The sequence below is a fragment of the Sphingomonas sp. SRS2 genome (genome assembly GCF_000971055.1).
Lineage (GTDB): Bacteria > Pseudomonadota > Alphaproteobacteria > Sphingomonadales > Sphingomonadaceae > Rhizorhabdus.
In genome coordinates, this window is record NZ_LARW01000103.1 from 1 (window position 1) to 43661 (window position 43661).

Below are 43661 nucleotides of genomic sequence, written 5' to 3' on the forward strand. Positions count from 1 at the left end.
CGCCACCCCACGGCCCGCCCTCACTGAGCAAAGGCCGCGGCGTCATTCCGCTGCTGTCATTCTCGTTCATGAAAATCATTATAGGAGCGGATCGGCGGAAAAACAGTGGGTGTTTCCGTCATGACCCTTTATTCGCTCCGACATGGAAATGTCTGAATCGCTCCCCGCCGCGCTCGACGGTGTCATCGACCCCATCAGCGGCAAGGGCCTGATCGCCGGTGGCCGGGCCTCCGAACCCCGTTTCGACGACGGAACCGTCAGCGTCGTCATCGACGTGACCGGCCTGTCGGGCGACGCGCGCAGCAAGCTCGAAACCGCGATCAAGCAGGCGCTGATCGCGGTGCCGGGGGTCGACACGGTGCGTGTCGCGATGACCGCCGAGAAGAAAGGCCGCAAGATCATCGCGGTCGGATCGGGCAAGGGCGGAGTCGGCAAGTCGACCCTGTCGGCCAATCTGGCGGTGGCGCTGAATCGGCTCGGCAAGAAGGTCGGCCTCGTCGACGCCGATATCTACGGCCCCTCGCAGCCCCGGCTACTGTCGACCGAGGGGATGCGCCCGACCGCACAGGGCCAAAAGATGGACCCGGTGATGTCGCCGCACGGCGTGCCGATGCTGTCGATGGGCCAGCTGGTGAAGCCGGGCCAGGCGATCGCGTGGCGCGGGCCGATGGCGGCGAACGCACTGGGCCAGCTGATCGATGCCGAATGGGGCGATGTCGACCTGCTGATCCTCGATCTGCCGCCCGGCACCGGCGACGTCCAGCTCACCATGGTGCAGAAATACAAGCCCGCCGGTGCGATCATCGTCTCGACGCCGCAGGACCTCGCGCTGATGGATGCGACCCGGGCGATCGACTTCTTCCGCCAGGGCAATGTCCCGATCATCGGCATGGTCGAAAATATGGCGGGCTATGCCTGCCCGCATTGCGGAGAGATCTCCGATCCGTTCGGCAGCGGCGGCGCGCAGGCGGCGGCGATGTCGATGGAGCTCGACTTCCTCGGCCGCGTCCCGCTCGACATCGGCATCCGCACCAGTTCCGACGCGGGGGTCCCGCCCGCCACCGACGAGGCGGATACGATCTTCCGGCCGCTCGCCGAAAAGATCGTCGCCTGGTTGAACCCGGCGAAGCCTGCATCATTTAGCTAAGGGATAGCCAACCGAAGGAATTGTCATGCCGCTCCAGACAGACCAGGACATCGCCGCGCTGCTCACCAACGCGAAAACGATCGCGATGGTAGGGGCGAGCGACCGGCCCGACCGGCCGAGCTTCGGCGTCATGCGCTTCCTGCTGTCGCGCGGCTACAAGGTGATCCCGGTCAATCCGCAACTCGCGGGCCAGTCTATCCATGGCGAGACCGTCATCGCGACGCTGGCCGAGATCGGTGAGAAGATCGACATCGTCGACATTTTCCGCAACTCGACGGCGGCAGGCCCGGCGATCGACGATGCGATCGCCGCCGGTGCGGACGCGGTATGGACCCAGCTCGGCGTGTTCAACGACGAAGCCGTCGCGCGCGCCGAGGCGGCGGGACTGAAGGCGGTGGTCAACCGCTGCCCGGCGATCGAAATTCGCCGGCTCGGACTGTAGCTTCGTCCGGCAGTGGCCCTCGCGCCGCCGTTCCGCTATCCTGAAAAAAAATAGGGTGGAGGATATATGCTGGGGGCGATGCAGGATTGGCCGCTGCGGCTGGAACGGCTGATCGATCATGCCGCGCGCGAACATGGACCGCGGGAGATTGTCACCCGCTGGGCCGATGGCAGCATCGAGCGGACCAACTGGGCCGGCATCCATCGCGACGCCCGCCGGCTGGCGCAGGCGCTGACCGCACTCGGCATCGCACAGGGCGACCGGGTCGCCACGCTGGCCGCGAACCATGCCCGCCACCTCGTGTCGTGGTTCGGGACGATCGGGGCTGGGGCCGTGATCCACACGATCAACCCGCGGCTGTTCGATGAGCAGATCGTCTATATCGCCAATCACGCGCAGGACCGCGTCCTCTTCTATGATCATGCCTATGCGGAGATCGTCGAGCGGCTGAAGCCGCGTTTCGATACGATTGAGCATTTTATCTGCTTCAATCCCCCGGCAGGCGATGGCGGCTTCGAGGCGCTGATCGCCCCCCATGACGGCCGTTACATCTGGCCCGAGGGCGACGAGCGCGCGCCCGCCATGCTCTGCTACACCAGTGGGACGACCGGGAATCCCAAGGGCGTCCTCTACGAGCATCGTTCGCAGATGCTGCACAGCTTCATCCAGGCGACGCCGGACATGTTCGCTCTGGCGGCCCGCTCGGCGGTGCTGCCGGTCACGCCCATGTTCCATGCCGGCGCATGGGGCCTGCCTTTCGCCGCAGCGATGACCGGTGCGAAGATGGTGCTGTCGATCAGCAACGAGCCCGCCATACTCCACCGCCTGATCATCGACGAGCAGGTTACGCATAGTTGCGGGGTACCGGTGATCTGGTTGACGATGCTGCAGCATGTCGAGCGCGAGGGGGGCGATTTCGGCCGGTTGAGCAATATCACCTGTGGCGGGTCGGCGGCGCCGCGCGCGATGATCGCGGCCTATATGGATCGCGGTATCCACTTCACCCATCTCTGGGGCATGACCGAGATGTCGCCGGTCGGCACGGTCGCGGCGCTGCCCGCCGACTGGGACGAGCTGGACCGCGAGGCGAAGCTCGACCTTCTCACGAAACAGGGCTTCTCCGCATTCGGCGTCGAACTCCGCATCATCGACGACGAGGACCGCGTCCTGCCCCGCGACGGCGTGACGTCGGGCCGCTTACAGACGCGCGGCGCCTGGGTCATCGCGCGCTATTTCCGCGCCGACAGCGATGCGATCGACAGCGAAAACTGGTTCGACACCGGCGATATCGCGGTCATCCACCCCGATGGCGCGCTCCAGCTCACCGACCGCGCGAAGGACGTGATCAAGTCAGGCGGCGAATGGATCAGCTCGGTCGAGCTCGAAAACGCCGCGATCGCCTGCCCCTGCGTCGCCGAGGCTGCCGCGATCGGCGTATTCCATCCCAAGTGGGACGAGCGGCCCCTGCTGCTCTGCGTTGCCAAGCCGGGTATCGAACCCTCGGCAGACCGGGTTCGCGAGGTGCTAAGCAGCCGGGTCGCGAAATGGTGGCTGCCCGACGAGATATTGTTTGTCGACGAACTGCCGCACACCGGGACCGGCAAGCTGCTCAAGACTGAATTGCGAGAGCGATACCGCGACCACAAGCTGCCGGGAGTTTAGGCTCGGTTCCACCGACGTTGACGCGGCGCCGACTGCTCCCCGGCTTACCGTATAGCGGCTTTCGCCGCATGATCGGCGAGGCGATCGACGGCGGCGGCATGGATGGCCGGCGCAGTCGCCAGCACGCCGAACTGCTCGCCCTTGGTGCTGTTGTAGCGCAGCGGATTGCCGAAGGCGTCGGTGACGGTGGCGCCCGCCTCCTGCGCGATCAGCGCGGCCGCGGCGATGTCCCATTCATTGCCCCAGCGGATCGTTGCGAGCAGATCGGCTTCATCCGCCGCTACCATGGCAATCCTGAGTGCGATCGAATTGGGCTTGGCGACGGCCACGAGATCACCATCGCGGCGCGGTAAGGTATCGGCGGGCACCCGCGCCCCGGGAAGCGAGAGCCGTCGCGACGACCGGATCGGCACGCCGTTGCGGGTGGCGCCCTGGCCGAAGCGGGCCCGCCAATGCTCGCCCCGCGCCGGCGCGTCGAGCACGCCGAGCACCGGGCGGCCGCCCTCGACCAGCGCGATCGACACTGCCCAGCCTTCGCGACCGCGCACATAATCGCGCGTGCCGTCGATCGGATCGACCACCCAGACGCGCACGCAGTTGAGGCGGTCGGCGCTGTCGGCGGTCTCTTCGGACAGCCAGCCCGCCTCGGGATCGATCGCCATAAGCCGTTCGCGCAGCAGTGCATCGGCGGCGAGGTCGATGTCGCAGACCGGACTGCCCGGCGTCTTGTCCCAATATTTGAAGTCGCCGCGCCACGAGGCGTGCGCCATCGCGCCGACTTCGGTCGCGACCGCGCTTACCGCTTCGAGAAGGTTTTCAGGCACCAGCGACCATCATCCCGTCGATACGTATCGTCGGGGCATCAACCGACCGGCGGAAGACAAGATCCGACGCGGGGGTCAGTTCGCGGAACATATCGGTGAGATTGCCCGCCACGGTGATCTCGGCGACCGGCTCACACAGTTGCCCGTCGCGGATCACGAAGCCCGATGCGCCCCGGCTGTAATCGCCGGTAACGCCGTTGACGCCCTGCCCGATCAGTTCGGTGACGAAGACGCCCAGCTTGATGTCGGCGATCAGATCGTCGGGCGAGAGCGTTCCCGCCTCCAGATAGAGATTGGTCAGGCCGGTTCCCGGAGGTCCGCCCACGCCACGCGTCGCATGGCCGGTGGGCTCAAGACCCAATTGCCGCGCCGAAGCCGAATCCATGATCCACCCGGTCAGCACGCCGTCGGCGATGATGTCGCGCGGATTGGTCGGCAGGCCCTCACCATCGAACGGCTTCGACCGGAGCCCGCGCGCGCGATGCGGATCGTCGCGGATGAAGATGCCTTTGGCGAAGACCTCCTTGCCGAGCTTGTCGAGCAGGAAGCTGGTGCGCCGCGCCACCGCAGATCCGGTGATCGCGCCCGCCAGATGGCCGAGCAGCCCCGAACCGACGCGCGGGTCATAGACCACCGGCATCGCACCGCTCGACAATTTGCCGGGATTCAATCGTTTTACCGCACGGTCGCCCGCACGCTGGCCGATCGCCTGGGCATCCTCCAGATCGGTCAGGTGCCGCGACGAATGATAGGCATAGTCGCGCTGCATGCCCCCGCCCTCGCCCGCGATGACGCTCGCCGAGCAGCCATAGCCGCTGGTCGAATAGCCGCGCGCGAAGCCGGCGCTGGTCGCCAGCGCGATCACGGTGCGGCTGGCCGACGCGCCCGCGCCTTCGCTGTTGGTGACGCCTCTCACGCCGCGCGCCGCATCTTCGGCGGCTTCGGCGCGGACGCGCAGCTCGGCCGGCGAAGGATCGGCATTGTCGTCGCCGTCGACATCGACGGTTGGGCCGCGCAGCAGCCGGTCTTCCGGGGCGAGCCCCGCAAACGGATCTTCAGGCGCCTCGCGCGCCATCGCTACGGCACGCTCGACCAGCGCGCCCAGCGCATCAGCCGAAAGATCGGACGAGGATACGCTCGCCGACCGGCTGCCGACGAAGAGGCGCAGGCCGATCTCCTCTCCCTCCGACCGCTCGACATCCTCGAGCGCGCCAAGGCGCACCGAAATCTGGGTCGCGGCATTGCAGATATACACCGCATCGGCGGCGTCGGCCCCAGCCCTGCGGGCGGCGGCGACGAGATCGGCGGTGCGGGCTTCGGCTTCAGAGATGCTCAGCATGCGGGGGACTTAGGTATCGAGGCCGCGAAGGTCAAAGCCTAAAGGCTATTTGTTCAGGCGGTGCTGCCAACCACAAGGCAGCCGAGGAACATCAGCAGCCCCGCGAACCGGTTCGAGCGGAACTTGGCAAGTGCATCGGCGGAATCGCCGGTCCGCAGCCGGGCGACTTGCCAGACGAGATGCAGCCCGACCGGGAGCAGCGCGGCGAGGGCGAGCAGTTGCGGCCGGACCTGCCACAGCGCCGATATCCAGCAGCCGATCGCGATCAGATAGCATAGCCCTATCCCGCTGCGCGCATGGCGGCCGAGCGCCCGGGCCGAGGATTTCACCCCCGCAAGCGCATCATCCTCGATATCCTGCAGCGCGTAGATGGTGTCATAACCGATCACCCAGAACACCGAACCGGCGAAGAGCAGCCACATTGGAGGCGCGAAGCCGCCGGCCACCGCCGGCCAGCCGACCAGCGCGGCCCATGAGAAGACGATACCGAGCCATGCCTGTGGCCACCAGGTGATCCGCTTCATGAAAGGATAGGCGGCGACCGCGCCAAGGCTGGCGACCGCGGTGATTGCGGCGGTGAGGTTGAACTGCACGAGGATGACAAGGCCGATCAGGCAGAGCAGGCCGAGCCACGCCCACGCCGCCTTCAGGCCGACCCGTCCGCTGGCAACAGGCCGCGCGGCGGTGCGCGCCACCTTACGGTCGAGATCGCGATCGACGATGTCGTTATAGACGCAGCCCGCGCCGCGCATGACGATAGCGCCCAGCCCCATCCAAAGAATGAGATCCCAGCGATCGGCGGCGTGCCCCGCGAGCGCGATCACCCAGGCCCCGGGCCAGAACAGCAGCCAGGCGCCGATCGGCCGGTCGAAGCGCGCGAGCAGCCAATAGGGCCGCGAACCGGTCGGCAGGTGCCGCACCAGCCCCCGATATTCGCTGTCGGGTACGATTTCCTCGACTTCCTGAGCCATGGGCGGCAGGTAGGGCAAAAGCCCCATCTTCGGAAGTCCCATGGCCCAAACCCCTGCCTGGCCGCCCGCCAGCCTGACCCGCCTGTTCGTCGACCAGCCGCTGTCCCAAGGGATGGCGCTGACGATCGACGGCGGGCAGGCGCATTATCTGGGCGCGGTGATGCGGTTGAAGGCGGGCGACCAGATCGCGCTGTTCGACGATCGCACCGGCGAATGGCGCGCCGGGATCGAGCAGGTCGGCAAACGCGCCGTCGCGGTGCGTATCGTGGAGCGGATGCGCGAGCGCGAGGCCGTCCCCGATCTCTGGCTGCTCGCCGCGCCGATCAAAAAGGGCCGGATCGACTGGATGGCCGAAAAGGCGTGCGAGCTCGGCGTCGCGCGGCTGCAGCCCGTCATCACCCAGCGAACGATCGTCGACCGGCTCAATCTCGACCGGCTGCGCGCGCACATGATCGAGGCCGCCGAGCAGTGCGAGCGTACCGCGCTGCCGATGCTGGACGAACCCGTAAAGCTGGCGCAGCTGCTCAAGGCCTGGCCGGAAGACCGCGCGCTGATTTTCGCCGATGAAGAAGGCGGCGTGCCCATGGCCGCAGCGGCGAAGCCCGGCCCGGCGGCGATCCTGATCGGGCCGGAGGGCGGCTTCACCGATGGCGAGCGCGCGGCGATCAAGGCTCTGCCCCAGGCCACCGGCGTCTCCCTCGGTCCGCGCATATTGCGCGCGGACACGGCGATGGCGGCGGCGGTGTCATTGTGGATGGGGCTGGCGGGGGATTGGCGATAAGCTCGACCAACCTTGCCGCCATGCCGGCGAAGGCTGGCATCTCAGGCGATTAGAGCGGCAGATCATCTCCCGGGGATGCCCGTCTCCACCGGCATGACGATAGAGCCCGGCGCGCAAATTCACGGGCAAACCACTAGCCACGTACCGATCGGTCCGCTATGGGCGCGCGATGAGCACGCGTAAGGCAGCCGACGGCGCAGATCCCATCATCGAGTCCCGCGACGACCTGATCTCGGTCTTCGCCGGGGGCGAAAAACCCAAGCAGAATTGGCGCATCGGCACCGAACATGAGAAGTTCGTATTCTTCGAGGATTCGCATCGCGCGCCATCCTATGAGGAGCGCGGCGGCATCCATGCCCTGCTGATCGGCCTGACGAAATATGGCTGGGAACCGGTCTATGAGGGCGACAACATCATCGCGCTCGCGGGCCCCGACGGCAATGTGAGCCTGGAGCCCGCCGGCCAGTTCGAACTGTCCGGGGCCCCGCTCGACAATCTCCATCAGACCTGTGCCGAGACCGGCCGTCACCTCGATCAGGTGAAGGCGATCGGCGAGAAGCTGGGCATCGGCTTCCTCGGCCTGGGCCTATGGCCCGACAAGAGCCGCGAGGAGCTGCCGATCATGCCCAAGGGCCGGTACGACATCATGCTGCGCCATATGCCGCGCGTCGGCACGATGGGGCTCGATATGATGCTGCGCACCTGCACCATCCAGACCAACCTCGACTATTCGAGCGAGGCCGACATGGTGCGCAAGTTCCGGCTTAGCCTTGCGCTCCAGCCGCTCGCCACGGCCCTGTTCGCCAGCTCGCCCTTTCTCGACGGCAAGCCGAACGGCTTTCTAAGCTATCGCAGCCATATCTGGACCGACACCGATCCGCACCGCACTGGCATGCTGCCCTTCGTGTTCGAGGACGGCTTCGGTTATGAGCGCTACGCCGATTACATGCTCGACGTGCCGATGTATTTCGCCTTCCGCGACGGCTATGTCGACGCCGCCGGGCTGAGCTTCCGCGATTTCATGGACGGCAAGCTGTCGGTGCTGCCGGGCGAGAAGCCGACGGTCGCCGACTGGACCGACCATCTCTCGACCGCCTTCCCCGAGGTGCGGCTGAAGAGCTTCCTCGAAATGCGCGGCGCCGATGGCGGACCGCATAGCCGGATCTGCGCCCTGCCCGCCTTCTGGGTCGGCCTGCTCTATGACGACGACGCGATGGAGGCGGCGTGGGATCTGGTCAAGCACTGGACGATCGAGGACCATCACCGCATCCGCGCCGAAGTGCCGAGGCTCGGCCTGAAGGCCATCGGCCCGCGCGGGCGCAACTTCCAGGAACTCGGCAAGATCATCCTCGATATCGCCGCATCGGGTCTCAAGGCGCGCGCCCGGCTCAACTCGATGGGCGAGGACGAGACCGGCTATCTGGCGCCGCTGCGCGAGATCGTCGCGAGCGGCAAGACCCCGGCGGATCGGCTGCTCGACCTTTATCACGGCCCCTGGGGCGGCGATATGAGCCACGTCTATCGGGATGTGCGCTTTTAGGTTCAAGCTTCGCTGAGATGGCCGCGCAGCCCGCTTCCCAACATCCGATGCGCCAATCAAAAGCGTGACGCGCATGCAACAGTCGTGGGTTAATGCTGCGCCGAACCGATGCAGCAAGCGCTTTTGGAAGAGTCCGCTGGCACGCCCCGGGCCGCTGGGCTAAGCAGCCGCTACTACGTCGGCAGGAGACATCCGCAAATGCGGGGCTTCGCAGGAGAGGAATGCACCGGTGAAAGTCCGGTACGGCGTGCAGGACGTGGTAGCTGCGGTAAAATCGGGGATTGGGAGACACCAATTCAGAGCCGGAAGGTCCGGCCCGCAGCACCCCATTTTCGGAAATCGCGACAATTTAAATCCGCTTCCGGAGATGCCCTGGATGCGTCCGACGCCCTTTTCCCGTCGGATCGCGGCCTGCGAGGCCGGTGCAGTGGTAAATCCATCGTCAATCTTTGCCGCCTGCCCCCAGCAAACCGCACCAGAACATCGACGCGATAGCGGGATACATCCTGAACGGACCAGTCACCAATTCCTCCAACCAACGCGCAAGCTGCGGTCATTAGGCTTTGCTCCATCGGATCGAATGGAGTTTGGCGATGGCGGGATTCGGACAGACGAAGGCGATGAAGCTGGCAGGCGCGCTGGCGCTGGCGCTGGCCGCGCCTTTCGCGCAGGGGGCGACCGGCGTCGAAAACAATCTCGCGGCGCGGCTGCTCGCCAGCCATAATCGCGAACGCGCGTCGCTCGGCGTCCCGCCGCTCGCCTGGGATGCGAGCCTCGCCCGAGACGCGCAGGACTACGCATTCCACCTCGCCGAGGTCGGCCAGTTGATCCATTCGCAAGACGACCCCGCCGATCCCGATCCGCAGGGCGAAAATCTGTGGGCGGGCACCAGCGGCTATTATGGGCCCGAGGCGATGGTCGGCCTGTGGATCGACGAAAAGAAAGACTTCAAGCCCGGCATCTTCCCGAACAACAGCCTGAGCGGCGACCTCGAGCAGGTGGCCCACTATACCCAGCTGATGTGGCGCTCGTCCCGCGCGGTCGGTTGTGCCGCAGTGCGCGGCGCCGAGGACGATTTCCTGGTGTGCCGCTATAGCGAGGGCGGCAACGTGATCGGCGAAAAGCCGTTTTGATCTAGGCGTTGCTCAGGCCAAGGCGGAAATCGGCATGAAGCTGTCACCGCGACCCCGAATGTCATTCCCGCGGAAGCGGGAGTCCATCGAGGGCGTGGAGGGCGGCACATCCCCTTGAAATACCTCCATTCCCGCAGAGGCCCGCGGTCGCGAGACTGACGGTGATGGAGCGCTCGATTTTTCGGCGTGCCTCCGGTCCACAGGCAGGGAGATCCCAGCTTTCGCCGGGATGACGTCAGAATGGCAATGACGGCTTTATCAGCCCTTCGCTTGCTCGCCCTCGGGCTGCGTTCCGTTGCGGCGATAGGTGACGCGCGCGACGCCGCCGATCAGGCCGAAGCCGAGCATCAGCTGAACCCAGGTGGACGGCTCGGGCACGCCGGCAGGACCGCTCGGAGGCATGTAGACGGTTGGCGGCACGAAGATTCTCGGGGTCAGCGGCACCGCGGGATCGGGCGGCGGCGCTTCGGCGACCTGGATCGCGGTGGGCGGGGGCGGGACCGGGCTGACCGTGGGAAGGTTCGACAGCGCGAAGGGCGTGACCGTCGGGCACGGCGTTTCGGCCGACGCGACCTGAATGCCTTCGGGGCGGATACGCGTCTTGGGCTTGGCATATTGGCGCGGCTGGGTAGCTTTGTGCACCGCATCCCGGACCTGAGGAACGCCCAGGCTCAACGCCGTGGTGCCCGCGACCGGACAGACACAGGTCATGAGCAACTTGGCCGCTTTTGACGCAACAGCTTCCTTCAACATGAAGAACTACCCCAATACACCCCGCGCTACTAGGCGCGGCCCGCTATTACCATATCTCGCCGCAAGTTCAAAACCCTTGGCGTTAACAACTGCAACACGCCTGCCCTTGTGATCTTAGAACAATATGAACCCTTATCGACTATTCCGCCACGCGACCTTCGGCTATGCCCGGTCAGGAACAGCGACTATCGCCACCCGGCCGCCTGGCTTGGGATCGGCGGAAGCGCGATATTGTGCATATCATGTTGAGATGGCGTAAATCCTTGGGCGATAAGACGGGGGACATGACGGGACGACCGATCGTCGGGGACGCGGGCCGCTATGGCTGGGCCGATCTCGTCCCGCTGCGCGATGCGCTGGCCCGGCACTGGCTGCTCACGATCGGCGTGCTGCTGCTGGTCCTGCCAACCATGTACAGTGTCGCGACGGAGAACTGGTCGACCGAGCAGGGCGCCCATGGCCCGATCGTGCTCGCGACTGGCCTATGGCTGTTCTGGCGGCGCTGGAGCGAAGTGGGCGCGCTCTCCGCCCCCGGCGACACGCGGATCGCCGGGCTCGGCTATGTGATCGCGGCGCCGGTCTATATCGCCGCGCGGATCATCAACGTCGTCGAGGTCGAAGGCTTCATGATGTATGCGCTGCTGCTGATCACCGCCTATTGGCTGATCGGCTTCGCCCCGCTGCGCGCGATGTGGTTCCCGATCATCTATATCTTCTTCATCTTCCCGCCGCCGGATTCGGTGGTGACGATGATCACCCAGCCGCTCAAGATCGGCATATCGGAGACCGCGATCGACCTGCTCTACACGCTCGGCTATCCGATCGCCGGGTCCGGGGTGACGATCATCATCGGCCAGTATCAGCTGCTGATCGCCGCCGCCTGCGCGGGGCTCAATTCGCTGATCAGCCTGTCGGCAATCGGACTGTTCTACATCTACATCCGGCACAATGCGAACTGGCGTTACGCGGTGCTGCTGATGCTGGCGATCGTGCCGGTGGCGATCATGGCCAATTTCATCCGGGTTCTCGCGCTGATCCTGATCACCCATTATCTGGGTGACGAGGCGGCGCAGGGCTTCCTGCACAATTTCTCGGGAATCACGATGTTCCTCTTCTCGGTGCTCGGCATCTTCGGGGTCGACGCGCTCGCCTCGCCGCTGCGCCACCGGCTTGCGGGCAGGAAGGGGGCGGCATGAGCGACGATCGGGTCCTCGACGCGCTGCTGACGCGGCGGACGATGATCGCGGGCGGGCTGCTTGGCGCCGCGGCGGTCGTCGCCAATTCGCGCCGGCCCGACGAGCCCTTCCGCATGCTCCAGCGCGGCAAGCTCGACGCGCTCTTCCCGAAGACGGTGGGCGACTGGGAATATAAGACCGACAGCGGCCTCGTCCTCCCGCCAGAGGACGAATTGCGCGACCGGCTCTACAGCCGCGTGCTGACCCGCTATTACGCCGCGCCCAACCAGATGCCGATCATGTTCCTGGTCGCGTACAGCAGCGAGCAGGACGGCATGCTGCAGGTCCACCGGCCGGAAATCTGCTATCCGGCGGCGGGCTATGAGGTGATGCAGCAGCGCTTCATCCCGCTCGATGTCGGCGGAGGCCTGACTATTCCCGGCCATTATCTCAACGCGCGCAGCACCAGCCGGCAGGAGCAGTTGATCTACTGGACCCGCATCGGCAATGATTTCCCGACGCGCTGGTGGGCGCAGCACTGGGCGGTCGCGAAGGAGAATCTCAAGGGCCGCGTGCCCGACGGCGTCCTCGTCCGCATCTCCACCTCAGCGCCTGACGACAAGACCGCGATGACAGCGCTGACGCGGTTCATCCCGAAAATGCTGGAACAGCTGTCGCCAACCGCACGGCGCGTCCTGTTCGGCGAGGCCGGCGCGCCACTGCCAGGTAAATAGGCTGCCGCCGTCAGCCCTTGTCGAGGGGACGGAGCGCGAAATGTATATAGGTGAGCGTCGCGGCGAGGATCGCTACGGCGAGGAGGTGATAGACCCAGCCGCGCCCGCCGACGGCCTCGTTGCCGAAGTAATTCGTAACAGCGCAGCCCGCCGAGGCGGCGAGATATTGCAGCATCGAATCCCGGGGCGGCGCGTCGCGGCTGGATCGTTGCAGGAACAGCACGACCAGTCCGGCAAAGATCGCCACGGTGATCCAATCGTAAATTGTTTCCAATTCAGCGCCCTCCATGCCGAATTGGTGCCATACAGGCTTGTCGCCGGGGCTGGCAATCATGTAGCAACTTGCAATATTACTTTAATCAGACTGCTGTCGGGGGACGTGAAGTGAAGGTAAAGGCTGCACTTTTGAGTAGCGCGCTCGTCGCGGGCCTGCTCGTCACGGGTTGCCAGAAGGCGCCCAAGGGCCAGGTTATCGCCATCGTCAACGGCGATGAGATTTCGCAAGCCGAGCTCAACGCCGAAATGCAGGGCGTTACCATTCCCGACACCGCCAACCGTGACAAGCTGCGCCGCGAGGTGCTGCAGCGGCTCGTCGATCGTAAGCTGATCGTCCAGAAGGCCCGCGAGCAGGGCCTCGACAAGACCCCCGAATTCGTTTCCCAGCAGCGCCGGCTCGAGGAGAACCTCCTCGTCAGCATGCTCGGCCAGAAGATCGCCGCGACGGTGCCGATGCCCGACGATCGCGACATCACCCAATATATCGTCGACAACCCCACCCAGTTCGGTAGCCGCGAACGGCTGCTGCTCGATCAGATCCAGTTCCAGGCGCCCAAGGACGTCAGGAAGCTGATGATGCTGAAGGACGCGCATTCGCTCGACGATATCGCCGCGGGCGTTCAGAAGCTCGGCCTCGCCTTCTCGCGCGGCAAGGGCGTGATCGACACCGGCCGTCTCGATCCGCAGCTGACCAATGTGATCAACAAGCTGCCGCCGGGCGAGCCTTTCGTGCTGCCGTCGAACGGCCAGTATATCGCGAGCGTTATCGTCGGTCGCGATTCGACACCGACGCCGTCGCCGGTCGCCAAGCAGGCCGCCGCCGAGATGGTCCGCCGTAACGAGCTGGTCGCCGAGAGCCGCGCCCAGGTCGCCCGCGCCCGCTCGACCGCGGAGATCCAGTATCAGCCGGGCTTCGAACCCGACAAATCGGCAATCAAGGCCAGCCAGGCGAAGAAGGAAGCCGAGAAGAAGTAAGGCTTTCCTGTTATGCCATCCCGGCGAATGCCGGGAGCTTGGATAATAGCGGCCTTCCTTTCTGCGTCATTCCCGCGAAGGCGGGAATCCATGGAAAGGTGATGCCGTAAGCTGGATGATCCGCCGTCGATAGCTCCCTCGTTTTCGCGAGGATGACGGTCTGAGGCGGCGGCCATTCCACGAAGATCCGGGACAGGCCCAGGATCCGAGCCTATCCTGCCTCCACCCCATCTCTCGTCATGCCGGCCTGCGCTGGCGTGACGGAGCAGGATGCGGACAAATCAATACGCGTCCCGGTCCCAGATCAGCCGCCAGCCGGTCTCCAGCACGATCCGCAGGTCGAGCAGCAGCGACCAGTTTTCGATATAATACATATCATATTCGACACGGCGCTTGGCGCGTTCGATGGTGCTGATCTCACCACGCAGGCCGCGCACCTGCGCCAGGCCGGTGATGCCGGGTTTGACCCGGTGGCGGGCCGCATAGCCGCGCACGGCCTCGAAATAATAGCTGTCGCCGACCATCATCAAGGTAGCGTGCGGGCGCGGGCCAACGATCGACATCTCCCCCGTCAGCACGTTGAACAGCTGCGGCAGCTCATCGATCGACAGGCGGCGGATGATCCGCCCGAACGGCGTCACCCGAGGATCGCCCCGCGTCGTCCGCTCCGCCCCGCTGACATCCTGCCGATCGATATACATCGATCGGAATTTCAGGACGCTGATCTTGACGTTGTTGAAGCCGAAGCGCTGCTGTCGGAACAGCACCGGGCCGGGGCTGGTCAGCTTGATGATCAGCGCGGTCAGCAACAGCAGCGGCGAGAGGAGGACCAGCCCGAGGATCGCCAGCACCCGGTCCTCAACGGCCTTCAATATCCGGTTGAAATCGCGCATCGGCCGCTGCCAGAGCGCGAACAGCGGCAGCGATCCGATGAAGCGCATGCTATATTGCTGCGACAGATCGAGCGCCTCGCGCGGCATCAGGCAGATGTCGACCGACACCTGCTGGAGCGCCTCGGTGATCTCGTCGAGCCGCGCCTGACCGATCATCGGCAGCGCGATGATCACCATGTCGACATCGCCCCGCCCGATCCGCTCGACCAGCGCGTCCAGCCCGCCGAGGAACGGCACGCTCCACGGCGTCTTGCGTTCGATCCGCGTAGTCCGGTCGTCGGCGACCCCGACCACCGCGACATAGGGCAGACGTTCGAGTTCGAGCAGGCGCAGCACGCGCTCGGAGTAGCCCTCATCGGCCCCATAGATGACGATGCGCTGTCCGATATGGCCCGCCTGGACGAGATAGAAGACCAGCTTGCGGACGACGAAGCGGCTGATGAACAGCATCCCCGCGGTGAGCGCCAGATAGCAGAGCGCGAGACCGGTCGAGAAAGGCTTGGCCTGGCCGAGCTGCCAGATCGTCGCGAAGACCAGCATCGCGGCGAGCAGGAACTCGAATGCCACCGCCTGGTCGCTGTCGCCCCCGCGCCCCATCGGATGGGCATAGCTGTCGCGCGACAGCCGGATCAGGAAGAAGTTGACCCCGACGATCACCGCGACGTTGACATGCTGCTCGATAAAATATTGCGGACCACGGATCGCCTCATAGGCGGCGGGGGACAGCAACGCGCCGAGCGCGAGGCAAATCAGATCGACCCCCAGGATGATCGTCGCGATCACATTGGAGGTGAAACGATATTTGCGCGATGCCGGCTCCGCCAGCGCCGCATGCCCCTCGACCATGTTCAGCATTTCGCGCCCGTCCTGCCACAGGTCAGGGGGCTTTGCCCAGCGCCGGGCCTGATCCCGGCGGTCCTGCCCGGCGGGGTCCAGGTCGCGGCGAGCTCACGGCGATCCTTGGGGCCGCCCGGGAGCTGGGCAAGGATATGAAAGGATTGGTCGACGCAGTCGGCGTCGCCGAGGCCGATGCACAGCTGCGCGCGCTCCCGCCAGCCCTCCCGCGACCGGGGATTGTCGACCGTGAAACGCTTGGCGACATCGAGCGCCCTCGATTGACGGCCGGTCCGCAGCAGATAGGCGACATAGGCCGTCAGCATGTCCGGATCTTCATCAAGCTGGTTCATCGCATGGGCATAGGCGTCGTCGGCGAGGATCGTCTCGTTGCGGCGGACATATATCTCGGCGAGTTCGACACGGCCTTCGACCATGGCGGGGTTGTCACGCACCAGCGCCTGCGCGTCGCGCAAGGCCCGCGCGATATCACCCGCGGCGAGCGAGATCCGCACCCGCATGTGCAGCGCGCGCGGATTGCTGTCGTCGAAGGCGAGGATGCGGTCGACCAGCGCCAGCGCCTGCCCGTCGCGCCCGAGCCCCGATAGCGCGCCGGCATAGAGCACGTCGGCCTCGACCCTGCCGGCGGTGATCGGGGCGTCCTTTGCGAGGGAATCGATGAACGGCCGCAGCACCGCCTCGGCCTCGGCATATCGCTTCTGGTCGAGCAGGAGATGGCCGAGCGCCACCTTCATATGGTCGTCGGCCTGCGCATTGACGAAGCGGCGGACGCGATCGACGTCGACTTTGGCGCTGCCCACCTCGTTCCATATATCGACGATGCGCTGCTGGAGATCGATATCGGCGGGATAGCGGCGGGTAAGCCGCGCGAGCATCTCCAGCGCCCGGTCCGGCCTGTCCTGTTCATAGAGCAGCCGGACATAATCGAGGCGCAACGTGATGTCGCCGGGCGCCATCGCGAACAGCCGGGAATAGACGCGCGCGGTTTTCCGGAAGTCGTTGCCACCCATATAAAGGTCGAGCAGCGCGAGCAGTTTCGCCGAAGTTTCGCCGTCCTCCGCGATCGATTTCTCGAGCAAAGCGATGGCCTGCGCCCGCTCGCCCGCCATGTTGAGCAACCGAGCCAACAGGATCGTGGCGCCCGCATTGCCCGGATCGATCTCCAGCATCTTGTCGGTGATCGCGCGCCCCTCGGGCAGCTCGCGCCGCGCCGCATGTACCGTTCCCTTGACCAGCAGCATGCGCAGCGAGCGCGGCTGATCGGCAAGTATCTGGTCGGCGAATTTCTCGGCATCCTTGAGTGAGCCGCCCGAATAGGAAAGTTCGGCCAGCGCCTGAACCGCTTCCTCGTCCCCGGGCGTGAGCTCGATCACCCGCGAATAGGCATTATAGGCATCGAGATAATTGCCGAGGTTGAGTTGGGCGCGCGCCAGCTTTGCCCAATAGCCGGGCACGTCGTCCTGCGCGGCGATTGCCTTGACGATCTCCAGCCGTGCCGCGAAATAATCCTGCCTCGCGTAAAAGCTGTCATAGCGCGCTGCGGCCTTCGCCGCCTTCCTTTCGGACGAGCCGCACGCCGCCAGCGCGAGCATCAATGCCGCCGCCACGATGCGTGCCGTCCCCGAAGCCATGTCTTGCCAGCCGTCCCTTTCCCACCGATTACAGACCGGTGGGCCGATCGGATCAATAGGGCAAAGCATAAACAATGAGCCGGACCGACATTGCAGCGGTGGTGATCGGCCGGAATGAAGGGCCCCGGCTCGGTCGCTGCCTTGCGTCGATCGGGGATTTGCGCGCCGTCTATGTCGATTCCGGATCGACCGATGGCAGCGCCGACATCGCCCGTGTGGCCGGATTTGAGGTGATCGAGCTCGAACGCGAGAACGGCTACACGGCGGCGCGCGGGCGTAATGCCGGGCTCGACCGGCTCATGGAAGATCCGACCATCTCTTATATCCAGATGGTCGATGGCGACTGTACCCTCGAACCGGGCTGGATTGCCGCCGGGGCCGCCGCGCTCGACGCCGATCAGAGACTGGGCGCGGTATTCGGCCAGCTGCGCGAGGCCCGCCCGGACGAGTCGATCTATGCTTGGCTTTGCGACATCGAATGGGCCGTCCCGCCCGGCCCCGCCCGGCTGTTCAGCGGCAATGTGCTGCTCCGCACCGATGCGGTGCGCGCCGCGGGCCGCTACCGGGCAGCGATGGTCGTGGGGGAAGACCCCGAATATGCGATCCGGCTGCGCGATGCAGGCTGGCTGATAGCCTGTCTCGCTGACCCGATGGCGGTGCATGACGCGGGCATGACGCGCTTCGGGCAGTGGTGGCGGCGCAGCGTTCGCGCCGGCCATGCCTTTGCCGCGCTCGACGCGCTTCATCCCGGCGCATTCGCCCACAATGTCGGACGCATCCTGTTCTGGGGCGGCGTGGCGCCAGTCGCGGCTGTCGCCGGACTGATCCTTTCGGCAACGCTCGATCCGCGCTGGCTGTGGCTGAGCACGGCGGCGCTTCTGCTCACCGCCGCGCAGGTGATCCGCATCGGCCTGCGCGAGATGCGGCATCGTCGCCCGGCGCGTGCCTTCACGCTCGCGCTGTTCCTCGGCATCGGCAAATATGCCGAGATGGCCGGCCTGCTGCGCTTCCATCTGAGACCCCGGCGATGATCGACTTCATCGCCTGGTCGTTGCTGCTCGTGCCTGCCGTCGTCACGTTGATCCTGATCGTCGAGCTGGTCGCGGCGAATTTCCCCGTCCGCCCCCTGCCCGCCGCTGGGGACCCCCGCATCGCCGTGGTCATCCCGGCGCATGACGAGGAGGCCGGCATCACCGCGACAGTGACCCGCGTTCATGCATCGGCGCTCGGCGCTCGGCTGATCGTCGTCGCCGACAATTGCAGCGATCAGACCGCCCATGTGGCTCGCGCCGCGGGTGCGGAGGTGATCGAACGCGACGATGCCAGCCAGCGCGGCAAGGGCTTCGCGCTGGCCTTCGCCCGCGAGCGGCTCGCCGCCGATCCGCCCGAGGTCGTCGTGATCGTCGACGCCGATTGCGAGATCGCGAGCGACGGCATCGCCCGCCTGGCCGCCGCCGCACACAGGAGCGGGCGTCCGATTCAGTCGGCCTATCTGTTGCGCCCCCGGCCCGATCTCGGCGCGATGGTCGGGCTGTCCGGCTTTGCCTTTCTTGTGCGCAACATGGTGCGGCAACGTGGCCTCGCCCGGCTCGGCGCGCCGGCGCTGCTCACCGGATCGGGCATGGCGTTCCGCTGGGACGTCTTCGCCGACGCCCCGCTCGCCACCGCGGATCTCGTCGAGGATCTGGCGCTCGGGATAGCGCTCGCCCGGTCGGGCTCGCCCCCCGCCTTCCTGCCGGGCGTGACGACCTGGTCCGATCCCGCCCGACGGGCGGCCACCGGGACGCAGCGAACCCGCTGGGAACAGGGCTTCCTGCGCACCGCGACGCGCGAGGCGCTTTCCCTTCTCGTGAGCGGACGGTGGCCACTGATATGGCTCGGCCTCCACCTGCTCGTGCCGCCGCTGGCATTGCTCGTCCTGATCGACGGTGTGGCGCTGGCGCTGCTCGGCTGGCTCGCCAGTTCGGGGGCGGCGATGCTGCCCTTCGGCCTGCTTGCCGGCCTGCTCGCCGCGCTGGTCATGCTGCTCGTGCTGACCTGGCTGCGCTTCGGACGCGCGCAGATTTCCGCTGCGGGGTTGCTGCTGATTCCCGCCTACATGATGTGGAAGCTGCCGATCTACCTCGGCGCATTGTTCCGGCCCGAACGGCGCTGGATCCGCACCGACCGCGACTAGAGAAGTGCGAGGCCCGCCGCGACGACATACGGCGCAAAGGCGAGGCTGATGCCCGCGCCGGTGATCGCCGTTCCCGCCATCACCACATAATAGAGGCCATGCGCGCGCGGATCGAACAGTCCGGCCCGGCGCAGCAATGCGATGCTGTAGACCAGCGCCCCCAGTTCGGCGGCGGTCAGCGCCAGCGGCAAGGCTATCGGCCCGAGCGAGCGGAATAGCGCGGCGACTCCGATCGCGAACAGGGCGAGGCGGATCAGGTTCGCGCGCAGGGTCGGGCTGGTGCGCCCCATCGCAAGGATCGTCTGGATATTGGTATAGCTGTCGATGTCGAGGGCGGCGCGCAGCGCGAGCACCGAAAAATAGATCCAGCCATATTCGTAGCGGTGATCGAACAATATCCGAAACAGCGCGGGGGCGACGCCGATGGCGAAGCCGAAACCCGCGAACAGCAACAGATAGAAGCGCCGGCGCGCGGCATAGAAGATCGCGGCCAGCGCCGCCGCGCCCCCGCGCCAGCTGCGCGAGGCGAGCGGGAAGAAATAGCGCTCGACATAGTTGCGGCCGAACGGCGCGAGCGCGAGCGCCAGATTGGCGGGCAGCATATAGACTCCGAAATCGGCGACGCTGAACAGCCTGGCGAACAATATCTTGTCCGACTGGGTGATCAGCAACGTCAGGAGCGTCGACGCCATGATCCAGCGCGAGAAGCGGAAAAACTCGCGCGCCAATGCCCCATCCACGGCGAAGCGCGACCCGCCGGGCAGGAGCAACAGGGTGAGAATTGGGCGCGCGATCGCACCCACATAGAGGCCGGCGATCAGCGCGCGATAATCGGGCATCACCAGCGTGAGTGCGAGATTGGCGGCGATCTGGAGCGCGAGGGTAGCTAGCTCGACCGCGCAGCTCGCGCGCACCCGCCCCTCGCGCTGGGCCAGCAACAAGGTCATCGGACAGAGCGCGTTGATCAGGAAGAGCGGGGCCGCCGCCGCGATCGGCCAGGCAAGTTCGGGCTTGCCGAGAAAATGGGCGATCGGCCATGCCCCGGCGAGCATCACCAGCATCAGCAGCGCGCCCTGACCCAGCCGGATCGTCCAGATCACGTCGAGAAAGCGGCGCTCGCCGCCCTTGTGATGGCGGATGACGAAATCGAAGAAACCAAGGTCGGTGAGCATCGTCAGCACGACCATCACCGAGATGATGACGCCGACCACGCCAAAGGCATGCGGATCGAGCAGCCGGGTGAGGACGACATTGCTGCCGAGCCGGAAGATCAGCGTGGTCGCGGTAAAGGCGAACAGCATCGCGCCAGCCTCGCTGCGCGCCAGCCCGAGCAGCGCCCGCGTCATCCGCGTTCCGGGGCCGGCCACCATGGTCATCGCAGCGACGGAAGCCTTTCGCCGCCAGCATCGGCGGCGGGCTCCGCGATGACCGGTGCGGGTCGGGCTCCATCGGCGCGGCGGGTGCGGGCGATATCGTAGCGCAGCGCGATCAGCATCGCGACAGTGAAGAAGCTGAACTGCATCGGCGCGACCCAGCTGCTGAGCAGCGCCAGCGCGACGATGATCGCGGTCTGGATCGATATCAGCGTCTGGGCGAGCAGAAGATGATGCTTGCCGGGGTTCAACCGCCGGATCGCGCGATAATGCGTGTAGGAAGAGAACAGGAACAGGACGAAGGGGATCAGCGAGACGATCCCGCCCTCGACGACGATCGCGATATAGGCGTTGACCAGATCGACGATGCCCTGCCCCTGGATGAACTTGTCGAGCAGTCCTTCCGGGATCGCCTCGCGATAGCCCAGCCACACCCGGTCCCCGAGCGCGCGGGGAATGCCGGTGATCAGCTGGATCCGGTAATCGGTCGAAGATTGCGCGTCGCCGCCACCAAGGATCGGCAGGGCGAAAATCGTCACGAAGCCGGCGAGCGGCACCAGCAGCGCGAGCAGATACCGGCCGCGCAGCATCTGAAAGGTCATGATCCCGACCGCGACCGCGACCAGCCCCGATCGCGACAGGGTCGACGCCAGACCGATCAGGATCGCCACGCCCAGCAGCAGCAACGGCGCCGGCCGTTCCCGCGACAGCCAAAGTCCCCAGGCTCCGACCGCCGCGAGGCCCAGCATGGCCCCGCCGGTCAGCGGATGGGAGAATGGGCCGTAGGCCCGCGCGATGCCGCCGCGTTCGAGCCACACACGCGGCGCATCGATCGTCCAGAGCTCGTTTTTGACCCCCATTACACCGGCATAGAGCGGCCAGTGTCGGACGGTCTCGAAGATGCAGAGCAGCCCCGCCGCCGCCGCCGCGAGCACCAACAACCGCAACACCAGCTCGGGCCGCTCGATCCGGACCCGTGAGAGGACGTAATAGCTGATCACATAGGGTACGAAATAGGAGGCGATGTTGCGCGCGATCCCGGTCGGCGTCTCACGCAGCGAAACGCAGACGCCATAGATCACGACAAACGCCAGCATATAAACGTCGCTCATCGCGAAGCGCCGCCGCAGATGATGTTCGGGATGGAGCAGATAGCCGATCAGCAGCGCGCCCGAGAGCGCCATGAACGGCGTCAGCGGCGCGATATAGGCCCCCGCAATGGCAAGCAGCGCGCCGGCGGCCGGGGTCCAGATGAAGAAGAACAAATAGGTCGCCGCCATCGGCACGCGCTTGTCGAAGCAGCTGATCAGGATCAGCCCGAAGAGCAACTGAGTCCACAACATCGGCACGAAGCTGACCGCGAGACAGACCACCAGCATGCCGCTGAGCACCAGCTGGGCGAGATACCGCCGCTCCCATTGCTCACGGACCAGCATCGCCGCCGGCAGCGCGGCGAACACGAGCAGCCCGCATAATACGATGGCGTTCTTCCAGAGAAACATCGGCCCCCGCTCGCCAGACTAATCCACCCTAATCAAGCTCTATGCGCGCAAGGTAAAGAAGGAATGGCTTGATCGCGCCGCCGACTCCCCCCAAATGGCGGTCATGCTTATAGAAACCGAACTTACGCCCAATCCGGCGACCCAGAAATTCCTGCCCGGCCGCGCCGTGATGACGGCGGGAACCCGCGACTTCGCCGATCCCGAGGAAGCCGCCGCGTCACCACTGGCCGAAGCATTATTCTCGCTGGGCGACGTGACCGGCGTGTTCTTCGGTCAGGACTTCGTTTCCGTCACTGCGGCGGAGGGCGCCGACTGGCGCGACCTCAAGCCGCAGGTGCTGGGCGTGCTGCTCGATCATTTCGCGTCGGAAGCGCCGCTGTTCCATGCGGGTAACGCCGCGGAGATCGTGATCGACGACGTCGAGATGGGCGACGACCCCGCCGATGCGGAGATCGTCGCGCAAATCAAGGAGCTGATCGAGACCCGGGTGCGCCCGGCGGTGGCCAAGGACGGCGGCGATATCGTCTACCGCGGCTTTCAGCGCGGCACCGTCTATCTGGCCATGCAGGGTGCCTGTTCGGGATGTCCGTCATCGTCGGCGACGCTCAAGCAGGGGATCGAGACCCTGCTCAAACATTATGTGCCAGAGGTCACCGAGGTCCGCGCAGCCTGATCGACTTCGCTCCAGATCATCGAAGGGGTTTTTGAATGGCCAAGCTGTCCGACGAAGGACTTGACCTGCTGTTTCGTAACGCGCGCAGCTATAACGGATTTCTCGACAAGCAGGTAAGCGAGGCGCAGCTGCGCGAAATCTGGGACCTGCTGAAGATGGGCCCGACCTCGGCCAACCTCTTCCCGCTTCGGATCGTCTGGTGCGTGAGCCAGGACTCCAAGGAAAAGCTTTCCAGCCTGAGCTCCGGCACCAATGCCGCCAAAATCCTCAAGGCGCCGGTAACGGCGATCCTTGCGACTGATACGGCATTCTACAAGCATGGTCCCCGGCTTTTCCCTGTGGCCGATGTGCAATCCTGGTTCACCGACACCAGCGGCGCGCCCAATGAGGCAGCGATCAGCGGCGGCTTCCGCAACAGCTCGCTGCAGGGCGCCTATTTCATCCTCGCCGCACGCGCCCTCGGGCTCGACACCGGTCCGATGTCGGGCTTCGACAACGCCGCTGTCGACGAAGCCTTCTTCGCCGGTACGACCCTCCGGTCGAACTTCATCAGCACGCTGGGCTATGGCGACCCGGCAACGATCTTCGAGCGTCTGCCCCGGCCGTCGTTCGAGGAGTTCACGACGATCGCCTGAGGCGAGGAGCGGTGCCGCGGACCCTGGTGATCGATACCGCGACCGCCGCCTGTTCGGTGGCGCTGATCGAAGATCATGGGATCGTCGCGGAATTCCATGACGTGGTCGGTCGCGGCCATGCCGAGCGGCTGATGCCGATGATTGCCGCCCTGCCCGACGGCGGCCGTGCCGATGCCATCCTGGTCGATTGCGGTCCCGGCAGCTTCACCGGTGTCCGGGTCGGCCTCGCCACCGCCCGCGCGCTGGGGCTGGGCTGGGGCATCGGCGTGCATGGCTATAGTTCGATGTCGGTCATTGCCGCCGCCGCGGGCCGCGACGACGATCTGCGGGCGACGGCGGTCGGGATCGCGCTGACTGGCGGACATGGCGAATTGTTCGTCCAGCGTTTCGCCGTCCAGCCGCTCACGGCCCTGTCTTCGCTCGAATCTCTCCCGCCCGATCGCGCGGCCATGGCAATCGCCGAAGATGATATCTTTGGATCGGGAGCTGCGACGCTCGTCGCGGCGCGCGGCAGTGGCGTGGCGCATGATCGGTTGCCGCGCGCCGCCGACGCGCTGCTGCTTCCCCCGGCTCTCGCCCGGCTGGCGCCGAGCCCGATCTATGGGCGCGACGCCGACGCGAAGCCCGCCGCATGACCGCGATCGACATCAACGAGGTGGGGACCGACGCGCTCGATGCGGTCATGGCCGTGATGAACACCGCCTTCGATCCCGGTTTCGGCGAGGCATGGACCGAACCGCAGACGTTGACGATGATGGCCATGCCCGGGGTCTGGCTGTCGCTCGCGCGGGTCGATGGCCGGCCAGTGGGATTCGCCCTCAATCGCATCATCCTCGACGAGGCCGAACTCCTCCTGCTCGCCGTCGCTCCCGCCAACCGCCGGCAGGGTGTCGGTATGGCGCTAATCGAACGATCCCGTAGTCAAACGCAGCTGCGTAACGGATCGCGACTTCATCTTGAAGTGAGGCACAATAATCCGGCGATCGAACTATATAAGAAGGCCGGCTTCGCGATAGCAGGACGAAGACCCGGCTATTATCGCGGAAACGATGGCCATCTTTACGATGCCTTGACCTTATCTTGTGTTCTAGGCCAGCCTTAACTTCGATATTTTGCCAGAATCACGTTGCAAAGCGAGAGGAATGGGCGCAGAGGCCGTGCTTCGAGTGCGCACGACAGCATTCCAGACTAAATTCCACCTATATCAACTACTAAGGGTTGCACTATGACCGATAATAACGGCCTCACCGAAACGCTGATTGCTTTGACCGCAGACATCGTCTCCGCGCATGTCAGCAACAATAGTGTCGCGGTGTCCGATTTGCCGCTTCTGATCCAGAATGTGCACAATGCGCTCGCGTCGCTCGGCGACGATCTGGTCGAACCGGAAGTGAAGCAGGAGCCGGCGGTGTCGATCCGCGCGTCGATCAAGCCCGATTACATCGTCTGCCTCGAAGACGGCAAGAAGCTGAAGATGCTCAAGCGCCACCTGATGACCCATTATCAGATGACCCCCGAGCAGTATCGCACCAAGTGGAACCTGCCGGCCGACTATCCGATGGTCGCCCCGAACTATGCCGAGCAGCGCCGCTCGCTCGCCAAGAAGATCGGCCTCGGCACCAAGCGCCGCACCCGCTGATCCAATCCGTTCAGGGGGTGGAGCAATCCACCCCTTGCACTTTTAGAGTGCGCCTGACCTTGTGTTCGCAACCGCGATGCGGCTAACAAGGCTTCCATGCCCGGCAAGATCGACATCGAACAGCTTTGCGCTGAAAAAGGCCTCCGTATCACCGAGCAGCGCCGCGTGATCGCGCGCGTTCTGTCCGACGCGGACGATCATCCCGACGTTGAGTTGCTGCATCAGCGCGCCGCCCAGATCGATCCTGGCATCTCGATCGCCACCGTCTATCGCACGGTGCGCCTGTTCGAGGATGCCGGTATCCTCGAACGCCATGATTTCGGCGACGGACGCGCGCGCTATGAAGCCGCCCCCGAAGCGCATCACGATCATCTGATCAACGTCGAGACCGGCGAAGTAATCGAGTTCGTCGACCGCGAACTCGAAGAGCTTCAACGCAAGATCGCCGAAAAACTCGGCTTCCGTCTCGTCGATCACCGGCTCGAACTTTACGGCGTCTCCGCAGACCGCCCGAAATAGGCCGCGCGTCGTGCGGTATCGGGCTACGGCCCGCCTCGTCCTCGCCCTGTCGGTTCTCGCCTTTTGCCTGACCAGCTATGCGATCACCTGGCCGCTGCGCAAACGGATCGGCTGGACCCGCTTCTTCCTGCAATGGTTCGGCGAGGCGCTCGGCCTCGACGTCCGGATCGCCGGTAAACCGGCAGGCCGTGACGTCCTGTACGTCGCCAATCACGTCAGCTGGCTCGACATATTGGCGCTCGGCGGCGCGACTCCGACCGCGTTCGTCTCGAAGGACGATGTCCGCCGCTGGCCGCTGGTCGGCATGCTGGCGCGGATCGGCGGCACCATCTTCATCGACCGCGACAGCCGGCGCGCGGTGCGCGGCCAGGCCGACCGACTCGGTCTCGCGCTGCTCGATCATCATCCGGTCACGCTGTTCCCCGAAGGCACCACCAACGACGGCCTCTCGCTTTTCGCGTTCCGGCCCGCGCTGTTCGCCTCGGTCGCCCCCGCGCCGCCGGGCATCGTCGTCCAGCCGGTCGCGATCGACTATGGCGATGCCGGAGCCGAAATCGCCTGGACCGGCGACGAAGACCTCGGTCCGAACGCGCGGAAGGTGCTCGAACGCCCCGGCCCGCTCGTCTGCACGCTCCGCTTCCTGCCGCCGCTCGCGCCATCGGACGACCGCAAGCAGCTCGCCGCGCAGGCACAGGCCGCGATCACGGCGGCGCTGGCGCGTTAGGCTCGCTTCCCCTATAGGCCCCCGCATGTCACGTCCCGCCCCCAAGAGCTTCCACGTCAAGTCGTTCGGCTGCCAGATGAACGCCTATGACGGCACCCGCATGGCCGAACTGCTCGAAGCGCAGGGCATGACGGCGGCGGACAATCCCGAAGCGGCCGACCTCATCGTCCTCAACACCTGCCACATCCGCGAAAAGGCCGCAGAAAAGGTCTATTCGGACATCGGGCGGATCGTGAAGCGCTCGGGCAACGAGAAGCCGATGATCGCGGTTGCCGGCTGCGTAGCCCAGGCCGAGGGCGCGGAAATCCCGCGCCGCGCGCCCGCGGTGGATATCGTCGTCGGGCCGCAGGCCTATCACAACCTGCCCCAGTTGGTGGCCGATGCGGTTGCGGGCAAGCGTGCGCTCGACACCGACATGCCCGCCGCATCGAAGTTCGATGCCCTGCCCAAGCGCCGACGTCAGGGGGCCAGCGCCTTCCTGACGGTGCAGGAGGGTTGCGACAAATTCTGCACTTATTGCGTGGTGCCCTATACCCGCGGCGCGGAGATTTCGCGGCCTTGGGGGGCGATCATCGACGAGGCGAAGGCGCTGGTCGATGCCGGCGCGCGCGAGATCACCCTGCTTGGCCAGAACGTCAACGCCTGGGCGGCGGACGACGACAAGGGGCGGCCACAGGGCCTCGATGGCCTGATCCGCGCGCTCGACGCGCTGCCGGGCGTCGCGCGCATCCGCTACATGACCAGCCATCCGAATGACATGAGCGACGGCCTGATCGCCGCGCATGGCGAGGTCGCGAAGCTGATGCCCTTCCTCCATCTGCCGGTGCAGGCGGGTTCGGACCGCATCCTCAAGGCGATGAACCGCAGCCATGACGCCGCGAGCTATCTCCGGCTGATCGACCGCGTCCGGACGGTGCGGCCGGACATCGCCATTTCGGGCGACTTCATCGTCGGCTTCCCGGGAGAGACCGAAGCGGATTTCGAAGACACTCTCTCCGTCATCCGGCAGGTCGAACATGCCATGGCGTTCAGCTTCAAATATAGCCCGCGCCCCGGCACGCCGGCGGCGACCATGGCCGACCAGATCGCGCCGGCGGTGATGGACGAGCGGCTCCAGCGGCTCCAGGCGCTTCTCAACGAACAGCAGCACGGCTTCAATCTCGCCACCGTCGGCAAGCGCTGCGATGTGCTGATCGAGCGCGACGGCAAGCGCCCCGGCCAGCGGATCGGCAAGTCGCCCTGGCTCCAGTCGGTGATCGTCGAGGATGGCCCGGCGATCGGCGAACTGGTGACGGTCGATATCGTCGCGGCCGGCCCGAATAGCATGACCGGCATGATCGCGGAACGGCAGGCGGCATAAAGAGCCTTTCCCCCGCCGCGATGGCGGGCGAGGGAAAGCCACACCGTCACCCATCTGCCACATCAACGGTGGATAAGTAGCGCGCCGCGCCGCTTTCCCTCTTCGCATGGGTCCAAATGCGCGTAGGATCGTTGAGACCGGACGAACCCCGTTCGGGGATAAGGAAAGGAAGCTGCCGCCCCTTATGTCGCGCAAGCCAGTTCCCGCGCAGGCCGGAGATCGCGCCCGGCGAGAGATCCTCTTCGACAAGCCCCAGCTTCTTGGACGTTTGTTCGGCGAGTTCGACCAGAACCTGGTTGCGATAGAGAACAGGCTGGGGGTGTATATAGCGGCGCGCGGCAACAAGCTGCAGATCGAAGGCGAGGCGGAAGCCGCCGGCCGCGCGCGCGAGGTCCTCACCGGCCTCTACAACCGCATCGTCCAGGGCCAGGATATCGACAGCGGCGCGGTCGAGGCGGTGATCGCGATGGCGGCCGAACCGACGCTCGACGGGATCATCCGCAAGGATGTCGCCGACATCCCCAAGGTGATGATCCGCACCCGCAAGAAGACGATCGTCCCGCGATCGGCGACCCAGATCAAATATATGGAAGCGCTCAACCGCTCCGATGTCATCTTCGCCCTGGGCCCGGCGGGCACCGGCAAGACCTATCTCGCGGTCGCGCAGGCGGTGCAGCAGCTGATCCAGGGCACGGTTGACCGGCTGATCCTCTCGCGTCCCGCGGTCGAGGCCGGCGAGCGCCTGGGCTTCCTGCCGGGTGACATGAAGGAGAAGGTCGATCCCTATCTCCGTCCGCTTTACGACGCGCTGTACGACATGCTGCCGACCGAACAGGTCGAGCGGCGCATCGCCAGCGGCGAGATCGAGATCGCACCGATCGCCTTCATGCGCGGCCGCACGCTGGGGGACGCCTTCGTCATCCTCGACGAGGCGCAGAACACCACCCCCGCGCAGATGAAGATGTTCCTCACCCGCTTCGGCCAGAACAGCCGGATGGTGATCTGCGGCGATCCGCGCCAGATCGATCTGCCCGATATCGGCAAGTCGGGCCTGGCCGACGCCGTCACCAAGCTGGAGGGTATCGAGGGCATCGCCACGGTCCGCTTCGGCGCGGCCGATGTCGTCCGTCACCCGATCGTCGGCCGTATCGTCGAGGCCTATGAAGGACCTGATAACGCGTGATCGAGATAGCGGTTCAGGCGGAACCGGGCTGGAATGACGGCGCCGATTGGGAAGCCCTCGCGACCGAGGCGGTCGCTGCGGCGTTGCGCGTGACGCCGCATGCCGAGATGCTGACGGCGGATTATACGGCCGAAGTCTCGATCCGGCTGACCGACGACGACGAGGTGCAGGCGCTCAACCGCCAATATCGCCAGAAGGACAAGCCCACCAATGTGCTGAGCTTCCCGATGGTGCAGGACGATCTGCTCGGCGGGCTCGATAATAGCGACGATGGCGAGGTCCTGCTCGGCGACATCATCCTGGCGCGCGGCGTGTGTGAGCGCGAGGCGGCGGAAAAGGGCGTGAGCACCACCGAGCACGCCACCCATCTGATCGTTCACGGCACGCTGCACCTGCTCGGCTACGATCATATCGCCGATGACGAGGCCGAGGCGATGGAGGATCTCGAACGGGTCGCGCTGAGGGCGCTCGGCATCGACGACCCCTATGCCGTCACCGAGAGCTGAGCGAACAGGGTGAGGGCCGGCGCGCGGGCACGACACATTAACGTTGCTCCCCGGGCGGTATTTCGGTTAGCGAATCACGCTATGAGAACGGCACACTAGAAAGATCATGCCCGACGACAGCAGTAGCAGCGCCGCGGAGAGCGGCGGACGATGGTGGCGCGGGTTGCGCTCGCTCTTTTCACCGGAGCACGAGCCCAGCCTGCGCGACCAGATCGAGGAAGTTATCGAGGAGCATGACAGCGAGGGCGACGGCGGGGACGACCTGTCCTCCGCCGAGCGCGAGATGCTCCGCAACATCCTGCATTTCGGCGAACGCAACGTCGGCGATATCGGCGTGCCGCGTGGCGACATCATCGCGGTGCCGGAGACGATCGGCTTCGACGAGCTGGTCGCCCGCTTCGCCGAGGCCGAACATAGCCGCCTGCCCGTATTCTGCGAGGATCTCGATCATGTCATCGGCATGATCCATGTGAAGGACGTGTTCCGGATTATCGCGACCGGCGCCCCGCGACCGACGACGATCGCCGGACTGATCCGTCAGCCGCGCTTCGTGCCCTCGTCGATGCGGATCATCGATCTGCTTGCCGAGATGCGCGAGACGCGCACCCATCTCGCGATCGTCCTCAACGAATATAGCGGCACCGACGGATTGGTGACGATCGAGGATCTGGTCGAGGAAATCGTCGGCGACATTTCCGACGAGCATGACGAGGAAGAGGAAGAGCTGCTCATCCCGCTCGGCGACTCGCTCTGGTCGGCCGATGCCCGCGCCGAACTGGAGGATGTCGCCCGGCTGATCGATCCGCGCCTCGCCGATATTGACGACGATGTCGAGACGCTGGGTGGCCTCGCCTCGGCGCTGGCGGGACAGGTGCCGGCGATCGGCCAGATCGTCGAACACCCCAGCGGCTGGCGGCTCGAGATCGCCGATGCCGACGAACGCCGGGTGAAGAAATTGCTGCTCCATCCGCCTGTAAGGCAGGACAGCGCGGAAGAGTAGAAGCACGGGATGCCCAAATCGGGCCAGATGCGTTAGAAGAGGCGACTTCGTGCGCCCGGAGAGGCATTATGACGACCAAGAAGAAGCTGCTCATCGCGATCCCAGTCCTGGCCCTGATCGCCGCTCTGGTGGTGATCTACGTGCTGTTCACGCATGAGAAGGCCGAGGTCGACTTCGCCGCGACGGTAGGCGCCCGGCCGAAGCTCAGCGAGCCGAACGAGACGCTGGTCCCGACGATCAATGTCGCGAAGGCGGTCGGCTGGAAGACCGGCGAGAAGCCTGTCGCCGCCGCCGGCCTCTCGGTTGCGCGCTTCGCTGACGGCCTTCAGCATCCGCGCTGGCTCTACGTACTCCCCAACAACGACCTGCTGGTCAGCGAGAGCAATTCGCCGCCGCGCGACGACAAGAATGGCGGCGGCGGCGTGACCGGCTATGTGATGAGCAAGCTGATGGCAAAGGCGGGCGCGGGCGTCCCCTCGCCTAACCGGATCATCCTGCTGCGCGATGCCGATGGCGACGGCCGCGCCGAGCTCAGGACAGTGCTGATATCCGGGCTGAATTCGCCCAGCGGCATGGGCTGGCATGACGGCCAGCTCTACATCGCCAATACCGACGCACTGGTCCGCGTGCCCTTCACCCCCGGCCAGACGAAGATTGATGCGAAGCCGGTGGTGATCGCGAAGCTGCCCGGCGGGCTCAATCACTGGGCGCGCAATCTGCTGATCGCGCCTGACGGTAAGTCGGTGTTCGTGTCGGTCGGATCGGGCTCGAACATCGGCGAGCGCGGCATGGACAAGGAAGAGAAGCGCGCCGCGATCTGGCAGATCGAATTGCCCTCCGGCAAGGATCGCATATTCGCCTATGGCTTGCGCAATCCCAACGGCCTGGCCTTCGAGCCCACCACCGGCGACCTGTGGACCACGGTCAACGAGCGCGACATGATCGGCTCCGACATGGTCCCCGACTATCTTACCGAAGTGCAGTTCGGCGGCTTCTATGGCTGGCCCTGGTATTATTGGGGCGGCTTCATCGACAAGCGCGTACCCGAACCCGCCGAGAATCTGCAATCCTATGTGATCCGCCCGGATTATGCGCTCGGACCGCATGTCGCGGCGTTGGGACTGACCTTCACCCAGGGCGCGATCCTGGGCCCGGACTATGCCAGCGGCGCCTTCATCGCCGAACATGGCTCGTGGAACCGGCGGCCCTTTGCGGGATACAAGGTGGTGTTCGTGCCCTTTGCGCAGGGCAAGCCGAGCGGCAAGCCGCGCGACATATTGAGCGGCTTCCTGTCCGACAAGGAACAGGCGCGTGGCCGCCCGGTGGCGGTGGCGATCGGCAAACGCGGCGGCCTGCTGGTCAGCGACGATGTCGGTGGAGTGATCTGGCGGGTGACGGCCCCGGCGAAATAATTCGGTTGGCCTCAAGCGCCGGCGGCCACATCCGTGACCTTGGCTATCCTCGCATAAGCTGAGACGCGCGTTCGCGCTTGCGAAGCCTTGGCAGGGTCCGACGATAAGCGCTGCATCGGGACGCATGAGCGTCTCGCAAGGCCGAACGGCCGCCCGAGCTTATGCGAGAAAGCCAAGCCGGACGGACGCTAGGCGCCCGCGTTTGAGGCGAAATCAAATAAGCTGGCTGAGCTTCGACGGCGCGGGAAAAGCACTATCCCGCGATTGCGGCTGCACCGCCGGCGCTTCGAACCGGTGCCAGCCGCCCGCCGACAGCCGTTCGAGCGGCTGGAAGCGAGTCTTGTACTGCATCCGCGGCGAGCCATCGACCCAATAGCCCAGATAGACATAGGCGAGGCCGCTTTCGGCGGCGCGGCGGATATGATCGAGGATGATGAAGGTGCCGAGGCCGGGGCGCGTCTCGTCATCGGTCTCGAAGAAGCTGTAGACCATCGACAGGCCATCCGACTGAACGTCGGTAAGGCAAGCGCCGATCAGCTTGCCGGGGCGGCCATCGATCGCAGGCTCCCGATATTCGACGATGTTGGTTTTCACCGGAGTCTGTTCGACCATGTCGGCGAAATCGAGCTCGTCCATCTGGGCCATGCCGCCGCCGGGATGACGCGTCTTCAGATAGCGGCGCAGCAGCGTGAACTGCTCCTCGGTGGTCCACGGCTTGCAGACGCTGATCTCAAGATCGGAATGGCGGCGTATCAGCTTGCGCTGGCTGCTATTGGGCTTGAACTCGCCCGCCACGACGCGGACCGAGACGCAGGCCTGACAATCGACGCAGGTGGGCCGATAGGCGACGCCCTGGCTGCGGCGGAAGCCGATCCGACCGAGCGCGTCGTTGAGTTCGCCGGCATTGGGGCCGGCCAGTTCGGTGAATACTTTCCGTTCGGTACGGCCGGGCAGATAGGGGCACGGGCCGGGGGTCGTCACGAAGAAGCGCGGAAAGCGAAACTGCGCCGTCATCCGAATCCAAGCCCCATTGCCACTGACCGCTCATCGATCAGGCATAACTATGCCTACGCATGAACGTCATGAAAAGAGCATTAACCCTGAATATTTTTGGGGCTTTTCGACGAAGGTCGAAGATGCGGATGCAGATGACCCAATATAGCCACCACCCTTTTGCGGGCGTGGCGACGGGGCGCGGGCTACGCCGCCTCGATCGGCGTGACGTCGTAACCCTCGGCGCGCAGCGCCTTGAGCAGGCGTTCGAGATGCTCGACGCCGCGCGTCTCGCACTCGATCTCGGCGATCAGGCCCTTGGCCGGCAGGGTCGTGAACACCCGCTGGTGATACACCTCGACGATGTTGACCTGCTGCTCGTCGAACACGCGCGCGACGTGGAACAGCGCGCCGGGCCGGTCCTGCAAGCGCACGCGCAGGCGCGCGAGGCGGCCCAGGCGGGCGAGGTCGCGTAGCAGCACATTGGCGAGCAGCCGCGTATCGATATTGCCGCCGCACAGGATGATACCGATGTTACGGCCCCGGAACATATTGGGGTGCGCGAGCAGCGCGGCTAGGCCGGCGGCCCCCGCGCCCTCGACAACGGTCTTCTCGATCTGGAGCAGCATCGACACCGCGGTCTCCAGATCGCGTTCCGCGACCAGGACGATATCGTCGACCAGGGCGCGAACGATCTCCGCGGTGATCGCGCCCGGTTGCCGGACGGCGATGCCTTCGGCAAGCGTATCGCCGTCGCAGGGCAGGATCAGCCCCTTCATCTTGGCGTACATCGAAGGATAGAGCTCGGCCTGGACGCCGATCACCTGTATCGGCTTGTCGGCCGCGTGCGCGACCACCGCTGCGCCCGAGATCAGCCCGCCGCCGCCGATCGGCACGATCAGCGTATCGATGTCTGGCGCATCCTCGAGCATTTCGAGGGTTACGGTGCCCTGCCCGGCGATAACATCGGCATCGTCAAACGGGTGGACGAAGGTGAGCCCCTCTTTGGCTTCGAGCGTGCGGGCCGCTTCATAGGCGTCGTCGAACCGCTCGCCGCTCAGGATTACGCGCGCGCCATGTCCCTCGGTCTGCTGGACCTTAACGGTCGGCGTGGGCTTGGGCATCACGATCGTCACCGGAATGCCGAGCCGCTTGCCATGATAAGCCAGACCCTGGGCATGATTGCCCGCCGACGCCGCGATCACGCCGCGCGAACGCTGCTCATCCGACAGGAGCAGCAGCTTGTTGAGCGCGCCGCGCTCCTTATAGGCGGCGGTGAACTGGAGATTTTCGAATTTCAGCCAGACATTCGCGCCAGTAATGTCGCTGAGCGTGCGGCTCCGCAGGATCGGAGTACGGACGATCGACGGCGAAATCCGCGCATGCGCCGCGCGGACGTCGTCGATGGTCAGGGGGACGCCCTCGGCGCCGCTTTGCTTGTGCACGCTTGCCATAATGCGCGGGCCATAGCGGATTGCGCAGCAGAGTCCTAGCATCCCCGGAAATTCCATCTTATGCGGGATGGCTATGACGAAAGTGACCTTCCTGGGGCTGGGCGCGATGGGCGCCCCCATCGCGCGACATCTGGCGGCCGCTGGCCATGATGTGACCGTCTACAACCGCACCCGCCAGAAGGCCGACGCCTGGGTCGAGCAGCATGGCGGTCGCGCCGCGCCCACCCCCGCCGCCGCCGCCGAGGATGCCGATGCGGTCATCTCGTGCGTCGGCGCGGATGGCGACCTGGAGGCGGTGACGCTGCGCAAGGACGGCTGCTTCGCGGCGATGAAGAAGGGCGCGCTGTTCATCGACCACACCACCGCATCGGCCAAGATCGCCCGTCAGCTGGCGGTCGAGGGACGTGACCGGGGTCTGCTCGTCGTCGACGCGCCGGTTTCGGGCGGCCAGTCGGGCGCGGAGGCGGGGACGCTGTCGATCATGTGCGGCGGATCTGACAAGGCGGTCGCCGCCGCAATCCCGCTGATGCAGGCCTATTCGTCGCGGATCGTTCATATCGGCGGTCCCGGAGCCGGGCAGACCACCAAGATGGTCAACCAGATCTGTATCGCCGGCGCGATGCAGAGCGCCGCCGAGGCGCTGCGCTTCGCCCAGAATGCCGATCTCGATCTCGAGAAGGTGTTTGAGGCCGTATCGGGCGGCGCGGGAGCGAGCTGGTATATGGTCAATCGCTGGAAGACGATGGCCGAGGACAGCTTTGACTTCGGCTTTGCGGTCGACTGGATGCGCAAGGATCTCGGCATCGCGATCGAGGAGGCGCGCAGCAATGGCGCCGCCATCCCCTTCGCAGCGCTCGCCGACCAATTCTATGCCGACGCGCAGGCGATGGGTTCCGGCCGCGAGGACATCTCCTCGGTGGTAAAGCGGTTGCCGAAATAGCCCCTCTCCCTTTTGGGAGAGGGAGGGGCCCGCGACAGAAGCTCGTGGGAATGTGAGGGCACGGTGGAGTTTTGATCAGATGTCGTGGCTCTTTAAGCGTCGTCCCCTCACCCTCCCAATGCTGAGCAATGAGCCCCTCCCGCCCCCCAGGTGGGAAAGGGGATTGTTTGTCGGCCTCGCCCTTCTCGCCTCCCCTGCATTGGCCGATGGCCTGATCGACAACGCCAACGGATACACGTTCGACACCAAGGGCCAGCTCGTCCGCTTCAACGGCCTGCTGATCGACGATCAGGGCAAGGTCGCGAAGCTGCTCGATCGCAACGACAAGCGTCCCGAGAAACTCGATTACCGGCTCGATGCGAAGGGTCGCACCGTCATCCCCGGCCTGATCGACGCGCATGGCCACGTCATGGGACTGGGCGAGGCGGCGCTGTCGCTCGACCTGTCGGCGACCAACAGCCTTGGCGAGGCGCAGGCGGCGTTGCGGAAATACGCCGCCGACCGGCCGACCCCGCTGTGGATTCGCGGCGGCGGCTGGAACCAGGAACGCTGGAGCCTCGGTCGCTTCCCGACCGCCGCCGACATCGATGCGATCGCGCCGGGCCGTCCGGTGGTGCTCGACCGCGTCGATGGCCATGCGTTGCTCGCCAACAGCGCCGCGATGGCGGCGGCGGGGATCAGCGCGAAGACTAAAAATCCGCCCGGCGGGCTGATCGAGCGCGACGCTAGGGGCAATCCTACCGGGGTCTTCGTCGATGCGGCGCGGGAGCTGATCACCAGCGCCGTGCCCGCGATGTTGCCACGCGACCGGGACGCGGCGCTGGCCAAGGCGCAGGAGATCCTGCTCGGCTATGGCATAACCGCTACCGCCGACATGGGCACCAGCGGCGAGGATTGGCAGGTGATGCGCCGCGCGGGCGACGCCGGGCGGCTGCGGGTGCGGATCATCTCCTATGCGGGCGGCATTCCCACGCTGCTGGCGGTCGCCGGCACTGGCCCGACCCCGTGGCTCTATGACGGCAAGCTCCGCATGGTCGGGGTAAAGCTCTATGACGACGGCGCGCTCGGATCGCGCGGGGCTTGGCTGAAAGCGCCCTATGCCGATGCGCCGAAGCAGACCGGTCTGCAATTTCTCGATGACGCCAAACTGCGCAACCTGATGAGCCGCGCGGCGATGGATGGTTTCCAGACCGCGATCCATGCGATCGGCGATGCCGCCAATGCGCAGGCGCTTGGCGCGATCGAGGAATTGGCAGAGACCTATAAGGGCGACCGGCGTTGGCGGATCGAACATGCCCAGATCGTCGACCCCGCCGATCTCGCACGCTTCGGCAAGCACGGCATCATCGCCTCGATGCAGCCGATCCACCAGACATCAGACCGGAGGATGGCCGAGGCGCGGCTGGGCCTCGGCCGGCTCGGCGGGGCCTATGCCTGGAAGGCGATGCTCGACAACAAGGTGCCGCTGGTCTTCGGGTCGGACTATCCGGTCGAGAGCCCCAACCCCTTCCCCGCGCTTGCCGCCGCGATCAGCCGGCAGGACGCGACCGGCCAGCCGCCGGGCGGATGGCAGCCGCAGCAGATCATTACCCTGCCCGAGGCCTTCCGCGCCTTCACCGCGACCGCCGCCTTCGCGGGCATGGCCGAAGACCGGATCGGCACGCTGACGCCGGGGCGGATGGCCGACTTCCTGATCCTGGATCGCGACATCTTCACTGCCGCCCCATCCGATATCCGCGCGGCAAAACCGCTCGAAACCTGGATCGGCGGCAAACGGGTGTGGGTCGCGAAATAACGTCATCAAAGTGACACCCGAGACGGGCATCGCGAAACCATGAACAGACTGATCCTCGCCGCCGCACTTGCCGCAACCGCAGCCACGTCCGCTCAGGCCGCTCCCCCGCCGAAGCCGAAGCTGATCGTCGCGATCTCGGTCGATCAATATTCGTCCGAAGTCTTCAAGCGCTATCGCCCGACCTACACCGCCGGCCTCAAGAGACTGGCGAACGGCGTCGCCTATCCGACCGGCTATCAGAGCCATGCCGCGACCGAGACCTGTCCCGGCCATTCGACGATCCTGACGGGTCGGCATCCGGCCGGCACGGGCATCGTCGCGAACAGCTGGATCGACGCCAAGACGGGGATGAGCGTCTATTGCGTTTCGGTCCCCGGCGTCGCCGAGAAGAGCGCGCGCGGGCCGCAGAACATGCGGGTCACAACCCTCGGCGACTGGATCAAGGCCGCCCAGCCGCGAGCCCGCTCCTTCGCGGTGGCAGGCAAGGACCGCGCCGCGATCACCATGGCGGGCAAGAATGCCGATGGCGTCTATTGGTGGGTCGACGGGACTGGCTTCACCACATCCTCCTATGCCGGCCCGGCGACGCCGCGCATCGTGAAACCCGCCGAGGCGTTCAACGCGAAGCTGATGAGCGCGTGGAAGGCGACACCACCGCAGCTCTGGCCGGCCGCATCGCCCACCTGCGCCGCGCTGTCGAAGCGGCAGCAGTTCGGTCAGCTTGAAGTGTCGGGCGCGATGCCGCCCGACATGGCAAAGGGCGTTACGGAGGGCGACGAGTTCCTGTCCAGCAAACGCTTCAACGACGCGATGCACGCGTCTCCCACCTTCGACGCGGCGGTCGCCGATTTCGCCATCGACCTGATCGAGCGAGAGAAGCTGGGCCGGGGCAGCGCCACCGATGTGCTGGCGGTGGGCCTGTCAGCGACCGACTATATCGGCCATCGCCTCGGCAATGGCGGCCCCGAAATGTGCGTTCAGCAAGCCGCGCTCGATGCGACGATCGGGCGGCTGATCGACCGGATACAGGCTTTGCGCATACCTGTCATGGTGATGCTGACAGCCGATCACGGCGCGACCGATGCCTCCGAACGGCATTTCGACGAGGGCGGGCATGGCTATCGCATCGATGACAAGAGCCTGATGAACCGTCTAAACGATGCGCTCGAAGCCGAGCTGGGCATCGTCTGGACGCCGCTGAACACCGAAGATCCCCAGCAGCTCTATGTCGTGGTGGACTCCGAGGAAGCACCGCGGGAGCGCATCCTTCACTCAGCCGTAGCCTGGTTAAAGGCCCAGCCCGAGGTGCGGGCGGTGTTTACCCGCGCCGAGGTGGAAGCCGCGACGGTGCCGCCCGGCACCCCCGCGGATAAGCTCACCGTTCTTCAGCGGTTTCGCGAAAGCTACGATGCGGAGCGCTCGGGCGACATCGCCGTCGCCTATGCCGAACGGGCCAGCTATGGCGTCCCCAACGCTGTGGGCGAAACCGTGGCGGGCCATGGCACCCCGTGGGACTATGACCGCCAGATACCGATCCTGTTCTGGTGGCCCGGCGCTCCCGCCGAAACCCGCGATCAGCCCATCGAGACGGTCGATATTGCGCCGACGCTCGCCAGTGTCGCGGGGATCACGCCGCCAGTTCCGGTCGATGGCGATTGCCTCGATCTCGGCGGCAATTGTCGGAAATAGCGACGGCCAGCCGGCGTTTCAGTGCGGCGTCGTCCGGACCGGCACGTGCCGCGTCACCCATTGAGGATGCCCCTCCGGCGATAGGGTGATGTCGGCAATGGTGACGGGATCAGTTCCGGTCTCGACCCATCCCGTTCCAAGGCAAAGATCGCAGATCGCGCGTTTGCACCGGAAGCTCACCAGGTCAATCTCGGTGTTCCACTGGCCATGCCCCTTGCAGACCGGACACAGCGCATCGAGCATGCCGTTGCGCGGCTGCAACGGAATTATGTCGAACGCATGCGGGCTTTCCGGCCCGAGAGGATAGACGATATTGCTGGCATGGGACATCGGCGCGACCTTCCAGCCGTGCAAACGCGCGGCGACCGTGCCGGGTCCGGAGCTACTTCGCCGCCTCGCGTCTTTCCTTCGCCAGCCGCGCCTCCAGCAACGGCTCGAACTTGTCGGCATAGGCGCGGCATGAGCCGGGATCGATGAAGGGATTGGGGTTCGGCGCAGCCCGGAAACGCGCCAGCTTCACGTCGCCGCCGGCCTGATCGGGATGCGAGCCATTTCGCCGCGAAGTCCGGCGCGATCGGCCGGAGCAGCGGATCATCCACCTCGCCGGCGCTGGCAACGACGGCGGTACAGGCGGCGGCCAGGGCGATGGCGGCGCGCACGATTTTTTTCATCCGGTCCTCTTCGGAAATGAATTCCGGGGAGGATGCCGCGACGATTTCGGCTTATCAACATGGGATGGCCCGGAAGAAATATTATCTCACCGCCACCCTGCCCGACGGCTATGTGAAGACGATCGGGCCGACCGCGCTCGACTTCACCCACTATTGGCGGGTCGTCGCGCAGCTTCCCAACGGCAAGAGCGAGGTCTTCTGGGGCCATAGCAAGTCGCTGCGCGAGGCGAAGGGCAAGCAGGGCGCGCTGATAGAGGCCGCCGGCATGCGCGGCTGGACCTCCTATGATTTCGATATCGTCGAACTGGAAAGGACGACGGGGCCCTAGCCGGTGATCTTCACCGCCAGCCGCGCCGCATAATCGCGCAGCCTTCCCTTCACCTTGTCGGCGAAGCTTGGCGGTCCGGCGTCGACCGGCAGGACCGGCTCTATCCGCTTGCCGACCTGGTTGCGCAGCAGCCGCTTCGGACTGTTGCTCCAGTCGGCGACCAGCGCGCTGGGCCAGCCCGCGGCGCGGACCTGGGTCGCGCGGTTGTCGGCGACGATCAGACCCGCCGAGCTGTTGCGCCGCGCCTCGGCGGCGATTGCGATGAAAGCCGCGTGATTCTCCTTGTCGGCCCCCTGAACGAATATGTTGCGCGCGATCCGCCCGGTCGCCCCTTCGGGCAAGTCGATCATGTAATTGGTCGCGCGGCCCCGGCTGTCGTCGAAGCTGCAATCGCTGACATCGATCCGGGCGGAACGGCTTTTCAGATAATGGCCGCCACGCCCCTTCTCGAACCGGCTGCGCCGCACCGTCAGCGAACGGAAGGCGCTCAGATAGATCGAGTGCGCGCATGGCAGGTCGCGGTCGCAGCGGCCGAGCCCGGAGAAGGTCGAGGCCGTGATGCGGACATCGGCGGCGGAATCGTCGCCGCCGCCCAATATCCCCTGCTCTGAATCACGGAAGACGCTGCGGTTGACACTGAGCGGTCCCTTTTCGATGCGGATGCCCGCACCATTGCCGTCGGGCACGCGGAGATTGCGGAACACCAGCCCGTCGACAGCCGCGCCGCGCCCACGCAACACGAGCACCGCCTTGCCCTCGCAGATGCCGCCGTCGAAAATCGCGGTCAGCGGCTTCTCCGCGCGATAGCTGATCTTCCCGCCGGTCTGGACCGCGCAGTCGCCATAGATGCCCGGCGCGATACGGATCGTGCCCTCTCCGTCACCGATCGCCACAACCGCGTCGGCGAGGCGGCTATAACCGCGCCCCGTCTGCTCGACAGTAAAGGGCGCGGCTGCGAGGGGCGCCGTAATCACCGCAACGAACAGCAAGAAAAAGCGCGTCATGGCTCCAGTCCTTCGAAGACCCGGGAGCGAGCCTCTGCCGGTTATATCAAATCATTGGCGACAATGTGAGCCGCAACATCCGAAGCCACCATAGCCTATCAAGGTGAGAATGGCGTTAACAGCGGCATGTCACGGAGCGTTTACGCCCCGACAAATGCTTGCAAACCCCGGAATAATGATGATGTAACATTTCGTCTGGGAGGCTCGCTCCTGGGGGGAGCGTTCATGCGTAGGGTATCGATTCGTACGATCGCCATTCTGGCGGCAATTCTGCTTGTCTTGCTGGCGGCGATCGAACTCGAACTTCACCGGCCACTCGCGGCATCGACCGGTTTGAAGGCGCACCATTTGTGGCTGGCATTGAGCATGCTCGCCTGGGCCGTTGGCGCAGTGCTTGCGGCGCGGCTGGTACAGGCGCTCGGCTGGAACCAGATTGGTCGCAAGACCGGCCGCTATGCGCCCTTCCTGCTGATCCAGATCACTAATGTCCTCATCTATATCGCCGCGGCGATGGGGATGGCGGGCATCCTGTTCGAAATCCCGCTGACCGGCGCGATCGCGACATCAAGCGTGATCGGCCTCGTCATGGGCTTCGCCCTCAAGAGCCTGATCTCCGATACATTCTCGGGTATCGCGCTCAACCTCGATCAGGGCTTCACGATCAACGACTTCATCCAGATTGTCGGCAAGCCCGGCACGATGAGGATTTCCGGCCGCGTGACCCAGATCAACTGGCGCAGCACCTATGTGCTGACGCCGGAAAATTCGACGCTGGTCATTCCGAACACCGTCGTCAGCGAATCGATCATCCTCAACTTCTCGAAGCCGGAGCCCGCGAGCGAGTTCGAGCAGATCGTAACGCTGGACTTCGAGGTCCCGAGCGACCGCGCCGTCCGCGTGCTGAACGCCGCCGTCCACGCCGCCGCGCGGGAGAATCCGGCGATCTGGGACTGCAAAGCACGGATCAGCGAGCTCAACAGCACCGGGATCACCTATAAGATCAAATATATGCTCAATCCGGCCAAGCTGGGCCCGGGCAAGGCGAAGCATTTCATCCTCAGCCATGTCGAACGGCAGATGAAGATGACCGGGCTGTCGCTGGCGCACGCCAAGGTCGACAACTGGGGCCGTGAGACGCCGGAGATGAGCCGCAGTCTCGGCGATATCTCGAACCGGCTGTGGCTGCTGCGGAAGGTTCAGCTGTTCAAGGGGTTCGAGGACCGGGAACTGGCGGATCTGGCCGAGCGGATGACGCTGTGCCACTTCGCGCCGGGCAAGAAGATCATCACCGTCGACGAGCCGGGACAATCCATGTTCATCCTGAGCGAAGGGCTGACCTCTGTCCGGGCGAAGGGCCACGACGGAGACGTCGACCTGGCGACACTGCTGCCCGGCGATTTCTTTGGCGAGATGTCGCTGCTCACCGGCGAACCGCGCAGCGCGTCGATCCTTGCGCTGACCGAGACCGTTGCGTTCGAGATCGACAAGGACGACCTGCTGCCGCTGCTCGATGCGAACCCGCATGCCGCGGAATTGCTCAGCGCGGCCGCGGCCGAGCGGCGGATCGCGACCGCGACCGGATCGGCGAAGCGCAACGAGGCGGCCTCCGCCGACCGCGCCTCGCTCACGGCCAAGATCTTTAACGGCATGATGCGCTTTTTCGGACGGAGCGGAACCGCCCCGGTGCTGGCAAGCGCATGATGCCGTCCCCGCGTTCCGTCGCCATGCTCCTGGCCTGCCTGCCCGTGCTGGGCGGGTGCGGCTATGCCGGGCCGAAATCGCTGCAAGCCAGCCGGCCGCTCTACAATCAGGCGATCGCGCAGACCAACGATCAGGAACTGCTGCTCAACCTCGTCCGCATCCGCTATCGCGACACGACCTATTTCACGAGCGTCGAGCGGATCGCTTCTTCGCTCGAGATGAATATGTCGATCGGCGGCAACGCCAGCCTTTCGGTGACGTCGAGCGCCGCGCCCAAGGACACCATCGGCCGGATCCTGAACCTTGGCCCGGGTTCGCTGGCGCTCAATGAGAAGCCAACGATTTTCTACACTCCGTTGGAAGGCGAGAAATTCGTCCGGCAGATGATGACGCCGATCAACACCGACGTCCTCTTGCTGCTCGTCCGTTCGGGCTGGTCGATCGATCGGGTGCTGCTGGTCGGCGTGATGGAAATGAACGGCCTCAAAAACGCCCCTACCGCGTCGGGCCCCGCCCCGTCGCGCGCGCCCGAGTTTCGCGACTTTGCCGAAGCCGTGCGGATGCTGCGTTCCCTCCAGCGCGACAACAAGCTCGACCTCGTCCGCTCCGGTGACAAGGGACCCATCGAGCTGCGCTTTACGCGCGGCGCGGCGCGCAGCCCCGAAGCGATGCGTTTCAAGACGCTGGCCGGTATCCTGCCGGATGCCGAAAATGTGCGGATCGAGGTTGCGGCGCGACCATCGGACAATATGTCGCTGGCGCTGACTACGCGCCCGGTGATGGCCGGCCTCCATTTTTTGGCGACCGGTGTCGACGTGCCCGCCGCCGACATCACCGCTGGCAAGGTCCGGCCGACGCTGCAGGCCGACGGATCACCCTTTGACTGGCAGACCATGCTCGACGGTCTGTTCCGCGTCCGGGTTTCGGCCAAGGAGCCCGAGGATGCGGCCACCAAGGTGCATTATCGTGGGTCGTGGTTCTATATTCCGGACAATGATCTGGAGGGTAAATCGACCTTCGTCCTGCTGACGCAGATCATCGCGCTCCATTCCGCACCGCCAACGGCGATCACGCCTCTCACCTATTCGATCGGTAAATGACCTGAGCGGCGACCGCCGCCCAGATCAACTCTAGGGGTTGTGGGGATTTAGGATTCACATTTTTGGGGAGATGTGATTCACACTTTGGATGGAACGCTTCGTACTGACCGACGCCCAGTGGGCAAAGATGGAACCGCATTGTCTGGGTAAGCC

Annotated in this window: 43 protein-coding genes; 29 read left to right on the forward strand and 14 right to left on the reverse strand. The window is 65.4% G+C overall.

The window, feature by feature from the left end:
- The first annotated feature begins 142 nt into the window (after positions 1-142).
- The 3 genes from WP12_RS15325 to WP12_RS15335 all read left to right on the forward strand — a co-directional run bounded on the left by WP12_RS15325 (position 143) and on the right by WP12_RS15335 (position 3251).
- Positions 143-1147: an Mrp/NBP35 family ATP-binding protein gene (locus WP12_RS15325; RefSeq protein WP_046194555.1), complete on the forward strand. Its 1005-nt coding sequence runs from the start codon at positions 143-145 to the stop codon at positions 1145-1147.
- A gap of 25 nt (positions 1148-1172) precedes the next feature.
- Entirely contained in the window at positions 1173-1589 is a 417-nt protein-coding gene (locus WP12_RS15330; protein ID WP_046194556.1) for a CoA-binding protein, read from the forward strand.
- A gap of 66 nt (positions 1590-1655) precedes the next feature.
- Entirely contained in the window at positions 1656-3251 is a 1596-nt protein-coding gene (locus WP12_RS15335; protein ID WP_046194557.1) for a long-chain fatty acid--CoA ligase, read from the forward strand.
- Between the two features lie 44 nt (positions 3252-3295).
- Here WP12_RS15335 and WP12_RS15340 read toward each other — a convergent pair whose 3' ends face one another.
- Genes WP12_RS15340 through ubiA form a run of 3 tightly spaced genes read right to left on the reverse strand, consistent with a single transcriptional unit; the run spans position 3296 to position 6427 of the window.
- A complete protein-coding gene (locus tag WP12_RS15340) occupies positions 3296-4075 on the reverse strand; it encodes a 3'(2'),5'-bisphosphate nucleotidase CysQ (RefSeq protein ID WP_084691183.1) in 780 nt (259 codons plus the stop codon).
- Positions 4068-5414 (reverse strand): TldD/PmbA family protein, encoded by a 1347-nt coding sequence (locus WP12_RS15345; protein ID WP_046194559.1) that lies wholly within the window; start codon positions 5412-5414, stop codon positions 4068-4070. Before WP12_RS15345 ends, WP12_RS15340 begins: the two co-directional genes overlap by 8 nt.
- 53 nt (positions 5415-5467) lie before the next feature.
- Positions 5468-6427, reverse strand: a complete 960-nt coding sequence (gene ubiA, locus WP12_RS15350; protein ID WP_443027877.1) for a 4-hydroxybenzoate octaprenyltransferase — start codon at positions 6425-6427, stop codon at positions 5468-5470.
- Between ubiA and WP12_RS15355 the strand changes: the two genes are divergently transcribed.
- The 3 genes from WP12_RS15355 to WP12_RS15365 all read left to right on the forward strand — a co-directional run bounded on the left by WP12_RS15355 (position 6426) and on the right by WP12_RS15365 (position 9839).
- Positions 6426-7166 carry a 16S rRNA (uracil(1498)-N(3))-methyltransferase gene (locus WP12_RS15355; protein WP_046194560.1) on the forward strand — a complete coding sequence of 247 codons (741 nt, stop codon included), beginning with the start codon at positions 6426-6428 and terminating at the stop codon, positions 7164-7166. The two genes, ubiA and WP12_RS15355, sit on opposite strands and share 2 nt — an antisense overlap.
- Positions 7167-7335: 169 nt before the next feature.
- Positions 7336-8706: a glutamate--cysteine ligase gene (locus WP12_RS15360; protein WP_046194561.1), complete on the forward strand. Its 1371-nt coding sequence runs from the start codon at positions 7336-7338 to the stop codon at positions 8704-8706.
- A gap of 593 nt (positions 8707-9299) precedes the next feature.
- Positions 9300-9839, forward strand: a complete 540-nt coding sequence (locus tag WP12_RS15365) for a CAP domain-containing protein (RefSeq protein ID WP_052730428.1) — start codon at positions 9300-9302, stop codon at positions 9837-9839.
- A 258-nt stretch (positions 9840-10097) separates the two neighbouring features.
- Here the strand turns inward: WP12_RS15365 and WP12_RS15370 are convergent, their stop codons facing one another.
- On the reverse strand, positions 10098-10592 hold the full coding sequence (locus WP12_RS15370; RefSeq protein WP_052730426.1) for a PEPxxWA-CTERM sorting domain-containing protein: 495 nt from the start codon (positions 10590-10592) through the stop codon (positions 10098-10100).
- A 284-nt stretch (positions 10593-10876) separates the two neighbouring features.
- Between WP12_RS15370 and xrtV the strand changes: the two genes are divergently transcribed.
- On the forward strand, positions 10877-11788 hold the full coding sequence (gene xrtV, locus WP12_RS15375; protein WP_235399159.1) for an exosortase V: 912 nt from the start codon (positions 10877-10879) through the stop codon (positions 11786-11788).
- Positions 11785-12501 (forward strand): exosortase-associated protein EpsI, V-type, encoded by a 717-nt coding sequence (epsI, locus tag WP12_RS15380; protein WP_046194562.1) that lies wholly within the window; start codon positions 11785-11787, stop codon positions 12499-12501. Before xrtV ends, epsI begins: the two co-directional genes overlap by 4 nt.
- A 10-nt stretch (positions 12502-12511) precedes the next feature.
- Here epsI and WP12_RS15385 read toward each other — a convergent pair whose 3' ends face one another.
- Positions 12512-12775, reverse strand: a complete 264-nt coding sequence (locus tag WP12_RS15385) for an XrtV sorting system accessory protein (protein ID WP_046194592.1) — start codon at positions 12773-12775, stop codon at positions 12512-12514.
- A gap of 131 nt (positions 12776-12906) precedes the next feature.
- Here WP12_RS15385 and WP12_RS15390 point away from each other — a divergent pair, with 131 nt between their 5' ends.
- Entirely contained in the window at positions 12907-13752 is an 846-nt protein-coding gene (locus WP12_RS15390) for a SurA N-terminal domain-containing protein (RefSeq protein ID WP_235399160.1), read from the forward strand.
- A gap of 281 nt (positions 13753-14033) precedes the next feature.
- Here WP12_RS15390 and WP12_RS15395 read toward each other — a convergent pair whose 3' ends face one another.
- Together WP12_RS15395 and WP12_RS15400 are read right to left on the reverse strand one after the other, a co-directional pair.
- Positions 14034-15500 carry an undecaprenyl-phosphate glucose phosphotransferase gene (locus WP12_RS15395; protein ID WP_046194564.1) on the reverse strand — a complete coding sequence of 489 codons (1467 nt, stop codon included), beginning with the start codon at positions 15498-15500 and terminating at the stop codon, positions 14034-14036.
- Positions 15494-17131 carry a tetratricopeptide repeat protein gene (locus tag WP12_RS15400; protein WP_046194565.1) on the reverse strand — a complete coding sequence of 546 codons (1638 nt, stop codon included), beginning with the start codon at positions 17129-17131 and terminating at the stop codon, positions 15494-15496. Before WP12_RS15400 ends, WP12_RS15395 begins: the two co-directional genes overlap by 7 nt.
- A 74-nt stretch (positions 17132-17205) precedes the next feature.
- Here WP12_RS15400 and WP12_RS15405 point away from each other — a divergent pair, with 74 nt between their 5' ends.
- Positions 17206-18162, forward strand: coding sequence for a glycosyltransferase (locus WP12_RS15405; protein WP_046194566.1), 957 nt, complete (start codon positions 17206-17208; stop codon positions 18160-18162).
- Entirely contained in the window at positions 18159-19307 is a 1149-nt protein-coding gene (locus tag WP12_RS15410; RefSeq protein WP_046194567.1) for a glycosyltransferase family 2 protein, read from the forward strand. Before WP12_RS15405 ends, WP12_RS15410 begins: the two co-directional genes overlap by 4 nt.
- On the opposite strand, the gene WP12_RS15415 is transcribed toward WP12_RS15410, so the two are convergent.
- Together WP12_RS15415 and WP12_RS15420 are read right to left on the reverse strand one after the other, a co-directional pair.
- A complete protein-coding gene (locus WP12_RS15415) occupies positions 19304-20683 on the reverse strand; it encodes an oligosaccharide flippase family protein (protein WP_235399161.1) in 1380 nt (459 codons plus the stop codon). The two genes, WP12_RS15410 and WP12_RS15415, sit on opposite strands and share 4 nt — an antisense overlap.
- Positions 20680-22182: an O-antigen ligase family protein gene (locus WP12_RS15420; RefSeq protein ID WP_046194568.1), complete on the reverse strand. Its 1503-nt coding sequence runs from the start codon at positions 22180-22182 to the stop codon at positions 20680-20682. The genes WP12_RS15415 and WP12_RS15420 overlap by 4 nt, the downstream gene beginning before the upstream one ends.
- A gap of 103 nt (positions 22183-22285) precedes the next feature.
- Here WP12_RS15420 and WP12_RS15425 point away from each other — a divergent pair, with 103 nt between their 5' ends.
- From WP12_RS15425 to WP12_RS15480, 12 genes are all read left to right on the forward strand, one after another.
- Entirely contained in the window at positions 22286-22855 is a 570-nt protein-coding gene (locus WP12_RS15425; protein WP_046194594.1) for a NifU family protein, read from the forward strand.
- Between the two features lie 35 nt (positions 22856-22890).
- Positions 22891-23490: a malonic semialdehyde reductase gene (locus WP12_RS15430; RefSeq protein ID WP_046194569.1), complete on the forward strand. Its 600-nt coding sequence runs from the start codon at positions 22891-22893 to the stop codon at positions 23488-23490.
- Positions 23491-23501: 11 nt separating this feature from the next.
- Positions 23502-24125, forward strand: a complete 624-nt coding sequence (gene tsaB / locus WP12_RS15435) for a tRNA (adenosine(37)-N6)-threonylcarbamoyltransferase complex dimerization subunit type 1 TsaB (RefSeq protein WP_046194570.1) — start codon at positions 23502-23504, stop codon at positions 24123-24125.
- Positions 24122-24592 (forward strand): GNAT family N-acetyltransferase, encoded by a 471-nt coding sequence (locus WP12_RS15440; RefSeq protein WP_046194571.1) that lies wholly within the window; start codon positions 24122-24124, stop codon positions 24590-24592. Before tsaB ends, WP12_RS15440 begins: the two co-directional genes overlap by 4 nt.
- A 123-nt stretch (positions 24593-24715) precedes the next feature.
- Positions 24716-25129: a MucR family transcriptional regulator gene (locus WP12_RS15445; RefSeq protein WP_046194572.1), complete on the forward strand. Its 414-nt coding sequence runs from the start codon at positions 24716-24718 to the stop codon at positions 25127-25129.
- Positions 25130-25225: 96 nt separating this feature from the next.
- A complete protein-coding gene (locus WP12_RS15450) occupies positions 25226-25648 on the forward strand; it encodes a Fur family transcriptional regulator (RefSeq protein WP_046194573.1) in 423 nt (140 codons plus the stop codon).
- A gap of 10 nt (positions 25649-25658) precedes the next feature.
- The gene (locus tag WP12_RS15455; protein WP_046194574.1) at positions 25659-26372 is read left to right on the forward strand and encodes a lysophospholipid acyltransferase family protein; all 714 of its coding nucleotides are present in this window, start codon (positions 25659-25661) and stop codon (positions 26370-26372) included.
- A 13-nt stretch (positions 26373-26385) separates the two neighbouring features.
- Positions 26386-27732 carry a tRNA (N6-isopentenyl adenosine(37)-C2)-methylthiotransferase MiaB gene (gene miaB / locus WP12_RS15460; RefSeq protein ID WP_046194595.1) on the forward strand — a complete coding sequence of 449 codons (1347 nt, stop codon included), beginning with the start codon at positions 26386-26388 and terminating at the stop codon, positions 27730-27732.
- Positions 27733-27916: 184 nt separating this feature from the next.
- Positions 27917-28915: a PhoH family protein gene (locus tag WP12_RS15465; RefSeq protein ID WP_046194575.1), complete on the forward strand. Its 999-nt coding sequence runs from the start codon at positions 27917-27919 to the stop codon at positions 28913-28915.
- Positions 28912-29421 carry an rRNA maturation RNase YbeY gene (ybeY, locus tag WP12_RS15470; RefSeq protein ID WP_046194576.1) on the forward strand — a complete coding sequence of 170 codons (510 nt, stop codon included), beginning with the start codon at positions 28912-28914 and terminating at the stop codon, positions 29419-29421. Before WP12_RS15465 ends, ybeY begins: the two co-directional genes overlap by 4 nt.
- 106 nt (positions 29422-29527) lie before the next feature.
- The gene (locus tag WP12_RS15475; protein ID WP_046194577.1) at positions 29528-30421 is read left to right on the forward strand and encodes a hemolysin family protein; all 894 of its coding nucleotides are present in this window, start codon (positions 29528-29530) and stop codon (positions 30419-30421) included.
- A gap of 68 nt (positions 30422-30489) precedes the next feature.
- Positions 30490-31833 (forward strand): PQQ-dependent sugar dehydrogenase, encoded by a 1344-nt coding sequence (locus WP12_RS15480; RefSeq protein WP_046194578.1) that lies wholly within the window; start codon positions 30490-30492, stop codon positions 31831-31833.
- A gap of 213 nt (positions 31834-32046) precedes the next feature.
- On the opposite strand, the gene WP12_RS15485 is transcribed toward WP12_RS15480, so the two are convergent.
- Together WP12_RS15485 and WP12_RS15490 are read right to left on the reverse strand one after the other, a co-directional pair.
- On the reverse strand, positions 32047-32847 hold the full coding sequence (locus WP12_RS15485) for an arginyltransferase (RefSeq protein WP_046194579.1): 801 nt from the start codon (positions 32845-32847) through the stop codon (positions 32047-32049).
- 185 nt (positions 32848-33032) lie between these two features.
- Positions 33033-34280 (reverse strand): threonine ammonia-lyase, encoded by a 1248-nt coding sequence (locus WP12_RS15490; protein ID WP_046194596.1) that lies wholly within the window; start codon positions 34278-34280, stop codon positions 33033-33035.
- A 73-nt stretch (positions 34281-34353) separates the two neighbouring features.
- On the opposite strand from WP12_RS15490, the gene WP12_RS15495 reads away from it, so the two are divergent.
- The 3 genes from WP12_RS15495 to WP12_RS15505 all read left to right on the forward strand — a co-directional run bounded on the left by WP12_RS15495 (position 34354) and on the right by WP12_RS15505 (position 38704).
- Positions 34354-35220, forward strand: a complete 867-nt coding sequence (locus WP12_RS15495; protein WP_046194580.1) for an NAD(P)-dependent oxidoreductase — start codon at positions 34354-34356, stop codon at positions 35218-35220.
- 118 nt (positions 35221-35338) lie between these two features.
- A complete protein-coding gene (locus WP12_RS15500) occupies positions 35339-37015 on the forward strand; it encodes an amidohydrolase (protein WP_046194581.1) in 1677 nt (558 codons plus the stop codon).
- Between the two features lie 39 nt (positions 37016-37054).
- Entirely contained in the window at positions 37055-38704 is a 1650-nt protein-coding gene (locus tag WP12_RS15505) for an alkaline phosphatase family protein (RefSeq protein ID WP_046194582.1), read from the forward strand.
- 18 nt (positions 38705-38722) lie between these two features.
- On the opposite strand, the gene WP12_RS15510 is transcribed toward WP12_RS15505, so the two are convergent.
- A complete protein-coding gene (locus tag WP12_RS15510) occupies positions 38723-39034 on the reverse strand; it encodes a hypothetical protein (RefSeq protein ID WP_046194583.1) in 312 nt (103 codons plus the stop codon).
- A 52-nt stretch (positions 39035-39086) separates the two neighbouring features.
- A complete protein-coding gene (locus tag WP12_RS15515; RefSeq protein WP_046194584.1) occupies positions 39087-39299 on the reverse strand; it encodes a hypothetical protein in 213 nt (70 codons plus the stop codon).
- A 140-nt stretch (positions 39300-39439) separates the two neighbouring features.
- Between WP12_RS15515 and WP12_RS15520 the strand changes: the two genes are divergently transcribed.
- Entirely contained in the window at positions 39440-39703 is a 264-nt protein-coding gene (locus tag WP12_RS15520; protein WP_046194597.1) for a hypothetical protein, read from the forward strand.
- Here WP12_RS15520 and WP12_RS15525 read toward each other — a convergent pair.
- Positions 39700-40707, reverse strand: coding sequence for a hypothetical protein (locus tag WP12_RS15525; protein WP_046194585.1), 1008 nt, complete (start codon positions 40705-40707; stop codon positions 39700-39702). The two genes, WP12_RS15520 and WP12_RS15525, sit on opposite strands and share 4 nt — an antisense overlap.
- 225 nt (positions 40708-40932) lie before the next feature.
- Here WP12_RS15525 and WP12_RS15530 point away from each other — a divergent pair, with 225 nt between their 5' ends.
- Both WP12_RS15530 and WP12_RS15535 read left to right on the forward strand, forming a co-directional pair.
- On the forward strand, positions 40933-42408 hold the full coding sequence (locus WP12_RS15530) for a mechanosensitive ion channel family protein (RefSeq protein ID WP_046194586.1): 1476 nt from the start codon (positions 40933-40935) through the stop codon (positions 42406-42408).
- Entirely contained in the window at positions 42405-43508 is a 1104-nt protein-coding gene (locus WP12_RS15535) for a hypothetical protein (RefSeq protein WP_152664022.1), read from the forward strand. The genes WP12_RS15530 and WP12_RS15535 overlap by 4 nt, the downstream gene beginning before the upstream one ends.
- Positions 43509-43661 lie beyond the last annotated feature (153 nt).

Excerpts from the sequence above, each read along its gene's own strand:
- WP12_RS15510 (WP_046194583.1), bottom strand. The coding sequence starts at position 39,034 with ATGTCCCATGCCAGCAATATCGTCTATCCTCTCGGGCCGGAAAGCCCG.
- ubiA (WP_443027877.1), bottom strand. The coding sequence starts at position 6,427 with ATGGGACTTCCGAAGATGGGGCTTTTGCCCTACCTGCCGCCCATGGCT.
- WP12_RS15405 (WP_046194566.1), top strand. The coding sequence starts at position 17,206 with ATGAGCCGGACCGACATTGCAGCGGTGGTGATCGGCCGGAATGAAGGG.
- WP12_RS15445 (WP_046194572.1), top strand. The coding sequence starts at position 24,716 with ATGACCGATAATAACGGCCTCACCGAAACGCTGATTGCTTTGACCGCA.
- WP12_RS15525 (WP_046194585.1), bottom strand. The coding sequence starts at position 40,707 with ATGACGCGCTTTTTCTTGCTGTTCGTTGCGGTGATTACGGCGCCCCTC.
- WP12_RS15415 (WP_235399161.1), bottom strand. The coding sequence starts at position 20,683 with ATGACCATGGTGGCCGGCCCCGGAACGCGGATGACGCGGGCGCTGCTC.
- WP12_RS15520 (WP_046194597.1), top strand. The coding sequence starts at position 39,440 with ATGGCCCGGAAGAAATATTATCTCACCGCCACCCTGCCCGACGGCTAT.
- WP12_RS15450 (WP_046194573.1), top strand. The coding sequence starts at position 25,226 with ATGCCCGGCAAGATCGACATCGAACAGCTTTGCGCTGAAAAAGGCCTC.
- WP12_RS15400 (WP_046194565.1), bottom strand. The coding sequence starts at position 17,131 with ATGGCTTCGGGGACGGCACGCATCGTGGCGGCGGCATTGATGCTCGCG.
- WP12_RS15480 (WP_046194578.1), top strand. The coding sequence starts at position 30,490 with ATGACGACCAAGAAGAAGCTGCTCATCGCGATCCCAGTCCTGGCCCTG.
- WP12_RS15425 (WP_046194594.1), top strand. The coding sequence starts at position 22,286 with ATGCTTATAGAAACCGAACTTACGCCCAATCCGGCGACCCAGAAATTC.
- WP12_RS15355 (WP_046194560.1), top strand. The coding sequence starts at position 6,426 with ATGGCCCAAACCCCTGCCTGGCCGCCCGCCAGCCTGACCCGCCTGTTC.
- WP12_RS15475 (WP_046194577.1), top strand. The coding sequence starts at position 29,528 with ATGCCCGACGACAGCAGTAGCAGCGCCGCGGAGAGCGGCGGACGATGG.
- WP12_RS15360 (WP_046194561.1), top strand. The coding sequence starts at position 7,336 with ATGAGCACGCGTAAGGCAGCCGACGGCGCAGATCCCATCATCGAGTCC.
- WP12_RS15395 (WP_046194564.1), bottom strand. The coding sequence starts at position 15,500 with ATGCTGAACATGGTCGAGGGGCATGCGGCGCTGGCGGAGCCGGCATCG.
- xrtV (WP_235399159.1), top strand. The coding sequence starts at position 10,877 with ATGACGGGACGACCGATCGTCGGGGACGCGGGCCGCTATGGCTGGGCC.
- WP12_RS15530 (WP_046194586.1), top strand. The coding sequence starts at position 40,933 with ATGCGTAGGGTATCGATTCGTACGATCGCCATTCTGGCGGCAATTCTG.
- WP12_RS15325 (WP_046194555.1), top strand. The coding sequence starts at position 143 with ATGGAAATGTCTGAATCGCTCCCCGCCGCGCTCGACGGTGTCATCGAC.
- WP12_RS15370 (WP_052730426.1), bottom strand. The coding sequence starts at position 10,592 with ATGTTGAAGGAAGCTGTTGCGTCAAAAGCGGCCAAGTTGCTCATGACC.
- WP12_RS15430 (WP_046194569.1), top strand. The coding sequence starts at position 22,891 with ATGGCCAAGCTGTCCGACGAAGGACTTGACCTGCTGTTTCGTAACGCG.
- WP12_RS15465 (WP_046194575.1), top strand. The coding sequence starts at position 27,917 with ATGTCGCGCAAGCCAGTTCCCGCGCAGGCCGGAGATCGCGCCCGGCGA.
- WP12_RS15500 (WP_046194581.1), top strand. The coding sequence starts at position 35,339 with ATGCTGAGCAATGAGCCCCTCCCGCCCCCCAGGTGGGAAAGGGGATTG.
- WP12_RS15365 (WP_052730428.1), top strand. The coding sequence starts at position 9,300 with ATGGCGGGATTCGGACAGACGAAGGCGATGAAGCTGGCAGGCGCGCTG.
- WP12_RS15440 (WP_046194571.1), top strand. The coding sequence starts at position 24,122 with ATGACCGCGATCGACATCAACGAGGTGGGGACCGACGCGCTCGATGCG.
- WP12_RS15505 (WP_046194582.1), top strand. The coding sequence starts at position 37,055 with ATGAACAGACTGATCCTCGCCGCCGCACTTGCCGCAACCGCAGCCACG.
- WP12_RS15345 (WP_046194559.1), bottom strand. The coding sequence starts at position 5,414 with ATGCTGAGCATCTCTGAAGCCGAAGCCCGCACCGCCGATCTCGTCGCC.
- WP12_RS15490 (WP_046194596.1), bottom strand. The coding sequence starts at position 34,280 with ATGGCAAGCGTGCACAAGCAAAGCGGCGCCGAGGGCGTCCCCCTGACC.
- WP12_RS15335 (WP_046194557.1), top strand. The coding sequence starts at position 1,656 with ATGCTGGGGGCGATGCAGGATTGGCCGCTGCGGCTGGAACGGCTGATC.
- WP12_RS15485 (WP_046194579.1), bottom strand. The coding sequence starts at position 32,847 with ATGACGGCGCAGTTTCGCTTTCCGCGCTTCTTCGTGACGACCCCCGGC.
- WP12_RS15410 (WP_046194567.1), top strand. The coding sequence starts at position 18,159 with ATGATCGACTTCATCGCCTGGTCGTTGCTGCTCGTGCCTGCCGTCGTC.
- epsI (WP_046194562.1), top strand. The coding sequence starts at position 11,785 with ATGAGCGACGATCGGGTCCTCGACGCGCTGCTGACGCGGCGGACGATG.
- WP12_RS15495 (WP_046194580.1), top strand. The coding sequence starts at position 34,354 with ATGACGAAAGTGACCTTCCTGGGGCTGGGCGCGATGGGCGCCCCCATC.
- WP12_RS15535 (WP_152664022.1), top strand. The coding sequence starts at position 42,405 with ATGATGCCGTCCCCGCGTTCCGTCGCCATGCTCCTGGCCTGCCTGCCC.
- WP12_RS15420 (WP_046194568.1), bottom strand. The coding sequence starts at position 22,182 with ATGTTTCTCTGGAAGAACGCCATCGTATTATGCGGGCTGCTCGTGTTC.
- WP12_RS15330 (WP_046194556.1), top strand. The coding sequence starts at position 1,173 with ATGCCGCTCCAGACAGACCAGGACATCGCCGCGCTGCTCACCAACGCG.
- WP12_RS15515 (WP_046194584.1), bottom strand. The coding sequence starts at position 39,299 with ATGATCCGCTGCTCCGGCCGATCGCGCCGGACTTCGCGGCGAAATGGC.